At 64.0% G+C, this 45,526-nt stretch carries 32 protein-coding genes and 2 pseudogenes; 19 read left to right on the top strand and 15 right to left on the bottom strand.

The genetic code is table 11. The features are described from left to right. From C1D09_RS29520 to C1D09_RS29510, 3 genes and pseudogenes are all read left to right on the top strand, one after another. Nucleotides 1-523: pseudogene (locus C1D09_RS29520) on the top strand (DUF882 domain-containing protein); the annotation flags it as partial. Between the two features lie 334 nt (nucleotides 524-857). Beyond that, nucleotides 858-2,252 (top strand): multicopper oxidase family protein, encoded by a 1,395-nt coding sequence (locus C1D09_RS29515; RefSeq protein ID WP_143977505.1) that lies wholly within the window; start codon nucleotides 858-860, stop codon nucleotides 2,250-2,252. Between the two features lie 369 nt (nucleotides 2,253-2,621). After that, nucleotides 2,622-3,938 carry an NAD(P)H-dependent oxidoreductase gene (locus C1D09_RS29510; protein ID WP_143977504.1) on the top strand — a complete coding sequence of 439 codons (1,317 nt, stop codon included), beginning with the start codon at nucleotides 2,622-2,624 and terminating at the stop codon, nucleotides 3,936-3,938. Nucleotides 3,939-3,942: 4 nt separating this feature from the next. Here the strand turns inward: C1D09_RS29510 and proC are convergent, their stop codons facing one another. From proC to C1D09_RS29495, 3 genes are all read right to left on the bottom strand, one after another. After that, the gene (gene proC / locus C1D09_RS29505; protein ID WP_143977503.1) at nucleotides 3,943-4,758 is read right to left on the bottom strand and encodes a pyrroline-5-carboxylate reductase; all 816 of its coding nucleotides are present in this window, start codon (nucleotides 4,756-4,758) and stop codon (nucleotides 3,943-3,945) included. A 61-nt stretch (nucleotides 4,759-4,819) separates the two neighbouring features. Next, nucleotides 4,820-6,145: an O-antigen ligase family protein gene (locus C1D09_RS29500; RefSeq protein WP_143977502.1), complete on the bottom strand. Its 1,326-nt coding sequence runs from the start codon at nucleotides 6,143-6,145 to the stop codon at nucleotides 4,820-4,822. Next, nucleotides 6,114-7,112 (bottom strand): glycosyltransferase family 2 protein, encoded by a 999-nt coding sequence (locus C1D09_RS29495; RefSeq protein WP_143977501.1) that lies wholly within the window; start codon nucleotides 7,110-7,112, stop codon nucleotides 6,114-6,116. The genes C1D09_RS29500 and C1D09_RS29495 overlap by 32 nt, the downstream gene beginning before the upstream one ends. Nucleotides 7,113-7,283: 171 nt before the next feature. Between C1D09_RS29495 and C1D09_RS29490 the strand changes: the two genes are divergently transcribed. The 3 genes from C1D09_RS29490 to C1D09_RS29480 are packed head-to-tail and all read left to right on the top strand — an operon-like array spanning nucleotide 7,284 to nucleotide 10,167. Continuing rightward, nucleotides 7,284-8,456: a glycosyltransferase family 4 protein gene (locus tag C1D09_RS29490; RefSeq protein ID WP_143977500.1), complete on the top strand. Its 1,173-nt coding sequence runs from the start codon at nucleotides 7,284-7,286 to the stop codon at nucleotides 8,454-8,456. Continuing rightward, nucleotides 8,453-9,247 (top strand): WecB/TagA/CpsF family glycosyltransferase, encoded by a 795-nt coding sequence (locus C1D09_RS29485; RefSeq protein ID WP_143977499.1) that lies wholly within the window; start codon nucleotides 8,453-8,455, stop codon nucleotides 9,245-9,247. The genes C1D09_RS29490 and C1D09_RS29485 overlap by 4 nt, the downstream gene beginning before the upstream one ends. Beyond that, nucleotides 9,244-10,167, top strand: coding sequence for a DUF6492 family protein (locus C1D09_RS29480; protein ID WP_143977498.1), 924 nt, complete (start codon nucleotides 9,244-9,246; stop codon nucleotides 10,165-10,167). The genes C1D09_RS29485 and C1D09_RS29480 overlap by 4 nt, the downstream gene beginning before the upstream one ends. A 97-nt stretch (nucleotides 10,168-10,264) precedes the next feature. Here the strand turns inward: C1D09_RS29480 and C1D09_RS29475 are convergent, their stop codons facing one another. After that, on the bottom strand, nucleotides 10,265-11,560 hold the full coding sequence (locus C1D09_RS29475) for a lipopolysaccharide biosynthesis protein (protein ID WP_143977497.1): 1,296 nt from the start codon (nucleotides 11,558-11,560) through the stop codon (nucleotides 10,265-10,267). A gap of 199 nt (nucleotides 11,561-11,759) precedes the next feature. Here C1D09_RS29475 and C1D09_RS29470 point away from each other — a divergent pair, with 199 nt between their 5' ends. The 4 genes from C1D09_RS29470 (at nucleotide 11,760) to C1D09_RS29455 (ending at nucleotide 18,217) form a co-directional block, all read left to right on the top strand. Further along, nucleotides 11,760-14,291 (top strand): GumC family protein, encoded by a 2,532-nt coding sequence (locus C1D09_RS29470; protein ID WP_143977496.1) that lies wholly within the window; start codon nucleotides 11,760-11,762, stop codon nucleotides 14,289-14,291. A 181-nt stretch (nucleotides 14,292-14,472) separates the two neighbouring features. Continuing rightward, the gene (gene folD / locus C1D09_RS29465; protein ID WP_143977495.1) at nucleotides 14,473-15,372 is read left to right on the top strand and encodes a bifunctional methylenetetrahydrofolate dehydrogenase/methenyltetrahydrofolate cyclohydrolase FolD; all 900 of its coding nucleotides are present in this window, start codon (nucleotides 14,473-14,475) and stop codon (nucleotides 15,370-15,372) included. Nucleotides 15,373-15,400: 28 nt separating this feature from the next. Next, complete coding sequence (locus tag C1D09_RS29460) at nucleotides 15,401-16,399, top strand: GlxA family transcriptional regulator (protein ID WP_032920700.1); 999 nt, start codon at nucleotides 15,401-15,403, stop codon at nucleotides 16,397-16,399. A gap of 165 nt (nucleotides 16,400-16,564) precedes the next feature. Then, nucleotides 16,565-18,217, top strand: a complete 1,653-nt coding sequence (locus C1D09_RS29455) for a vWA domain-containing protein (RefSeq protein ID WP_143977494.1) — start codon at nucleotides 16,565-16,567, stop codon at nucleotides 18,215-18,217. Nucleotides 18,218-18,282: 65 nt separating this feature from the next. On the opposite strand, the gene edd is transcribed toward C1D09_RS29455, so the two are convergent. The 3 genes from edd to zwf all read right to left on the bottom strand — a co-directional run bounded on the left by edd (nucleotide 18,283) and on the right by zwf (nucleotide 22,345). After that, nucleotides 18,283-20,106 (bottom strand): phosphogluconate dehydratase, encoded by a 1,824-nt coding sequence (gene edd / locus C1D09_RS29450; RefSeq protein ID WP_143977493.1) that lies wholly within the window; start codon nucleotides 20,104-20,106, stop codon nucleotides 18,283-18,285. A 71-nt stretch (nucleotides 20,107-20,177) separates the two neighbouring features. Continuing rightward, on the bottom strand, nucleotides 20,178-20,894 hold the full coding sequence (gene pgl, locus C1D09_RS29445) for a 6-phosphogluconolactonase (protein ID WP_143977492.1): 717 nt from the start codon (nucleotides 20,892-20,894) through the stop codon (nucleotides 20,178-20,180). Next, complete coding sequence (gene zwf / locus C1D09_RS29440) at nucleotides 20,876-22,345, bottom strand: glucose-6-phosphate dehydrogenase (protein WP_143977491.1); 1,470 nt, start codon at nucleotides 22,343-22,345, stop codon at nucleotides 20,876-20,878. Before zwf ends, pgl begins: the two co-directional genes overlap by 19 nt. 309 nt (nucleotides 22,346-22,654) lie before the next feature. Here zwf and C1D09_RS29435 point away from each other — a divergent pair, with 309 nt between their 5' ends. After that, nucleotides 22,655-23,401: an SDR family oxidoreductase gene (locus C1D09_RS29435; protein WP_143977506.1), complete on the top strand. Its 747-nt coding sequence runs from the start codon at nucleotides 22,655-22,657 to the stop codon at nucleotides 23,399-23,401. A 101-nt stretch (nucleotides 23,402-23,502) separates the two neighbouring features. On the opposite strand, the gene C1D09_RS29430 is transcribed toward C1D09_RS29435, so the two are convergent. The 3 genes and pseudogenes from C1D09_RS29430 to C1D09_RS29420 form a co-directional block, all read right to left on the bottom strand. After that, entirely contained in the window at nucleotides 23,503-24,375 is an 873-nt protein-coding gene (locus tag C1D09_RS29430) for an SH3 domain-containing protein (RefSeq protein WP_167514802.1), read from the bottom strand. A 358-nt stretch (nucleotides 24,376-24,733) separates the two neighbouring features. Next, nucleotides 24,734-26,018, bottom strand: a pseudogene (locus C1D09_RS34290) (NAD(P)/FAD-dependent oxidoreductase). Between the two features lie 109 nt (nucleotides 26,019-26,127). Then, nucleotides 26,128-27,564 carry a glutamine synthetase family protein gene (locus C1D09_RS29420; protein ID WP_167514801.1) on the bottom strand — a complete coding sequence of 479 codons (1,437 nt, stop codon included), beginning with the start codon at nucleotides 27,562-27,564 and terminating at the stop codon, nucleotides 26,128-26,130. 143 nt (nucleotides 27,565-27,707) lie between these two features. On the opposite strand from C1D09_RS29420, the gene C1D09_RS29415 reads away from it, so the two are divergent. Then, nucleotides 27,708-28,424, top strand: a complete 717-nt coding sequence (locus tag C1D09_RS29415) for an HAD family hydrolase (protein ID WP_143977488.1) — start codon at nucleotides 27,708-27,710, stop codon at nucleotides 28,422-28,424. 80 nt (nucleotides 28,425-28,504) lie between these two features. On the opposite strand, the gene C1D09_RS29410 is transcribed toward C1D09_RS29415, so the two are convergent. From C1D09_RS29410 to aceA, 3 genes are all read right to left on the bottom strand, one after another. Then, complete coding sequence (locus tag C1D09_RS29410) at nucleotides 28,505-28,948, bottom strand: response regulator (protein WP_143977487.1); 444 nt, start codon at nucleotides 28,946-28,948, stop codon at nucleotides 28,505-28,507. A gap of 241 nt (nucleotides 28,949-29,189) precedes the next feature. Then, nucleotides 29,190-29,432 (bottom strand): SMc00767 family acetate metabolism repressor, encoded by a 243-nt coding sequence (locus tag C1D09_RS29405; protein ID WP_006202762.1) that lies wholly within the window; start codon nucleotides 29,430-29,432, stop codon nucleotides 29,190-29,192. A gap of 56 nt (nucleotides 29,433-29,488) precedes the next feature. Then, nucleotides 29,489-30,778, bottom strand: coding sequence for an isocitrate lyase (gene aceA, locus C1D09_RS29400; RefSeq protein WP_143977486.1), 1,290 nt, complete (start codon nucleotides 30,776-30,778; stop codon nucleotides 29,489-29,491). 238 nt (nucleotides 30,779-31,016) lie between these two features. On the opposite strand from aceA, the gene C1D09_RS29395 reads away from it, so the two are divergent. The 6 genes from C1D09_RS29395 (at nucleotide 31,017) to C1D09_RS29370 (ending at nucleotide 37,991) form a co-directional block, all read left to right on the top strand. Further along, nucleotides 31,017-32,465 carry a helix-turn-helix domain-containing protein gene (locus C1D09_RS29395; RefSeq protein ID WP_143977485.1) on the top strand — a complete coding sequence of 483 codons (1,449 nt, stop codon included), beginning with the start codon at nucleotides 31,017-31,019 and terminating at the stop codon, nucleotides 32,463-32,465. Nucleotides 32,466-32,601: 136 nt separating this feature from the next. Further along, nucleotides 32,602-33,555: a DMT family transporter gene (locus tag C1D09_RS29390; RefSeq protein ID WP_143977484.1), complete on the top strand. Its 954-nt coding sequence runs from the start codon at nucleotides 32,602-32,604 to the stop codon at nucleotides 33,553-33,555. A gap of 326 nt (nucleotides 33,556-33,881) precedes the next feature. Next, on the top strand, nucleotides 33,882-34,979 hold the full coding sequence (locus tag C1D09_RS29385; RefSeq protein ID WP_143977483.1) for a polyamine ABC transporter substrate-binding protein: 1,098 nt from the start codon (nucleotides 33,882-33,884) through the stop codon (nucleotides 34,977-34,979). A 79-nt stretch (nucleotides 34,980-35,058) separates the two neighbouring features. Beyond that, entirely contained in the window at nucleotides 35,059-36,198 is a 1,140-nt protein-coding gene (locus tag C1D09_RS29380; protein WP_143977482.1) for an ABC transporter ATP-binding protein, read from the top strand. Nucleotides 36,199-36,207: 9 nt separating this feature from the next. Then, nucleotides 36,208-37,176, top strand: coding sequence for an ABC transporter permease subunit (locus C1D09_RS29375; RefSeq protein WP_143977481.1), 969 nt, complete (start codon nucleotides 36,208-36,210; stop codon nucleotides 37,174-37,176). Continuing rightward, nucleotides 37,173-37,991, top strand: a complete 819-nt coding sequence (locus C1D09_RS29370; protein ID WP_143977480.1) for an ABC transporter permease — start codon at nucleotides 37,173-37,175, stop codon at nucleotides 37,989-37,991. Before C1D09_RS29375 ends, C1D09_RS29370 begins: the two co-directional genes overlap by 4 nt. 83 nt (nucleotides 37,992-38,074) lie before the next feature. On the opposite strand, the gene C1D09_RS29365 is transcribed toward C1D09_RS29370, so the two are convergent. Further along, complete coding sequence (locus C1D09_RS29365; protein WP_143977479.1) at nucleotides 38,075-39,928, bottom strand: AsmA family protein; 1,854 nt, start codon at nucleotides 39,926-39,928, stop codon at nucleotides 38,075-38,077. Between the two features lie 197 nt (nucleotides 39,929-40,125). On the opposite strand from C1D09_RS29365, the gene C1D09_RS29360 reads away from it, so the two are divergent. After that, the gene (locus tag C1D09_RS29360) at nucleotides 40,126-42,084 is read left to right on the top strand and encodes an acetoacetate--CoA ligase (protein WP_143977478.1); all 1,959 of its coding nucleotides are present in this window, start codon (nucleotides 40,126-40,128) and stop codon (nucleotides 42,082-42,084) included. Between the two features lie 247 nt (nucleotides 42,085-42,331). Here the strand turns inward: C1D09_RS29360 and C1D09_RS29355 are convergent. Then, the coding region (locus C1D09_RS29355; protein WP_167514800.1) for a PAS domain S-box protein at nucleotides 42,332-45,526 on the bottom strand (3,195 nt) is incomplete at its 5' end.

Genomic DNA, 45,526 nt, shown 5'->3' with positions numbered 1-45,526 from the left:
CTCCGCGCCCAAGCTGGGGACGGCCAATGCCGAAACGCCCGTGGGCAAGACGGATGCCGTTGCCGCCAGCGCGCCGGACATGGTGGCGCACAACATCCCGTTGCCGACATGGCGGCCGCAGACTGAGGCAAGCGCGGTGCGCCAGCCGGAAGCGGCCAGATCCGCCGATGCCGTCGCTGCCTTGCTGGCCATGCACCATCCCGATACCGTCCTTGATGCATCGACCGCTCGGCAGGTTGCCGTTCCGGCACCGAAACCCGAGGATCGTGTCAGGACCAGCCCCAAGGCCGATCGTGTCCAGCCACGCCTCGATCCCGAGGCCACCGCCGTGATTGTGCCCGTAGCGGATCGGCGCATCCCTGAGGGAGGCTCGGCAGCGGCGTCTGTCATCGCCGCCAATTTCATCCGCACGGCGCCGGAGCAGGTCTATCTCGACGGATTCCAGCCACGCGGACAGACGTCGGATCACCGCCGCTTCACAGGTTCCGCAGTGAAATTCCTGCCCATCGCCAGTTTCAAATAGGGGGCGAACGCTTCCATTCGATCCGCTATAGCGTTGCGGGACGCGGATGGCCGTCACGCCATTGCGCAAACCATGCCGGCGCCGCTCATACGGCTCTGTAAGCCGGGATCGTCCGAGAAGGACCTTGCCGAGGCACAAGCCTTGCCGGCTGGTTTGAACTGACGCCTTGTCGAGGATTCGAAAGTTCGGATCGTCCTGCAGAGCCTCGGCGAACTCGATCTTGGCGCCATGGCATTGGCGAGACGCGATGTGCCAAGAGATCGGCATTTGCACTGGTAGTTCGCCTGTGATTCAAGACGGCGATAAATCCCACGCTTTGCGGTTGGAGCGCTGAATGACCGGATGGACACGCCGCGGCCTCTTGAAAACGGCCGCCATCGCCGGCGCAACAGGAGTTGGGCTCTCGGCCATCGGCCGGCTTGGCAGCCTCGCCGCCGCGAGCCCTGAACCGGTGGTGCTGCAGACGGCCAAAATCCAGGCCAGGCTGATGGATATCGGCCCGACCAACAATGTGCTGACCTATGGCAATGCCGGAATGCCGCCGGTGCTGAGGATGAGGAAAGGCGAACCCTTCGCGGCGCGCCTGGTCAACGCCATCGATGATCCCACGACCATCCACTGGCACGGCATTCGCCTGCCCAACAAGATGGATGGCGTGCCCTTCCTGGTGCAGCCCTACGTCTACACCGGCGACCATTTCGACTACGCTTTCACGCCGCCCGACGCCGGCACCTTCTGGTATCACCCGCATTGCAACACGCTGGAGCAGATGGGCCACGGCCTGACCGGCGTGATCGTGGTGGAAAACCCGGACGATCCGAAATTCGACGCCGAATTCGTACTCAATCTGCGCGACTGGCGTCTTGGCGACGACAGCCAGTTCATCGACCAGTTCCGGCCGCGCGATGCCGCGAGAACCGGCACTTACGGCACGGTGCGCACCGCCAACTGGCTCGACCAGCCGCAATATGACGCGCCGGCAGGAGGCCTGGTGCGGCTGCGCGTCGCCATCACCGATGTCACGCGCATCTATGCCTTTCGCGTCGAGGGCGCCGAGGCGACCGTGATGGCTCTGGACGGCAATCCGGTGCCACAGCGTTTTTCACCCGATGCCTTGCTGCTCGGCCCGGGGCAGCGCATGGAACTCGCCATCCGCATGCCCGACCAGGAGGGCGCGGTGGTGAGCCTGCGCGATGTCAGGGGCACCAAGCCCAAAATCCTGGCGACCGTGCGCGCGACGGGCGGTTCGCTCAAGCGGGATGTTCGCGATGTTGCGCCGCTGGAGGTCAATCCGGTGGCGGAGGTGGATCTGGCCGCCGCCCAGCACATTTCGCTGGCGCTCAGCGCCACGGCGGAAAACGTCCCGAGCGACGGCATCTGCGGTTCGCTCGGCTACAGTTTCTGGGCCATCAACAAGGTGCCGTGGCCAGGCGATACATCCGATCCGACCGCGCCGCTGGCCGAATTGAAGCTCGGCAAGAGCTATGTCATCGACATGGAGAACCTGACGCCGCAATCGCATCCGATGCACCTGCACGGCATGAGCTTCAAGGTGCTGTCCTCCTCGACGCGGCCGGTGCAGCCGCTGATTTCGGACACCTATCTCATCCAGCCCAACGAGAAGGTTCAGCTCGGCTTCGTCGCCGACAATCCCGGCGACTGGCTGCTGCACTGTCACATCATCGAGCATCAGAAATCGGGCATGACGAGCTACGTCAGGGTGGTCTGAAGCCACCCCGAAGGCCAAGTCGCTCCGTCGGAGGCCTACTTGCCCCGAGCCTACGCCTCGCAATGCTCCTAGATCATTCCAAGCCTCTGCTGCCGCCTCGGCGCAAAGGCACTCCCCAGATTTGCCGTGAGACGAATGGCTCTCCGAGCGTTCGCCTAATGAACATTTGCCTTTGTTGGCAAACGAATCTTTTATTGGGGCTGTTCACAACAATGTCAATTGGCAACCGTTTGGGCCAATAGATCGGGGCGCAGGCGCCTTTTCCGGGCATTTTCGCTGGGAATCACGGCTCGCGAGCGGTTTCATTGGCACACGCGACCGGTCCCTGCTAATCCGGCCGCAAATCAAGAAGCTGTGGACATCTCACGTATGACCAATGTCGCCTTGACCGGGCTTGCCCGCGATCTCGCCAGCCGCGCCGCCGAGGGTCGTCCGGTGCGCATCGGTGTCATCGGTTCGGGCGAGATGGGCACTGACCTCGTCACGCAAGGCATGCTGATGCCTGGCATTTCGGTCTGTGCCGTCTCCACCCGGCGCCCGCACACCGCGCTTGACGCCATCCGCATCGCCTATGGCGACGAGGCGATGGCGGTCGAGGCAGACGCGGCATCGAAAGTCACCGCGGCCATCGAGGCAGGAAAGATCGCCATCACCTCGAAGGAGATGCTGGTCACCAATCCGTTGATCGACGTCGTCATCGACGCCACCGGCAAACCGGGAGTCGCCGCCGATTTCGACCTGATGGCGATGGAGCATGGCAAGCATCTGGTGATGATGAACGTCGAGGCCGACGTCACCATCGGCTGCTATCTGAAGCAGCAGGCCGACCGGCTTGGCGTGGTCTATTCGGTCGGCGCCGGCGACGAGCCGTCGAGCTGCATGGAACTGATCGAGTTCGCGTCCGCCCTCGGCCTGACCATCGTCTCCGCCGGCAAGGGCAAGAACAACCCGCTCAACCACGACGCAATGCCCGACGATTATCGCGAGGAAGCGATCCGCCGCAACATGAACCCGCGCATGCTGGTCGAGTTCGTCGACGGTTCGAAAACCATGGTCGAGATGTGCGCCATCGCCAACGCCACCGGGCTGGTGCCCGACGTGCCCGGCATGCATGGCCCAAGGGCCGACCGCGACGATCTCGCCAAGGTGCTGATCCCGCGCGAGGATGGCGGGCTGTTGTCGAAGAAGGGCGTCGTCGATTACACGATCGGCAAGGGTGTGGCGCCCGGTGTCTTCGTCATCGTCGAGGCGACGCATCCGCGCATCGTCGAGCGCATGGACGATCTGCATATCGGCCACGGTCCCTATTACAGCCTGTTCCGACCCTATCATCTGACATCACTGGAAGTGCCGCTGACCGCTGCCCGCATCGTGCTTTTCGGCAAGCCCGACATGGTGCCGCTGCCAAGGCCGGTCGCCGAGGTCTGCGCGGTCGCCAAGCGGGACCTGGCAGCCGGCGAGACCTTCGATGCGATCGGCGAGACCTGCTACCGTTCCTGGACCATGACCGTCGGCGAAGCCCGAGCCCAACGCGCCGTGCCGGTCGGCCTGCTCGAGGGCGGCAAGGTGCTCAAACCGGTCAGGAAGGGCGAACTGCTGACCGCCGACAACGCCGCACCCGACCCGACGACGAGGCTGTTCGCCTTGCGCCGGCTACAGGACGAGATGCTGTACGGAACAAACTGAGGGCTTACTTCCCCAACTCGATCGAGCGCAGCCTCGCCGCCTCGACTGCCCGCGTCAGCAAATTGGTCAGCCGATCCTCGCCCATCAGCACGCCAAGGGCCGCTGCCGTCGTGCCGTTCGGGCTGGTCACCTGCTGGCGCAGCACACCGGGATCCTCGTGGCTTTCAGCGGCGAGCGAGGCGGCGCCATAGACCGTCTGCATGGCGAGCAGCCTGGCGGTTGCACCAGGCAACCCTGCCTTCTCGGCGGCCACGGTCAGCGCTTCGATAAAGTGGAAAATATAGGCCGGCCCCGATCCCGACACGGCGGTCACTGCATCCATCAGCCCCTCGTCGTCGATGGTGGCCACTTCGCCGCTCGCCGACAGCAGGTCGGCGACAAAGCGCTTGGTATCATCCGAGACGAGTGGGTTGGAAAACACCACCATCATGCCCTTGCCGATGGAAGCCGGCGTGTTGGGCATGCAGCGCACGACCGGCGCGCGGCTGCCGAGGACATGTTCGAAGGTTGAGACCGGCGTGCCTGCGGCGATGCTGACGAAGGTGGTGCGGCCATCGCCGAAACGCTTGTAGGCGGCGGTGACGTCGCGGATCACCTGGGGTTTTACCGCGATGACGACGAGATCGGGCACCGCATCGGCTGGGATCTCATTGGCATCCGCTGATGTGGCGCAGCCAAGCTTCGCAGCGCGCTGGCGCAACTCCGCATTGGGCTCGACCACGAAAACCGCCGAGGGCGCGAGCTTGCCGGATTTTAGCCAGCCCGAAAGCATGGCGTAACCCATATTACCGCAGCCGGCGAGAACAAGCCTGATCGTCATCGAAAGCCCTCCGAAGGAAGGCTTTGACATAGACGCTCACGGTTCCCCGGGGAAGCCCCTGTCAGTCCGGGCGGGAGCCACGCACCGGGATCGACCGCAGCGAAACTTGCCTGAGGCCAAGCACGCCGAGCACGAAGAACAGCCAGACCGGGTCGCCGCGATGGAAGAAGAAGCTTTCGAGGAAAGCGTTGAGCGCGGTGAATAGCACCACCATCATGAAGAAGTCGCCGAGATAGATATTCTCCTTGCGCAGCGGAATGCGCATGTAGTCGCGCAGTGGCGCGATGAGGAAGGTGTAGGCCGCCACGCAAAGGGCCGGGATGCCCATCAACACGGCGATGTCGAGATAGCCGTCATGGCCGTGCACGATGGTCCGGATGTCCCACGGTCGGTCGAAGGGCTGGTCCTGGTTGAGCAGCAGCGGCGTGCCCCAGAAACTCTCATAGCCGTAGCCGGTCCATGGTTTCTTCGCCAGCATCGATCCGGCGAACTCCCACAGCGTCGTGCGGCCGGTATAGGTCATGTCGGGAAAATAGATCGTCGCCAGATGCTTCACCGGCGGCAGGAAGACGATGCCCAGCGTGCCGACCGCGGTGGCGATGATCGCCAGCGTAAACAGGATCGGCGTGCCGAGCCGCATGCCCATCAGGCTCGGCAGAACGACGATCAGGATCGAAAACGGCACGAGGCCGGCGGTGGTCTTGGAGCCGGTGTGCAGCATGAAGATCATCGCCGCGCAGAAGATTCCCGCGCCCCACCAGCGTTGCCCGCGCCGGTAGAGGTAGAGGCCGGCGAAACTGAAGCAGGCCATGATCGGGCCGGCGATGTTCTTGTGGGTGAACACGCCGCGCCACAGGCCGGCATGTTCGGGCTCCTGGGAATCAGCCGTGTGTAGCGCTTCGTGCGGAAAGACGATCAGGCCGACATAGGAAAGGCCCATCACCACCACGGCGGTGAAGATGATGACTTTCGAGAAGGACTCGGCATCGCGCGGCAGCGCCAGGATCGTTGCCATGGTCAGGATGCCGATCATGGTGAAGGAGGCGGCGCGCATCGCCGAGGGTGGGTCGGTCGCCAGCACCACCGACAGGAAGAAGAAACCCAGCATCAGCACCCATGACGGACTGAGCAGCGAACGAACGATGCGCGGATCGGCAAAGGCCATCAGCGAGAAGATCGAAACGGCGCCGAGCGACCCGAAGCCGAGCTGATTGACGATGTCGCCGCCGTCGCCGGTGAGTTCGGCCCCTGCCGGCTGGAACGGGCGGAAAGACACCATGATGACGGTGAACAGCAGTGCGGCGATGGCCGTCGCCACACCGTCGCGCGTGAACGCGTCGCTGAGCGGGGCGCGCTCAGTTTTTCTCGGGCTGGCGATACTGCTCATTGGCATATCCGAATTCGGCCAGCACGCGGCCGAACGCCACATGGACGGGGTAGATGGCGATCGCCGGCGATCCTGTCCGCGCCAGCCTGATCAGGCCGCGAAACGGCGAAGCGGCCAGAAGCGCCAGGCTTTTCGCCAATACCCTGGCGCCGGCCAACGGGGTGCCGGCGCGCTTCTTCTTTTCGACCAGCGTCGAGATCACCCCGTTGCGCAGGCTGCGGGCTCGGACCCAGTCGGCCTCGATGCGCCGCGCCGGGACGGCCTCGTGAACCCTGGCCTCGGCACACCAGCCGAGCACAAAGCCCTTTTGCGCCGCCCGGCTGAGAAAGTCGGAATCGCCGCCGCCCATGAAGTTGAATCTGAGATCGAGGAAGGGCGGCCCCATGGCGATCAGCACGTTGCGACCGACCAGAAGATTGCCGGACGAATAGAGCGCCGGCACCCGTCCCGTCTCCCGGTAGGGCGGCGCGAACACCGGATGCTCGGCCCATCTCGCATGGGCGGCATCGGCGAAGACAGGCACCTGCGGGCCGCCGACAATATCGGCGCCGAGCGTCTCGGCAGCCGTGCACATGCGTTCCAGCCAGTGCGGATCGGCGATCTCGTCATCGTCGATGACCACCAGATGCCTGAAGTTCGGGAAGTGCAGGATCGCCGTCTGCCAGCCGGCATTGTAGGCGCTGCAATTGCCGCGCTCATGCGCGATGATGACCATGCCCGGCATCTCGCCGCGCTCGAACAGCGGCAGCACCGCCTGGGCGCCTTCCCGCGCCTCGGCTTCGTTCTCCACGACGATGACGGCAAAGCGCCTGCCGGTCCTCTGTGCGCGCAGCGAAGCCAGCGTTTCCAGCACCTGTCCGGGCCGCTTGAAGGTCGGCAAGGTGACGACCGCCTCGACGGCCTCCACGTTAAGCCGGGGAGAGCGTCCAGCGATCGATACCGAACCATCCGATGGCAAAGGGATCATCCGTGTCCAGCCACATGGTGAGTCGCGTTCTGGTAGCACCACGGTGATAAGGTTTCGTTAATCACCTTGCGCGGAGAGGCCCGTCGGGCAGGGGCTTTCGGCCCCTGATTATGCTCGCTTAATCAAGGGTTCACCGCGCTTTGCTACCGGCTACACCACAGGATAGGTGAGATGCATCTGCTGTTCGCCACATCGATCGTGCCCGACGGCGCTCTCGCCTCGGGTTACGAGATCGCCAATGCTGCGATCATCGCTGCGTTGCGGCGCGCCGGCGCGCGCGTCACGGTCATCGGTTTCACCTGGCCAGGGAAGGCCGCTGCCGACCCGCAAAACACCGTGGTGCTGGGTGCGATCGACGTGCGCACGGAAAGCGCCTCAGCGCCGCAAAAGCTCGCCTGGGTCGGCAAGGCGATGCTGTCGGGCCTCACTTTCGCGTCGGCCAAGCTGCGTGCGGTGTCCGAGCACGAGGTGCGGGCCGCTCTCGAGCGGGCCGGGCCGTTCGATGGCTATGTGCTGAATTCCGTCCAGTTCGCCGGCGCCTTCGAAAAGCTCGTCGAAGACAAGCCTTCGATCTTCGTCGCCCACAATGTCGAGCATCTCTCGGCGCTGGAGAACGCTGCTGCTGCCGGCGGTCCCTTCCAGCGCCTGCTGTTCCGCCGCGAGGCAAGGCTGCTCAGGGTCGTGGAAGAGCGTCTCTGCCGCCGCGCGCGCTTTGTCTTCACGCTGGCCGAGGAAGACCGGGCGCCACTCGGTGTCGCTGCCACCGACCGATCGGCGGTGCTGCCGCTGGTGACCGGCGCCAGGGCGCCAACCCGAAACGGCCCGCGCCGGATCGACTGCGACGCTGCGTTGATCGGCACCTGGACCTGGCAGCCGAACCGCATCGGCCTTGACTGGTTCCTTGGCAAGGTGGTGCCGCATCTGCGGCCCGGTTTCCGCATCCGTATCGCCGGCCACATGCCTTCAGGCGTCACCTCGGCGCATCCGGGTGTCGAGTTTGTCGGCCGTGTCCCGGATGCCAGCGCGTTCGTGTGCGGCGCGGCGGTCATCCCGCTGATCAGTACCGCGGGCAGCGGCGTGCAACTGAAGACCATCGAGACCTTCGAACTCGGCCTGCCCTCGGTCGCCACAACCCGCTCATTGCGCGGCATCGACCATCGCCCCGACAATTGCATCGTCACCGACGATCCGGCCGGCTTCGCAAGGGCCCTGGAGGCCGCGGCCGCCGACGTCCGGGACGTCGATGGCGGCGCGTTCCATCGCCAGCAGGTCAAGGCGCTGGATGTCGCCATCCGGCTCGGCTTGGAAAAACTCGGGGCCGTCAGGCAGGAGGTGTTCGCATGAATATGCACGCCGCCCGCGCGGGATTCGGGCGCGACAGCCTGAAGACGATCCTCGGCATCTCCGTGCTCGCCATCCGTTGGGACGATGCCATCGCCCTGCTCACCCGCCTTATCGCCGAGCGGCGCTTCACCAAAGTCAGTTTCCTCAACGCCCACAATGCCAACATTGCCTATTCAGACCCGGTCTTCGCCGAGGCGCTCGACGATTTCCTCATCCTGCCGGACGGCATCGGCGTCGATCTCGCCGCGCAGCTTCTCTATGGCGCGCCCTTTCCGGACAATCTCAACGGCACCGATTTCGTGCCGGCCTTCTTGCAGGCCTCGACGCGGCCGCTGACCGTCGGGCTGCTCGGCGCTACGCGCGTCAACGCCGAGGCGGCGTCGGTCAAGCTGGCGGCCCTTGCCGTGCAGCACAATTTCGTGGTCATTCATGACGGCTATTTCTCCGCCGCGCAGGAGCCGGAGATCATTGGCCGGATCGCGGCGCTGCGGCCCGATATGCTGCTGGTCGCCATGGGCGTGCCCCGCCAGGAACTGTGGATCGCCCGCCACATCGACGACCGCCACTGCACGATGCCCATTGCGGTCGGCGCTCTGCTGGATTTCCTGAGCGGCTCGGTGCCCCGCGCGCCGCTGTGGATGCGCCGCCTGCGCCTGGAATGGCTATTCCGGCTGGCGGTCGAGCCGGGCCGGCTCTGGCGCCGCTACGTCGTGGGCAATCCGGTGTTCCTGTGGCGGGTCGTCAAGCAGAGATGGTCGCATGGCGTCGAAACGGCCGGAGAGCTCCGTTGAACAAGCGGTTTGTTCCAGATGCCCTTGCCGGCTCGGACCTGTTGCCGAAGACGCCGACCGCGGCGGTGGTGACGGCAAGCTATGCGCCGGATTTCGAGCGCTGCCGTCTGTTGTGCGAGACCCTTGATCGGCATGTCTCCGGCGCCGCGCACCATTATATCCTGGTCGAGCACCGCGACGTCGCGCTTTTCCGTCAGCTGGAGACGGACCGGCGCACTGTTGTCGACGAGCGCGACCTGCTGCCGCGCTGGCTGCGCGCCTTCGACGATCCGTTCAGCCTGTTCCGCCGGCGTGTCTGGTTCAGCCTGAAGACGCAACCGCTGCGCGGCTGGCACGTGCAGCAGCTGCGCCGCATCGCCATAGCGGCACATGCCAGGGAAGACGTTCTGGTCTTCTGCGATTCCGACGTCGCCTTCCTGAAGGCCTTCGACTGCACCGCGTTCTGGCGCGACGGCAAGGCGCGGCTGTTCCGCCGCGACGACGCGCTTGCCGATGACGGTCACGACGAGCATCGCATCTGGTCGCGCAATGCGGGGTCCGCGCTTGGCATCGACCCTTCCCGGACGTCGGCCCACGATTATATCTCGACGCTGATCGCCTGGCGTCGCGACACCGTGCTTGCCATGTGCGACCAGATCGAGAAGGCCCATGGCCGCGCCTGGGTCGAAGTGCTTGGCTCGGCGCGCAGATTCTCCGAATGCATGATCTATGGCCGCTATGTCGACGATCTGCTGGACGGAGCCGGCCACTTCCACGGTTCGGCGGAATTCTGTCGCATCCACTGGACGGGCGAGGCCTTGTCGGACGAGGAGTTTCGCCGCTTCGTTGCCGATATGGCGCCGGAGCAGGTGGCGATCGGCATGCAATCCTTCATCGGCACCGATATCGGCCGCATCCGCCGTTTGATCGGATTGGGTTAGCCCGAGGAGGTATTCGGGTCAGGACGGGCCGAAGACGGTGGCTTCCGAGCACCGGAAGCGAAGCGAGCCGCTGTTCGCAGGCCGGCCTCACCCGACTTCAGATCGCTTTCGCTGGCCTGCGCAGCGCCGAATAAGTCAGCAGCATCGAGGCGAGGTAGAGCATCAGGAAGACGATGTTGAGCGACAGCACCAGCTTCGACATGTCGGCGATGGTGGCCAGCACATAAGTCAGCAGGAGTGCCTTTAGGGCGGCGAGCAAACCGAGATTGAGCGCCCGCACCGCTGTCTGGCCGCGCGCGAACAGAAGCTCGGCCTGATATTCGACCAGATTGCGCAATCCGGGAACGCAGATTGCCAGCGCCACCAGCGGCGCGGCCTCGGAGACGTTCCTGCCGAGGGCGTTGGGGAAGAAGTGCAGCACGATGCCGAGCGCCAGCAGCGCCAGCGTCGAAACGACGAACACGCCGCCCTCGATGCCGCTCTTGACCGCCAGCCGCGACAGCAGGTCCGGCGCGCGCATCATGCGTTGCACCAGCATCATCGAGAAGGTGCGGATCGGGATGGCGGTCAGGTCGACCAGCCGCATGATGATGGCATAGATGCCGGCCAGATGCGGGCCGCCGATCGCCAGGACCAGCAGCTTGTCGAATTCCGATTGCAGGTAGAACAACACTTCCGCGCCGGCAACGTAGATGGAATCGGCAAGCCGCCTGAGATAAAGCGCGGTGCGCAGCCGCGGTCTCTGGCGCGGATAGAACCAGCCGAAAGCCAGAAGCAGCGATGCAGCGTTGGCGCCGATATAGAACCACGACCACGCCCAGATGCTGTGCTGTGCCGAAGCCATGAACAGCACCGCGCCAACCGCCCGCAGTGCCGTCGCCAGGATCGCCAGGACCGCGGCGCGCCCGAATTTGCCCAGCCCGTTGTTGACGATCAGCGCCACCTCGACCGGCCGCCACAACAGTGCTTCGGCAAACACGATCGCCGAAAACACCGACAGCGGCACGGTGCCGGCAAAGAAGATCAGGTAGACCCCGAACGAGGCCAACGCCAGGAGCGGCAGCGAAACGACGCCGAGCAGCAGGAAGCCGGCTGTGAAGGTGCCGATCAGATTGGGGCGGATGGTGGCGGTGCGATAGAGCGCAGAGATGAAACCGAAGGCCAGAATCCGCGACAGCATCACGCCGGCCGCCGAGGCGGTTGCGAACATGCCGAATTCGGAGATCGACAAACTGTTGGCGAGGGCGATGAAATAGGCCAGCGAAAACACCAGCCGCCCGCCGGCGCCGGAGATCGCCGAAAAATAATCGCGTACCAGCCCCCGTCGCTCGGCCACGAAAGTGCCGATCCGGGCGAAAGTACGCCTTTGCGGTATGCCGCGAGCCTCGGTCATGTGCCGGGAAGCCATAGGCGGGAAAGCTTAACGTGCCGTTCTGTGCCCCGAAACCACTGCAATTCCGAAACTTGAGGTTATGAAAAGCTTACATGCCGGCATGCCGAAATTAACCTTTTGTTTCCCATGCTTGTTTAGCGTGGCTTAACGATTGGCCGACCGCCGCTGCCCAGCGGCCAAAGTGTGAAGCTCCAAGATAATGGTCGACAGGGAAAACCGTGAAGACTGGAGGCGCGAGCGTTCATTGCTGGCGCTCGGCCAGGCCATGCGCGGCGAGGATGACGCATCCCTGGTCTCGATAGGCGATCGCACGGATTCGGCATGGCGCGAGGATGCCGCCACGCGCCACCGCCTTGCCCGTTCACGGCGCGAGGCGCGGACGAACCCAACGCCGTCCACCGCCGCCGGGGCAGAGCGGTCTCGGGCGGACGAGCAGCCGGAAGCGGCCGTAGGGGACGACGCCTGGCGCTCGCAAGCGGAGGCCGGCACCGGCGATCCGCAGCCGGCGGTGCCGCGCGCACGGACGGTCACTGGAGAACCTTCCGGCAGCGCTCGCTCGCATCACCGGTCCGGATCCCGCCAGGACGGCGAAACGAATGCATCCTTTGACGATCGCAGGGACGACCAGCAGTGGAAGCCGCTGATCGATCCGATGCAGGTCGTGCGCGGCATTGCCAGGTCGAAATTGCTGATCATCACCACCACTTTGATCGGTGCTGGGCTCGGCGTCGCGATCGCGCTGTCGACGCCGAAGAAATACGAATCGATGACGGAACTGGTCGTCGATCCGCGCGACCTGAAACTTTCGGACCGTGATCTCACCCAGATGGCGGTCGTTCCCGACGCGACACTCGTCAATGTCGAAAACCAGATCAGATTGCTAACCTCGGGGACGGTGCTGGGGAAGGTCGTCAACAAGCTCAATCTCGCCAACGATCCGGAGTTCAATGGCCAAGGCGCGGGCGGCCTGGGCGTCATGTCACTGATCCGCTCGATCCTGTTGCGCCACGATGGACCGGCCGGCGGCGATGAGTCGCGTCGCCTGTCGCTTGCCGTCGGCAATCTGGCCGAAAGCCTTGCGGTCGAGCGCGCGGGCAAGACCTCCACGATCACGATCGGCGTCACCACGCAGAACGCCCAGAAATCGGCGCTCATCGCGGAAACGATGACCGACGTCTTTCTGCAGACCTCGGGTGAGCTTCAGTCCCTCACCGCCGGCCGGGCCAACAACGAATTGACGGCAAAACTCGAGGAGATGCGCAAAGGCGTCGAGGCGGCCGAGCGCAAGGTCGAGGATTTCAGAGCCACGCACGACCTTGTCGACGCGCAGGGCCACCTGATCAGCGATGACGAGATGCTCAAGGTCAACGAGCAACTATCCGTTGCTCGCGCCCGTACGGCGGAACTGAACGCCCGTGCCGCCTCTGCCCGCTCGATCAATGTCAATTCGGTGCTCGGCGGTACTTTGCCCGAAGAAATCAATTCCAACACGATGAGTGATCTTCGCGCGCAATATGCCACGCTCAAGCAGGAGGCCGATCGCGCGGCGGTCCGGCTGGGGCCGCGTCATCCCGAACTCCAGGCGCTCAACGCGCAGCTTGCCGGCGCGCGCGATCGCATCGCCGCGGAACTTAGCCGCATTGCCTCGTCGCTGCAGGTTGACCTGAAACGCTCGGTCCAGGTCCAACAGGACTTGGCGTCCCAACTGGCGCGGATGAAGGTCCGCAGCGGCGATGTCAACAGCGACCTCGTCTCGATGCGCGAACTGGAGCGCGACGCCGCGGCCAAGCGATCGGTCTATGAACAATATCTGCTGCGCGCCAAGGAGATTGGCGAGCAGAAGGGTATCAATACCGCCAATATGACCGTCATTTCGCCGCCCTCCGTTCCGCTCGAGCCGAACGGTCCATCGCGCGTCGTGATGGCGCTTGCCGGCCTGTTCATGGGCTTTGCCTCCGGTGTGGGTCTCGGTGCGATGCGCGGCGCCTATGAAAGCCTGCGCGAGACGGCGACATCGCGCTCGCGCAGCGACCGCAGGGCTGTCGAACAGCAGGCATTCCGGGCAGCGCCGCCGCCGCCCGCGCCGCCGATGCCGGCCGCTCCGATACCTCCAGCGCCGCCAGCGCCACCGCCCGCACCGCCACCGCCCTTGGCGCAGGCCGAAGCCACCGCCAAACCGCCCGGGCGTATCGCCGCGCTCATGGCGAAGTTGCGCAATGTTCTCACCCGCAAGCCATCCGCCGAACTGGACGATGACAGCGAATTCGCCGCCTTTGGCGACACTGCACGGCCGGCGGATGCTGTCACGCCCTCCGGCTTGCCGGACCCGGAGTCCGCCTTCATGCCGCGGTCGCCGGGCTATTCGCGGCCGCCCTTCCCGCCGGGCTTCGACGCCACCTATTCACAGCCGATGGGGCCGCCGTCGCGCTCGCCCCTCATGCCGCCGCGGCCGATCTATCCGGCTCCGCCGTCCTATCCCCCGGCATCACAGGCCGAATCCATGCCTGCAGGTTACCCCTATCCCCAGGCCATGGCGCCCTATGCCGGGCACATGCCGTATCCGCCGCAGCCCGCGCCGCCGGCCTATCCACCGCAGCCATCGGCGGAGCCTTCGCCGATTGAGGAAGGCGCCGAACAGGCGCCGATCGAGGAAATTCGTGCCAGCCTGCGCGAATTCCGCGAGGCGGTCCGCGAACTCACCGAGAGCCGCGCCCGCCGCCGCTACTTCTGAGCCACAAGATACGTTGCCGAGGCCGAACAAAACCATCCCGGTTTTCGTGTAAACGGCATGGAACGGCGCTTTGACGGGATTGCGTGCCGGAATTTTCGTGACAATGCCGCGCTGCATGTTGCCGGCGCCGGGACGTTGCGCCTCGAAAGCGCGTCGCGCGAAACAGGGTTGAGGATGGTTCATGGCCGAAGTGATTGACGGAAAGAGCGTTGCCGAGGATGTGGTGCGGACGGTCAAGGCGTTGACCGCCGAGCTGGTCGGCAAGGGCAACGCCAAGCCTGGTCTGGCCGTGGTCATCGTCGGCGAGGATCCGGCGAGCCAGGTCTATGTCGCTTCCAAGTCCCGCACCGCCAAGGAATGCGGCTTTCATTCGCTCCAGCACACGCTGCCGGCCGAAACCTCGGAGGAGGCGCTGCTCCAGATTATCGCCGATCTCAACGCCGATCCGGCCATCAACGGCATCCTGGTGCAGCTGCCGCTGCCGGCCCATATCGACGCCGGCAAGATCATCCAGGCGATTGCGCCTCAGAAGGATGTCGACGGCTTTCATTTCATCAATGTCGGCAAGCTCGGCACGGGCGAACTGGAGACGGCCTTCGTTCCCTGCACGCCGGCCGGCTCCATGCTTTTGATCGAGCGCGTGCGCGGCAAGGACCTGTCCGGCCTCAACGCCGTCGTCGTCGGCCGCTCCAACATTGTCGGCAAGCCGATGGCCAATCTGCTGCTTGCCGCCAACTGCACCGTCACCATTGCCCACAGCCGCACCAAGGACCTGCCGGCGCTTGCCCGCACGGCAGACATCCTGGTCGCCGCCGTCGGCCGGCCGGAAATGATCAAGGGGGATTGGGTAAAGCCGGGCGCCACCGTCATCGATGTCGGTATCAACCGCATTCCCGCGCCTGAGAAGGGCGAGGGCAAGTCGCGCCTCGTCGGTGACGTCGCCTATGCCGAGGCCGCCAGGCAAGCCGGCGCCATCACGCCGGTGCCCGGCGGTGTCGGGCCGATGACCATTGCCATGCTGATGGCCAATACGTTAGCTTCCGCCTACCTTGCGGCCGGATTGAAGCGGCCCTCCTTCTGAGCCTGGGTTGACCCTGAAAGCGCCAGTTTTGCCGAACCCCACCATTTCCCCGGAACGGCCGGTCACGACTGATCCCGTTCAAGGTGGCCGGCAGTTCGCCTTCCTGCTGGTCGACAAGTTTTCCATGTTCTCGCTGGCCGCGGCGATCGACACGTTCCGGTCGGCGAACCGCCTGCTCGGCCGCGATTTCTACGGCTGGACCACGGTGTCGGCCGATGGCGATCCGGTGATGGCGTCCAACGGCCTGCCGCTCAAGATCGACTATGCCGTCGCCGACCTGCCGCCGGTCGACATCCTCTTCGTTTCGGTGGGCCTGACAACCGAATTTCCCGGCAAGAGCAAGGTTCTGGCGGCGTTGCGCAGCTGGGGCCGGCGCGGCAACGCGCTTGGCGCGCTTTCGGTCGGGTCCTACCTGCTGGCCGAGGCCGGCCAGCTCGACGGTTACCGCTGCACCATCCATTGGGAAAACCGCGCCGGCTTCATGGAGCGCTTCCCCGACATCAACTGCACCGGCAATGTCTTCGAGATCGATCGCAAGCGCTACACCTGCGCCGGCGGCACCACCTCGATCGATTTGATGCTGGAGATCGTGCGCGGCGATTTCGGCTCGAACCTCGCCAATGGCGTCGCCAACCAGTTCCAGCACGAGCGCATCCGCTCGGCCGGCGACCGCCAGCGCGTCGGGCCGGAGCGCGATCTGACCGGCAAGTCGGAGAAGCTCCGGCGCATCGTCGAACTGATGGCCGACCACCTCGACGAGCCGCTCTCGGCGGTCCAACTCGCCAAATCGGCCGGCCTTTCGGTGCGCCAGGTGGAGCGCCTGTTCCTGCGCCACCTCAACGTGACGCCCGGCCGCTACTACATGCGGCTGCGGCTGGAGCGGGCACGCGAATTGCTGCGCCAGACCAACATGCCGATCCTCGACGTGGCGATCGCGACCGGCTTCACCTCGCATTCCTATTTCGCCCAGAGCTACCGGCTGCAGTTCGGCCGGCCGCCCTCCGAAGAGCGCCGCACCACCTACTGACGGGCTCGATCTGGCCAAGACAGCCTGCTGCTGTGACGATCCTGCCGCACGAACGCTTTGTCCCCGCTCAGGGGCCTGAGCGAGACGGTCGCGCCGGGCTTGTGTCCTGAAGCCGCCTCAAATAGCTTCCCTGTGCGGACCAGGGGGCTAACTCAGGAGATTTCGATGGCAGTATTTGCGCGGAGCATCGCTGCGGCGATCCTCCTGTTTTTCATGACGACGGTCGGCTTTGCCGCCAACAAAGTCATCATCATTCTCGACGCTTCCGGCTCGATGTGGGCGCAGATCGACGGCAAGCCCAAGCTCGAAATAGCCAGGGAATCGCTGAGGACTGTGCTGCAATCCGTTCCCGCCGACGATGAGATCGGCTTCATGGCCTATGGCCATCGCGAAAAAGGCAGCTGCGACGACATCCAGCTGATCGTGCCGCCTCAGGCAGGCTCGGCAAGCGCCATCACGGACGCCGCCGACAGTCTGAAATTCCTCGGCAAGACGCCGCTGACGGCGGCCGTAAAGCAGGCGGCCGAAGCGCTGAAATACACCGAGGACAAGGCGACCGTCGTCCTGATTACCGATGGGTTGGAAACCTGCGGCGGCGACCCCTGTGCACTGGGCAAGGAACTCAAGGCATCCGGCGTCGATTTCACCGCCGATGTCGTCGGCTTCGGATTGACAGCCGACGAGGGAAAGCAGATCGCGTGCCTCGCTGAAAACACCGGCGGCAAGTACATCCAGGCCTCCGACGAGAAGGCTTTGCAGGAAGCCCTGGTCGAAACCGTCGCTGCCCCGGCGCCGGCACCCGCGCCTGAACCCGCTCCTGCCCCCGAGCCTGCCAAGCCGGAATTCAATTTCATGCCTACGGCGGTGCTTGCCGAGGGCGGTGACCCGGTCACCGACGGCAATGCCTGGGAAGTCTACAAGGCAAAGTCCGACGGCACGCGTGGCGACAACGTCACCACCGAATATGGCGCCTACAAAGCCAATCTGGAACCGGGCGATTACGTCATCGTCGCGCGCGACGGCGAGGCCAAGGTGGAGCAGAAGCTCAAGATCGAGGCAGGCCAGGTCGCCAAGCCGCTCTTCACCTTGAATGCCGGCACGCTCATCATTCATCCGCGACCAAGCGCGGGGGCGGATGTTGTCGATGGCGCGGCCGTCGTGATCGACTACCCAGGTGCCGATAATCCCGCGACCTACTATGGGACCACCAAGACCGTGTTACCGGCCGGCGACGAGAAAGTGACGGTCACCATCGGCCAGGGCGTGGCTTCCGAGACCATACCGCTCGCTGCCGGCAAGACAGTCGAAAAGGACATCATCGCCGGCGTCGGACATGTCGTTGCCAACGCCTATTATACAGCCGGCGGCGACAAGGCCGACGGTTCGGGCATCGGCTTCAAGGTCGTGAAGGCAAAAAAGAAGATCGACGGAACCCGGGACGAGGTGACCTATGCCTATGGTCCCGACAGCAAGTTCGATCTGCCGCCTGATGACTATGTGTTGATTGCGACGGTCGATCTTGCCGTCGCCGAGCAGCCGTTCAACGTCAAGGTGGGCGCGTTTCAGGATGTGAAGGTCGCCATGAATGCCGGCGTGCTGGCGATCACCGCCCCCGGAGCCTCGAAGATTGAGATTTTCGAAACCAAGAAGGACATCAACGGCAACCGCAAGTCGCTTGGCTACGCATACGACCAGAAGTATCAGGCGGCGATACCGGCGGGGGACTACGCCGTCGTCGCGGAGAAATCGGACAACAGCTCGAAGGAAGGCACTGTGACGGTCAAGGCCGGCGAGCGGGCTGAGTTGACGGTCCAATAGGATCGCATGGATAACGTAAAAGGGCGGCCACGAGCCGCCCTTTTTCATGAATGAGACGGATCACGTCAGGCCGTTCCGAAAGCGCTGGCGCCATGGTCGGCGCGGCCCACCAGCTGCCGGAAGCCGGCGAAAAGCTCGCGGCCGAAGCCAAACTCGTTGCCGATGAGATCGGCCTCAGCGGTGCGGCGCAGCGCGAACTCGGTTCCCGGCACCAGCACCTCCAGCGTTCCGGCATCGGCGTCGAGGCGGATGATGTCGCCGTCATGGATCCGGGCGATCGGCCCGTCCTCGACGGCTTCCGGCGTCACATGGATCGCCGCCGGCACCTTGCCGGAAGCGCCAGACATGCGCCCGTCAGTGACCAGCGCCACGCGCTGGCCGCGGTCCTGCAGGATGCCGAGCACGGTGGTCAGCTTGTGCAGTTCCGGCATGCCATTGGCCTTCGGACCCTGGAAGCGGATGACGGCGATGAAGTCGCCGGTGAGCGTGCCGGCCTTGAATGCGTCGTTGAGGCCCTGCTGGCTGTCGAACACCTTGGCCGGCGCCTCGATGATGCGCCGTTCCGGCTTGACGGCGGAGGTCTTGATAACGGCATGGCCGAGATTGCCCGCCAGCACCTTCAGGCCGCCGGTCGGCTGGAACGCCTTGTTGAACGGCGCCAGCACCTTTTCGTCGCCGCTGGCGCGCGGCGAGGCCTCGCGAACCACCGAGCCATCGGCGCCAAGCCTTGCCTCGACCGCATAGGGTCGCAGGCCTTCGCCCCACACCGTCTGCACATCTTCGTGGAGCACGCCTTCGTCGAGCAGTTCGCGGATCAGGAAGCCGAGCCCGCCGGCGGCATGGAAATGGTTCACGTCGGCAAGCCCGTTCGGATAGACGCGGGCCAGAAGCGGCACTGCTTCCGAGAGGTCGGAAATATCCTGCCAGGTCAGTGCGATGCCGGCCGCTGCCGCCATGGCGATGAGGTGGATGGTGTGGTTGGTCGAGCCCCCGGTGGCATGCAGGCCGACAACGCCGTTGACGATCGACCGCTCGTCGATCATCCGTCCGACCGGCGTATAGGCATTGCCGAGCGCGGTGATGGCGAGTGCCCGCCTGGTCGCTTCGCGGGTCAGCGCGTCACGCAACGGCGTGCCGGGATTGACGAAGGAGGCGCCGGGCGTATGCAGGCCCATGATCTCCATCAGCATCTGGTTGGAATTCGCCGTGCCGTAGAAGGTGCAGGTGCCAGGCCCGTGGTACGATTTGGATTCGGCTTCCAGCAGTTCGGCGCGCCCCGCCTTGCCCTCGGCATAGAGCTGGCGGACTTTGGCCTTTTCGTCGTTGGGCAGCCCGGTCGTCATCGGTCCGGCCGGGATGAACACCGCCGGCAGATGGCCGAAGGTCAGCGCCGCGATCACCAGTCCCGGCACGATCTTGTCGCAGACGCCGAGAAAGACAGCGGCGTCGAACATGTTGTGCGACAACCCGACCGCCGCCGACATGGCGATCACGTCGCGCGAAAACAGCGACAATTCCATGCCGGGCTGGCCCTGCGTGACGCCATCGCACATTGCCGGCACGCCGCCCGCCACCTGGGCGATGCCGCCGGCCGCGCGCGCGGCCTCCTTGATGAGGGCAGGGAAGGTCTCGAAGGGCTGATGCGCCGACAGCATGTCGTTGTAGGAGGTGATGATGCCGAGATTGGGCACCTTGTCGGCGCCGAGCGCCAGCTTTTCCGAGGGGCTGCACACGGCAAAGCCGTGAGCGAGGTTGCCGCAGGACAGCACCGCCCGGTTGGCCGTCTGGTTCGACGCTTCGGCGATGCGGCCGAGATAACGCTCGCGGCCCACCTTCGAACGTTGGCGGATGCGCTCCGTGATGGCTTCGATGTCGCTTCTTGCGGTCATGGTGGTCGGTCCTTTCAGGCGAGGTCCCGGAAACATCCTCCCGCCGTTTGCCGGGACCACTAAGCGTAAAATCAGGGCGCCCAGAAAACCTCTACGGGTCTGGGTGCGGCGTCGAGCACGGCACGGATCGGCTTTCGCGGCCCGGGCGCGACCGCGCCGTCGAAGGCGGTGCGCTTGTCCTCGCCCTCTATGTGCAGCGCGATGAAGCCGGCATCGACGATACGCGCCAGCGTCAGCGTCAGCCGCGGCTCGCCCGCACTGGCTGCGTGAACCGGCAGGATGATCCTGTCCGAGGCCGGATCGAGCAATTTGGCCAGATCGTCGGCATCGGGAAAGAACGAAGCGGTGTGGCCGTCAGGCCCCATGCCAAGCACCACGACATCAAGCGGCCAGGGCAGGGAGCGCAGTGCCGCATCGTCGGATGCCGCTGCATCCTCGATGCCCGATGCCTCATGGTAGAGCGGCACGAAGCGCGCCGCCTTGGCGGCGTTCTGCAAGAGATTGGCGGCCACCAGCCCGGCGTTGGAGCGCGGCGAGGAGGCCGGCACGAAACGTTCGTCGACCAGCGTCACGATCACGTTCTCCCAGGCGATCGGCATCGCCGAGAGGGCGGCGAAGAATTTTGCCGGCGTCGTGCCGCCGGAGACGGCCAGCACGGCCACACCGCGCTCGGCAATCGCCCTGGTCAGCCGATCGGCGACGCGGCCGGCCAGCGCCGCTGCCAGTTGCGGCCGGCCGGGGAAGGCGTTCCAGTTGTAGTTGGCGCCGTTCAATTGCTCTCGTGCCATGTCCGCCCGTCACGTTCGATCAGCGCTATCGAGGCCGACGGCCCCCACGTACCTGCGGTATAGCCCTGTGCCTCCTGCTTGGCGCCTTCCCACGCATTCTGGATCGGGTCGATCCATTTCCACGCCGCCTCGACCTCGTCGCGGCGCATGAACAGCGTCTGGTTGCCGCGGATGACGTCCATGATCAGCCTTTCATAGGCATCGGGCGCGCGGCCGTCGAAGGACTGCGCGAAGCTCATGTCGAGCGAGATCTGGCGCAGCCGCATGCCGCCCGGGCCTGGATCCTTGATCATGATGAACTGCTTGACGCCTTCGTCCGGCTGCAGGCGGATGACCAGCTGGTTGGCGAAGATCGGCCCGGCGCTGTCGCCGAAGATCGAATGCGGGATCGGCTTGAACTCGATGACGATTTCCGAAACCCGGGTCGCCAGCCGCTTGCCGGTCCTGAGGTAGAACGGAACGCCAGCCCAGCGCCATGTGCCGATCTCGGCCTTGATGGCGACGAAGGTTTCGGTGTTGCTGTCCTTGCCGAGTTCCTCGACATAGCCTTTGACCGGCCCGCCGGCCGATGCACCGGCGCGGTACTGGCCGCGCACCGTGTGCTTCGGTGCCTCGTTGCCGTTGATGCGCTTCAGCGCCCGCAGCACCTTGAGCTTCTCGTCACGCACGGCGTCGGCGTCCATCGACGACGGCGCCTCCATGGCGACGAGGCAGAGCAGCTGCAGCATGTGATTCTGCACCATGTCGCGCAGCGCACCGGCCTTGTCATAGTAGGTGACGCGGTCTTCCAGGCCGACGGTCTCGGCCACGGTGATCTGTACGTGGTCGATATGCGCGGAATTCCACAGCGGCTCGTAAAGCGCATTGGCAAAGCGCAGCGCCATCAGGTTCTGCACCGTCTCCTTGCCGAGATAATGGTCGATGCGGAAGATCTGGCTTTCATGGAAGTCGTCGCCGACCAGATCGTTGAGCGCCTGCGCCGAGGCAAGGTCGCGGCCGATCGGCTTCTCCAGCACGATGCGCGAATTCGGCGTGATCAGCTTGTGCTCTTTGAGCTTGTGCGAAATATCGCCGAACAGCGCCGGCGCAACGGCCAGATAGAAGGCGCGGATGCTCTCGCTCTCGCCGATCGCCTTCTTGAGCTTGTCAAAGCCGGCGCCATTTGTGGCATCGGCGGAGACATAGGAAAGCCGCGCCAGGAAGGTCTTCAACTCCTTGGCGTCGATATCGGCCGGCTTGACATGGTCGGAGATCGCCTGGCTGGCGAAGGCCCGGAATTCCTCGTCGCTCATTTTCGAGCGCGATGTGCCGATGATGCGTGTCGGCTCGGAGAATTGATGGTCGCGCTGGCGATAATAGAGCGACGGCAGAAGCTTGCGTTCCGACAGGTCGCCGGTGCCGCCGAAAATGATGAAGTCGAAAGGGTCGACGGGGATGATCTGGCTGGTCATGGTCTGTCCGCTTTGACACCGGTCGCGAGTACGCGGCTGATATATTCTAATCGATTTAAATTTTCCAGTGCCATGGTGTCACATCGAGGACCAATCGCTGGACATTGATTGGGTCCACATGTGCGCTTGACACTTTCGCTTGCCGGAGGCTTGTCGGTGAACGAAGACTCCGGAGGCTTTCGCGGTTGCAGCATAGAACGTGAATGTGACGAAAGCTAAGGGAGAAATGGCGCCTTGTCTGTCGCGGCATCGGCCGCGCGGGTCAGCCGCCTTATCGGTCCCAGGAAGATATCGATGAGCGGGAAAAGCATGCGTCTGGAAAACAAGGTTGCCGTCATCACCGGCGCGGCATCCGGCTTCGGAGAAGGCATGGCCAAGCGCTTCGCGCAGGAAGGCGCCAGGGTCGTTGTCGCCGATCTCAACGCCAAGGGGGCGGAGCGCGTCGCCGGCGAGATCGGCAAGGCAGCGATCTGGACGCAGACCGATGTCTCGCTGCGCTCCGAATTCGACGAGATGGTCTATGCCGCCAAAAGCGCCTTCGGCCGCATCGACATCATGGTCAACAATGCCGGTTACACCCACCGCAACGGCGACATGCTGAAGGTCGACGAGGAAACCTTCGACCTGATCACCGCTGTCAACATCAAGGCGATCTATCACGCGGCCCTTGCCGTGGTGCCGATCATGGAGCGGCAAGGTGGCGGCGTCATCCTGACCACGGCCTCCACCGCCGGCCTCAGGCCACGGCCCGGCCTCACCTGGTACAATGCCTCGAAAGGTTGGGCGATAACCGCCACCAAATCGATGGCGGTGGAACTCGCGCCTAAGAACATTCGCGTCAATTGCCTCTGTCCGGTCGCCGGCGAAACCGGCATGCTGGAGAAATTCATGGGCGCAGACACGCCTCAGATTCGCGAGGCTTTCCGCGCCTCGATCCCGCTCGGCCGGCTTTCGACCCCCCTCGATATCGCCAATGCCGCACTCTGGCTGGCCTCGGACGAGGCCGCCTTCATCACCGGCGTGGCGCTGGAGGTCGATGGCGGCCGCTGCATCTGAAGCCATCGTCATTGTGGCGCAGGTCGGTTCGACCGAGCCTGCGACTTCGAGTTTGAACGCGCGGCGGCGGGTGCGGCCTCAGCCGCAAATGCGCCGGTACATCAGCCGCCTGTCTTGATGTAGCTCTTGTAGACCCAGCCGGTCTTGCCATTGTAGACGATCTGGCACCATTGCTTGCAGTTCATCACCTGCACCGCGGTTCTTGCCGGAACAGTGCCGATCGCGGCTGCGTTCTTCTTCGGGCCGCTGCGCATGGTCACCGGCCTCAGGATGCGCCCGTTGCCGGCCGCGGCCACCTTGCGTGGCTTGGCCTTGGCCTTGCCGCCATCATCACTCGCCGTCGGCTGTTCGGGCGCTTGTGGCTGCACCTCAGGGATCGCGGCGGTCTTGGCTCCATCCGGATTGCTGTTTGCCGCTGGTTCCGGCGCGGCAACCTTGGCAAGTTCGCTGGCGGCATCGGTATCGGTCGCCGATGGCGCGAATGCCGCCGCGAGAGCCGGCTTGTCTGGCGTCGGCTTAGCCTGATTGGCCGCCTGGGCGGGGGCAGCCGCCTGATCGGGTGCCGCCGAAGCGGCCTTCGGCTGCGCTCCAGTCCAGCGGGGATCATTGGCCGCCAGCACTTGTATGTTCGCTTTTGCCGCCGCCGTCTTCGGCGAGACCTGGTCGGACTTGCGGGCCGGCTGCGCCACGGTCGCCGCGGCCACCGTGGTTCCGGCCGGGACGACCTTGGTCGTTTTCACCGGAATGGCCGGAATGCTCTGTTCCTGGCTGGCGGCTGCTTGCCGCTCGCTGGTCGGCAATGCCAGCCAGAGCGCCACCGCTGCCACGCCGAGCAGCGCGGCGGTACCCACCGCGGCAATCACCAGATGCGAGTTCGAACGGACTTCCTGCCAGAAGGATGGCCGCATGTCGTATCCAAACTGCATGGCAAAGCGCCGACGTTCCGGAACACCGAAACTGAAGGGCTCTCTCACTCTTGCCACCTCCATAAGCGGGCCGATGTTCTTTCGATCATTGCCGGAAGTCCGGCGTCTGATCGGCATCGGTCCCAAAAATCAACACGGGCAAGCCCGCAGCAACCCCCGAATAGTCGCCCAGAAGCGCGAACCTTTCGCCCCCGATTGTGGCATCAGTACGCCATCATAAAGGATTCTGCGCCTTTGCCGCCATTTCCGCAATGTGTCGCAAGGGCAATGAATATTACAATATTACATCAGATCGTGATGGCGATTGGATTCCAGCACGGGGCGCGTCGTGTCGAAACGGGTCCATGCGATTCACTTCAGCCCTCTCTGGTTTCCGCTAACCGGGGCACTTTTGGCCAACATGCCCCTAGATCCGGTCGCGCAGCGCGAACCAATTGAGCGCCAGGAAAAGCAGCGGCGTGCGGAAACGGCGGCCGCCGGGAAATGGCGGAATTTTCAGATCCTCGATCAGCTTCAGCCGGTCGCGGTTGCCAGCAATGGTCTCGGCATAGAGTTTGCCGAAGAAGTTCGACAGCATGACCCCATGGCCGGAGTAGCCGCCGGCCGAGATCACATTCGGCATCACTTCGCGCACGAACGGTTTCCTCGGCACGGTGATGCCGACATAGCCGCCCCAGCCATGGGTGATCTCGATATCTTTCAGCGCCGGATAGAGCTCTACGATCTGCCGGCGAATGTGGATGTGGATATCCTTCGGGTCGTTGACGCCGTAGACCTCGCGTCCGCCGAACAGCAACCGGCCGTCCCGCGATTTGCGGAAATAGCGTACCACGAAGCGCGAATCATCGACGGACTCGCCCCCGGGCAGCACTTTCGAATCGGCCCCCAAAGGCACTGTCGCACCGATGAAGGAACCGATCGGCATGATGCGCGGCACTCACCGGTTCGAGCGTGCCGCCATAGGCGTTGACCGCGATCAGGCATTTCTGCGCAGTCACGGTACCTCTTGGCGTGGAAACCCTGACCTTGCCGCCAGCGGAAACGATGCCCGTCGATGGCGTCCCTTCGAACAGTTGCGCGCCGGCCTGCGCAGCCACCCGCGCCGTGCCGTTCACCAGCTTCATCGGATGGATATGCCCGGTGCCGGTGTCGCGCGTGCCGCCGAAATAGGCGGTCGAGCCGAGCCGCTCCGCCGTCTCCTTCGCATCCATGAAGGAGATGTAGGGATAGGAGAAACGGTGGGCCATGATCTCGGCATGCGCCTTGTAGTCGTCGACATAGCGCGCTTTGTGCGCCACCGAGAGCTGGCCTGGCATGTAGTCGATATCGATCTGGTTGGCGGCTGCGAATTCGATGAGATGCGCCTTCGCCTCTTCCGCGAGATCGAACAGCGCCTTGGCGCGGGACAGGCCGTATTCGGCCTCCAGATCTTCTGCCCAGGCGCGCTGGCCGGTGCCGAGCTGGCCGCCATTGCGCCCGGAGGCGCCATCACCGAAGCGATACGATTCGATGAGCACCACGTCTGCTCCAGCCTTCGCCAGGTGAACCGCCGCGGACAGGCCGGTGAACCCGCCACCGACAACAACGACATCGCATTTTCGGTCGCCGTCGAGCGCTGGATACTCAGGCCGAGGCCCGGCCGTGTCCTCATACCAGGAGCGGCCTGGAGAAATGGGGGATTGGTAAGACATGGGAACGCCAAAGAATAGTGAATGGGTGTGAGAGGCCGCAACCGTCCGCGCTCATCCATCCAGTATGAAGCTACTCACCATTCGCTATCCACCATTCAAGCGTCGCCGCTCATACGTTGAGCAGAAGATACTCCCGCTCCCACGGGCTGATCACTTCCATGAAGGTCTCGAATTCCGCCCGCTTGATCGCCGCATAGGTGGCGGCGAAGGATTTGCCCAGCAGCGCGCAGAGTTCCTCGTCGCCCTCGAACAGGTCGACAGCTTCGAGCAGGCTGCGCGGCAGATCGATCTCGTCCGCATTGGCGGTCGTCAACACCGGCGGCTCGGCCTTGATCTTCCTGGTGATGCCGATCAGCCCGCAGGCAAGCGACGCCGCCAGCGCCAGGTAGGGATTGGCATCGGAGGACGGGATGCGGTTCTCGACACGCCGCGCCGCCGGATCCGAACGCGGCACACGGAACGCCGTGGTGCGGTTGTCATAGCCCCATTTGTTGTTGACCGGAGCCGAGGCCGCCTGCGTCAGTCGCCGGTAGGAATTGACATAGGGCGCGAACATCACCAGCGCGTTCGGCACGTGTTTCTGCATGCCGCCGATGAAATGGAAGAACGCCTCGGTCTCCGAGCCGTCCTCGGCCGAAAAAATATTCTTGCCGGTCTTCTTGTCGATGATCGACTGGTGGATATGCATGGCCGAACCCGGCTGGCCCTGGATCGGCTTGGCCATGAAGGTGGCGTAGATTTCGTGTTTGAGCGCGGCTTCACGGATGGTGCGCTTGAACATGAACACCTGGTCGGCGAGCTCGATCGGATCGCCGTGGCGCAGATTGATCTCGAGCTGGCCGGCGCCCTCTTCATGGATGAGCGTGTCGATTTCCAGGCCTTGGCTTTCGGAGAAGTGGTAGATGTCGTCGATCAGTTCGTCGAACTCGTTGACGCCGGCGATCGAATAGCCGGCGCCGCCGCCGATCGCACGGCCCGAGCGACCGACGGGCGGGGTGAGCGGATAGTCCGGGTCCGGGTTCTTGCGCACCAGGTAGAACTCGATCTCGGGCGCCACCACCGGCCTCAGCCCGAGCTTGTCATAGGCGGCAAGCACTCGCTTCAGCACGTTGCGCGGCGTGAATTCGACCGAGCGGCCATCCTGGTGGACGAGGTCGCAGATGACAGCGGCCGTCGGGTCTTCTTCCCAGGGTACCACTGTCAGCGTCGACAGGTCCGGCATCAGCTTGAGGTCGCCGTCGTCCTCGGGATAGTGGAAGCCGTTGCCGTCTTCGGGATAGCCGCCCGAAATCGTCGTCATGAAAACGGCCGAAGGCAGCGCCAGCGATGTGTTGGAGGTGAATTTCTTCGACGGCATCATCTTGCCGCGGGCCACGCCCGCCTGATCAGGCGTGATGCATTCAATATCCTCGATGCCGCGCCATTCCAGCCACTCGCTGACGTCCTTCCAGTTCTTCACACCACGAAGGTTTTTCACGAAGGCAGGCGTACGCGTTCGTCCTCCGCGGCTCGACGGACGGACTTCCTTTTTTGCAGGCGGCATCATTCACCAGATTGGGTTGCGGATTTCGGAGTATAGCCGTGCCCCACAGTGTAAGGGAAGGGGAGGTGCTGCCGGCATTCCTAGTCCCGGTTGAAAATCGCGTCGTCTGGCTTAGGTTCGTGCGGCTCGCCACCCGGAAGACATCGATGCGAAACAACAGTGAACTGACGACCATCGGCTTCGACGCCGACGACACGCTTTGGCAGAACGAGCAGTTCTTCCGCATGACGGAGAAGCGTTTCGCCGCCATGCTTGCCGATCATGGCGAGGAGAAACAGATTTCGGCGCGTTTGATCGAGGCCGAGCGGCGCAACCTTGTCGTCTATGGCTTCGGCATCAAGGGGTTCACCCTGTCGATGATCGAAACGGCGATCGAGGTCACCGACGGGCGCGTGCCGGCTTCGGTCATTGCGGAGATCCTCGAGGCCGGCCGCGAGATGCTGAGCCACCCGATCGAGATCTTGCCGCATGTGCGCGAGACGGTGGAAAAGCTCGCCGGCGCGTACCGCCTCGTGCTGATCACCAAGGGCGACCTTTTCGACCAGGAGCGCAAGCTGGCCGGGTCTGGCCTCGGCGACCTGTTCGACGCGGTCGAGATCGTCAGCGACAAGAATGCCGCGACCTATTCCCGCCTTTTCAGCCGCCACGGCGACGGCCCCGCAAAGAGCATGATGGTCGGCAATTCGCTGAAGTCGGACGTGGTGCCGGCCATCGAGGCCGGCGGCTGGGGCGTTCATGTACCGCACGAACTCACCTGGGTGCTCGAGCATGTCGAGGCGCCACTCGGCGAGCCGCGGTTTCGCCAGATATCCGATCTCGGGCAACTGCCCGAACTGGTGCAAGGCATCGCCAGAGGGAGTTGATCGCGCTTTGCATGTCGCCCAAAAGTGACGTCGGAGAACGCCATGCATGGAAGAACGGCCTGAAGCGTCGGGTGACGCGCTTAGCGGGCAATCAGGCGATCGATCACCGGTTGCAGCCGTTCGGGGGTGATCGGCTTGGCGACCACGACGTCAATCGCGTTCGACAGGCCCAGGCTCTCTGGCGTACCGGTCTTGGTTGAAAGCAGGATCACGGGAGGAAACGATTTTCCCGAAGCCCGTCGCAACGTTTCGATGCCGGACATCAGCGTGTCGCAGTCCTTGTTGTCCGCGCCGCCATCCAGCACGATCACGCCTGGCACCAGCGTTCGCAAGGTCTTCGCCGCCATATCGGGCGATTCCGAGATTGGCTTGAGCCCGGATCGCTCGACGATCTTCGACACCACCACACGATTGATCGGTGATTTTCCGACAACAAGCACTTGTGAGGGACTGCGTATCGTCGCTGTGCTTGAATCCTGGGTCACCGGATTCGGATATTTTGCGGTCTCGCCCTCGTTACTCACTGGGCACCCAAGTCGGCCAAGAAGCTCGCCCCTATTTCAATGCAGAGTTGAATCTGGCCGACAATTGGCGTGAGATCGCACGCCATGTCAAGTTGAAATAAAAGGCTTCCGAAAACGCCTCCTGCGAAAGTGGAGTCAAGCAACAGTACTGTACTGCCCTGTCCATGGATCGGTTGCATAAAAATAAAATTCACCTGCGCATACACTGCGCAGGTGAAGGGCAGGTTGCAACGATTTCCGGTCAGCCGTGGCTCTGCTGTGTGACGATCACCGGAATCAGCAGGTCGCCCCAATTGCCGTCGCCGCCATGGTGTCGCGCCGAGCGCACCAACTCCACCGAGACGCCGGCCTCGACAGCCTTCATCACCGACTGGTTCAGCCTGTGCAGATCGTTGGCCAGCATGCGGATCGTCGCCTGCTGGTCGACGCTCATCGTGGTCGATTGTTCTTCTGCCCGTTCCTTGACGCGGCTTATCGATGCCATTGGTCTTCTCCTGTGTCCGAAACCCTGTTGGGTGTTTCCTCGGTGTTTGTGATCCGCTATTCGGCGGCCGGCCTGAACTGTGCGTGCTCGGTCGATTCATGCATGGCGGTGGTCGACGACTTGCCGCCGGTGATCGCCATCGACACGGCGTCGAAATAGCCGGTGCCGACCTCGCGCTGGTGCTTGGTCGCGGTGTAGCCATTGGCTTCCGCCGCGAATTCGGCCTCCTGCAATTCGGAATAGGCCGCCATCTGCCGTTCCTTGTAGCCACGCGCCAGTTCGAACATGCCGTAGTTGAGCTGGTGGAAGCCGGCGAGCGTGATGAACTGGAACTTGTAGCCCATGGCGCCGAGTTCCCTCTGGAATTTGGCGATCGTGGCGTCGTCGAGATTCTTCTTCCAGTTGAACGAGGGCGAGCAATTGTAGGCGAGCAGCTTGTCCGGATGGTGCTTGCGCACGCCCTCGGCGAACTTTTTGGCCTGTGCGAGGTCCGGCTTCGAGGTCTCGCACCAGATCAGGTCCGCGTGAGGCGCATAGGCGACGGCCCGCGCGATGCAGGGCTCGATGCCATTCCTGACCTGGTAGAAGCCTTCCACCGTGCGGCCGGCATCGTAGTCGACGAAGGGCTGGTCGCGCTCGTCGATGTCGGATGTCAGAAGCTTCGCGGCTTCGGCGTCGGTGCGTGCAACGACCAGGGTCGGCGTGCCCATCACATCCGCTGCCAGGCGCGCGGCGTTGAGGTTGCGGATGTGCGCGGCGGTCGGGATCAGCACCTTGCCGCCGAGATGACCGCACTTCTTTTCCGACGCCAGCTGATCCTCGTAGTGAACGCCTGCGGCGCCCGCTTCGATGAACGCCTTCATGATCTCGAAGGCGTTGAGCGGCCCGCCGAACCCGGCTTCGGCATCGGCAACGATTGGGGCGAACCAGGTCTCGACCGAAAGCCCATTGCCCTCGGAGGTCTCGATCTGGTCGGCGCGCTGCAGCGTCCTGTTGATGCGCTTGACCAGCTCCGGCGCCGCATTGGCCGGATAAAGCGACTGGTCGGGGTACATCGCCGAGGCGGTGTTGGCGTCGGCGGCGACCTGCCAGCCCGACAAATAGATCGCCTTCAGTCCGGCGCGCACCTGCTGCATCGCCTGGTTGCCGGACATGGCGCCGAGCGCGTTGACGAAATCCTCCTCGTGAATGAGCTTCCACAGCCGGTTGGCACCCATTTCGGCGAGACTCTGGCGGATCTGCACCGAGCCGCGCAGCCGCTTCACATCCTCTGGCGAATAGGGACGTTCGATACCGTCGAAGCGACCTTCCGGCGCCGAGGGAACGAGATTGTAAAAATCAGTCATGATTCACTCCGAAGGATTGCTTGACTTTGCCCGTGCGCCAATCTTGTGGCACATCGGGATGTGACTGAATTTACATTGCGGCGCGAAATCAGCCAGAAAAATCAGGCCATGTGGCCAAAAATTAGGGAAAACCTGTGTTGTGTTTGACAGGCGGCTGCTGTAAAAGTGTCATAATTGTAAAAATCTCCGGCAATGGGGTTGCCGCGAATGTCATGTAAATTCCTGTCAAGAGCAGTCGATGGCTGAGCAGAAGATTTTCGCCGGGCCGCGCATCCGCCGCATCCGCAACGCCAAGGGCCTGACCCAGACGGCGATGGCCGAGGGGCTCGGCATCTCGCCGTCCTACCTCAACCTGATCGAGCGCAACCAGCGGCCGCTTACGGTGCAACTGATCCTCAAGCTGGCCTCCGTCTACAGGGTCGACCCGCATGAGCTGCAGGGCGAGGCGAGGGGCTCGGTCGCGGCCTTGAAGGAGGTGTTCACCGATCCGCTGCTGGTCGGCGAATTGCCGGGGGACCAGGAGTTGATCGAACTTGCCGAGGCGGCGCCCAATGCGTCCGCGGCGGTGATAAAACTGTTTCGCGCCTATCGCGAGCAGGCCGATCGGCTGTCAGACCTGAACGAACTCCTGGCGCGCGAGGGGAGGGCGACCGCGCTGTCCGGCGCTCGCCTGCCGATCGACGAGGTGCATGAGACTTTCGAGCGGCGGTCAAACCATTTTGCTGCACTTGAGGAAGAGGCCGAGGCGTTCACCGCGGTGCTCGGTCCCGGCGACGACCTGTTCGGTGCGTTGAAGGCATGGCTGAAGCGCGAATACGGCGTCGTGGTCAAGGTGCTGCCTGTCGCCACCATGCCGAACTGGCGCCGCCGCTATGATCGCCATTCGCAGCGCCTGTTCCTGTCCGAGCGTCTGTCGCCGTTCGACCAGCTGCGCGAGGTCGCGATGGAGGCCTGCCTGATCCGCATGACGGTCGCGGTCGCCGGCGAGATCCAGGCGCTCAAGCTGACCACGGACGAGGCCCGCCGCCTCGCCCGTTTCGAGCTCGGCCGCTATGCCGCGCATGCGTTGATGATGCCCTATCAGGCCTTTCATGCCGCCGCCGTCCGCGCCCGCTACGACATCGACGTCCTGCGGTCGCGCTTCGGCGTCTCCTTCGAGCAGGCGGCGAATCGGCTGACCATGCTGCAGCGGCAGGGCGCGCTCGGCGTGCCGTTCTTCATGCTGGAGGTCGACAATGCGGGAAACCGCTTTCGCAGGGCCGGCAGCCAGGGCTTTCCGCACAGCCGTTTCGGCGGCGGTTGCCCAAAGCTGCCCGTCCATGCCGCCTTCACCCAGCCGGGCCAGATTTTCGTCGAAGCAGTGGAAATGCCTGACGGCGCCGAGTTCCTGTGCATCGCCCGCACGCTGGAAGGGCCGCAGGGCGCGTTCGCGGAGCGCCCGCGCCGCACCGCGCTGCTGCTCGGTTGCGACATCGGCTTTCGCGACGACATCGTCTATGGCGCGGCGCTGCCCGGCGCCGCGGTCGGTGCAAGGGCTGGACAAGGCGCCGTCGCGGCGACGCCGGTCGGACCCGCCTGCAGGCTTTGCGAGCGTATCGGCTGCCTGGCACGCGCCGAACCGCCGGTGACGCGTCCGCTCGGCCTCGACGAGATGGCGACGGGCCTGAGCGCCTTCGATTTCCAGTAATGCGAGAGCAAAGGTGCCACAATCGTCGCCGGTGTCTGGATCACCCGCGGCCCGAGTCTTTGCGTTACGCGAACAGAGCAGTTTTTTGTCGTCCCTTGCGCATCGTCCCGTCCACAAAAGCTCGACAGTCGCGCCCATGACAGACGCAGCATCATCGCCGGGCCTTGTTGCATCGACTTCCTCGCCGCGCGAGGAGCGTGTCGGCATGCTTCTGGTCTTCCTGTCGGCGCTGATGTGGAGTTTCGGCGGCACCATCGCCCGCTTCATCACCGTCGGCGACAGCTGGACGGTTATTTTCTGGCGCTCCGTCTGGGCCGCCGCCTTCCTGCTCTCTTTTATGGCCTGGCGTGACGGCTGGCGCGGCATGCTGAGGTCGTTTCGCGACATGGGCTTGCCTGGCCTTGCGGTCGGGTTCTGTTTCGCCATCGCGTCGACCGCCTTCGTCGTGGCGCTCGCCTACACCACCGTCGCCAACATCCTCTTGATGCAAGCCGGCGTGCCGCTTCTGGCTGCGCTGTTGGCCTGGGCATTGTTTCGTGAACGTGTCAGTGCCGTGACTTGGGTGGCGATTGCGGCCGTCATTGCCGGCGTTGCCATCATGGTGTCTGAATCGCTTGATGGCGCCGTCTCGCCCATAGGCGACGGGCTGGCGCTGCTGATCGCCCTGATGTTCTCGATCGCGACCGTCATCACGAGGCGGTTCGCCAGCGTGCGGATGACGCCGGCGACCTGTCTCGGCACGCTTCTGGCCGCAGGCTTTGCCGCCTCGCAGGCGTCGACCTTCGCGGTCTCGGCCGCCGACATGGGCTTCCTCTTCGCCTTCGGCGTGGTCAATCTGGGCATTGGTCTTGCGTTCTTCGCCACCGGCGCGCGGTTGATCCCGGCAGCCATCGCGGCACTGCTCGGCACCTTCGAGCCGATCCTTGGGCCGATATGGGTCTGGCTCATCCATTCCGAGGTGCCGTCCGGGCGCACCATCATCGGCGGCGCGGTGGTGGTCACGGCGCTGCTCGTCCATATCGGGCTCGAGTTCAAGCGCCAGGCACGGCCGCGGCGGGCAGGGGTCACCGGAGTGCCGTCGCCGAATTGATGCGGGGCGCTGAACCTTTGCCATTGACAATGTTGCTGCCGCCCGGGCAGGCTGGGTTCACGGCAACAACAAGACAGGCGTATCTTGCCAAGTCTCCCCGCCGGTCAGATCGAGACCGGACCATATTTCTGTATTCCTGTCCGCGCGGCGGCGAAAGCTTCTGACGGCGCCGTGATTCCTTCCAGCCCCGGACCATTGCGCGGCAGCGACCGGCGCGCCAGTCGGCGCTTGTTGTCCCCTGGAAAGCTCAATAGTCTGAAACAAATGCCCGGCCGCGCCCCTGTCGCGACGAGCCGGCGATGGAACACTCACCAAAGGAGAATAGCATGATCCGCAAAGCGCTCTGGCTTTCGGCGACCTCGGTATTTCTGACATTGTTCACGCCTGCCGGGCACGCCGAGGACCGCGTCGTCAACGTCTTCAACTGGTCCGATTATATCGACCCGACGATCATCGACGACTTCACCAAGAAGACCGGCATCAAGGTCGTCTACGACACGTTCGATTCCAACGAGATCCTCGAAACCAAGCTGCTCGCCGGCGGCAGCGGCTATGATGTCGTCGTGCCGAGCGGCAATTTCCTTGCCCGCCAGATCCAGGCCGGCGTGTTCCAGAAGCTCGACAAGTCGAAACTGCCGAACCTCTCCAACATGTGGGACACGGTTTCTCAAAGAACCGCCAAGTACGACCCCGGCAACGAATATTCGATCAACTACATGTGGGGCACGGTCGGCATCGGCTACAACATCAAGAAGGTGCAGGCAGCGCTCGGCACCGACAAGATCGACAGCTGGGATGTGTTCTTCAACCCCGAAAGTCTCGCCAAGCTGAAGGATTGCGGTGTCTACGTGCTGGATTCTCCGGCCGATATCATTCCGGCCGCGCTGAAATATGTCGGCCTCGACCCGAACAGCACCTCGCCCGACGACATCGCCAAGGCCGAGGAAGCCCTGATGAAGGTTCGCCCCTTCATCCGGAAATTCCACTCGTCGGAGTACATCAATGCGCTCGCCAATGGCGACATCTGTCTGGCTGTCGGCTGGTCGGGTGACGTCTTCCAGGCCCGCAACCGCGCCCATGACGCCAAGCAGGGCGTCGAGGTTGGCTATTCCGTGCCCAAGGAAGGCGCCCAGATGTGGTTCGACCAGATGGCGATCCCGGCCGATGCGCCGCATGTCGCCGAAGCGCATGAATTCCTCAACTACATGATGACGCCGGAAGTGATCGCCAAATCGTCGAATGCCGTGCTCTACGCCAACGGCAACAAGGCCTCGCAGCAGTTCGTCGACAAGGCACTGCTGAGCGACCCGGCCGTCTATCCCGACGACGCCACCTTGCAGAAGCTCTACACGGTCTCCCCTTACGATCCGAAGACCCAGCGTGTCATCACGCGCACCTGGACCAAGATCGTCACCGGTCAATAAGCATTTGAAGCGACCTCGGCGGATAGCCGGGGTCGCGTTCTTTGGGGCAAAAAAGCAAGAAACAGGACGGAGTGGGGATATGAAATCGCTTGGCAGCATCCGCAGGGATTTCGCGCCATGGAACGACCCGAACGCCAAGCCATATATCCAGTTCGACAACGTCACCAAGAAATTCGGTGATTTCACCGCCGTCAACAATCTGTCGCTGACCATTTTCGAGCGCGAGTTCTTCGCCTTGCTCGGCGCCTCGGGTTGCGGAAAGTCGACGCTGCTGCGGATGCTTGCCGGTTTCGAGGAACCGACGGCCGGCCGCATCCTGCTCGACGGCCAGGATCTGCGCGGCATTCCGCCCTATCGCCGGCCGGTCAACATGATGTTCCAGTCCTATGCGTTGTTCCCGCATATGACGGTGGAGAACAACATCGCCTTCGGACTCAAGCAGGAAGGCATGCCAAAGCCCGATATCGAAAAGCGCGTCGCCGAGATGCTGAAGCTGGTCAAGCTGGAGCAGTTCGCCAAGCGCAAGCCGCACCAGCTCTCCGGTGGCCAGCGCCAGCGCGTCGCTCTCGCCCGCTCGGTCGCCAAGCGGCCGAAAGTGCTGCTGCTCGACGAGCCGCTCGGCGCGCTCGACAAGAAGCTGCGCGAGGAAACCCAGTTCGAACTGATGGATTTGCAACAGGAGCTCGGTCTCACCTTCGTGGTCGTCACCCACGACCAGGAAGAAGCGATGACCATGGCCGATCGCATCGCCATCATGGACAAAGGCGAAGTCATGCAGGTGGCGACGCCGGCGGAAGTCTACGAAGCCCCGGCCTCGCGCTTCGTCGCCCACTTCGTCGGCAATGTGAACATGTTCGAGGGCAAGGTCGCCGAGCGCTCGGCCAACACCACCCGCATCACCGGGGCGACCGGGGCGCAGATCGTTGTCGACAATGCCGCCGATACCAGCAAGGGCGCCGATATCGTCTTCGCCATCAGGCCGGAGAAGATCAAGGTTTCGTCGAAGAAGCCGGCCGATGCCGTCAACGCGCTGGAGGGCGAAGTCTACGATGTCGCCTATCTCGGTGACATGACAGTCTACCACATCAAATTGGACGACGGGCAGATCGTGCGGGCAAGCGCCTTGAACGCGGCGCGCGTGACCGAGGATCCGCTGACCTGGAACGACCGCGCCTGGGTATCCTTCCGGCCCGATGCCGGCGTCGTGCTGGCAAGGTAGGGGGCTGATATGTCCAACATCGCCGTCGCCGATGCCGCCGCGCCGTCGGCCGCCGCCAAACCGTTCCTGACGCGGCTGGGTGCCGGCTTCGTCAACCGGCTCGTCATCATCGTCCCCTACCTCTGGCTGCTGTTCTTCTTCCTCATCCCGTTCGTCATCGTCTTCAAGATTTCACTGTCGCAGACGGCGATCGCCATGCCGCCCTACACGCCGGTGCTCGACTTCAGCAACGGCGTCTCCGGCTTCTTCGCCAGGTTCCGCGACCTCAACTTCGACAATTACATCTGGCTGACGCAGGACGCGCTCTATTTCAAGGCCTACATCACCAGCCTGATCATCGCCGCCATTTCGACGGTGCTGACGCTGCTCGTGGGCTATCCCATCGCCTACGGCATGGCGCGCGCGCCGGCCACCATCCGGCCGACCTTGCTGATGCTGGTCATCCTGCCGTTCTGGACGTCGTTCCTGATCCGCGTCTATGCCTGGATCGGCATTCTGAAGCCCGAGGGCCTGCTCAACCAGCTGCTCTTGTCGCTGCATATCATCAACCAGCCGCTGGTCATCCTCAACACCTATACGGCGATCTTCATCGGCATCGTCTATTCCTACCTGCCCTTCATGGTGCTGCCACTCTATTCGTCACTGGAAAAGATGGATTACTCGCTGATCGAGGCGGCCAAGGATCTGGGCTGCCCGCCGACCGCGGCTTTCTGGAAGATCACTTTCCCGCTGTCGCTGCCGGGCGTCATAGCCGGCTGTCTGCTGGTGTTCATCCCGGCCGTCGGCGAGTTCGTCATTCCCGACCTGCTCGGCGGCTCGTCCACGCTGATGATCGGCAAGACGCTGTGGAACGAGTTCTTCGCCAACCGTGACTGGCCGGTCTCGTCGGCCGTTGCCGTCATCCTGCTTCTGCTGCTCACCGTGCCGATCATGCTCTTCCAGCAGGCGCAGGCCAAGGCACAGGAGCAGGGCAAATGAACGCCTCCTGGAGCCGCTTCAACGTCACCTCGATCGTGCTGGGCTTCGCCTTCCTGTACCTGCCGATCGTGCTGCTCATCGTCTTCTCCTTCAACGAATCCAAGCTCGTTACCGTCTGGGGCGGCTTCTCTACCAAATGGTATGTGTCGCTGTTCCACAATCAGGGCCTGATGGACGCCACCTGGGTCACGGCGCGTGTCGGCGTCATCTCGGCCACCGTGGCGACCGTGCTCGGCACGCTGGCGGCGCTCACCCTGACGCGCTACACGCGGTTCCGGGGCAGGGTGCTGTTTTCCGGCATGGTCTTCGCACCGCTCGTCATGCCGGAAGTCATCACCGGCCTGTCGCTGCTGCTGCTCTTCGTTGCCGTCGGTCTCGACCGAGGTTTCTTCACGGTGACGCTCGCCCACATCACGCTGACTATGTGCTTCGTGGCGGTCGTCGTGCAGTCGCGCCTGGTCTCCTTCGACCGGTCGCTGGAGGAGGCGGCGATGGATCTCGGCGCAACGCCGGCCAAGACCTTCTTCCAGATCACGCTGCCGGTGATCCTGCCGGCGATCGTGTCCGGCTGGATGCTGGCCTTCACACTGTCGCTCGACGATCTGGTCATCGCCAGCTTCACCTCGGGACCGGGCGCCACGACGCTGCCGATGAAGATCTACAGCCAGGTCCGCCTCGGCGTGACGCCGGAGATCAATGCCGCCTGCACCATCCTGATCGCCGTCGTCGCGGTCGGCGTCATCATCGCTTCGATCGCCAACAAGCGTCGTGAGGTGCAGCGCCAGCTCGACGAACAGGCGGCGCAACGCGGCTGAGCATGATCCCGAAAAGTGGAAGCCAGTTTTCGGGCAAGATCATGTGAAGCCGCTTTGATGCTCAACGAAAAGTAAGCGCGCTTCTATTCGCCGGAAACGCCACGGCTTATCGGCGAAATGAACGGCGTGCTCCAGGTTCCGCCGACGAAGAAGGACGACTGGTTAGGGCCTTGCTGGCCGGTCTTCTGCGCCGCCGCCTGGTCCGGCTGGATAACGCCGCCGGACAGTGCCAGTCCGCGCCCCGCATAGGAGGCGATGCCGGAAAGCCAGATCTTGTATTTCGCCGAATTGGCCTCGGCCTTGTCTAGCCTCGCCACACCTCGCGAAATGGTAGCCTTCACTTCGGCGCCGTCGATCGGCAGCGTGCCGTCCGAGACATCGTCGAGCGCGAAGAAGCCGCCCTGTTCGGTATGCTTGAGAAAGGCCGGCAGGTTGAACTTGCTGAGCGCGCCGGGCCCGAAGGTCGCCGAGACCGAGCCGTCGGCGTTCTCAAAGATCGAATCCCAGGTCCTGCCCGGTCCCTTGAGGATGACCGAAACGGTGCCCGTTCCGACCGGCACCAGTCGGGTCATGCCCGCCGCCGTGCCGAACGCGCCGCCATCGACATCGGACGCAAGCAGCCGGATCTCGACCTGCGTGCCCTCGGGCTTGCGGTCGAATCGGAGGCTGGTCTGGATAGTGCCGCCAAAGGCCGAGGCGTCGGAGATATCGAAGACGGAAAGACCGTCCTTGACCTGGGCGGTGGCGGCGACATCGGCAAGCTGGATCGCTCCGGCCGTGGCATGCGCCGCCGACAGCCGCAGATCGAGATTGACCCGGTCGGCGAAACTTGCCTCAACGTCACCTGGGCCGGACCCGCTCGCCGGTCCCAGCGGGGTGAAGGCGGACAGGAACGATCTGAGGTCGAGCGTGTCGAAGGCGAGCGTGCCGGAGATCACGGGTTGGGCGTCGCCAAGCGACAGGTCGAGCGCGCCCATGCCCGGATTGTTGTCCAGTGTCAGCGCGGTGTTCTCGAACTTGACGCGTCCGCCCGACGCCGCGACCTTGCTCGAAATGCTGACCGAGCCGATCGCGGCACTTGGCGCGATACCGGCCTGCGACCATTCCAGCACACGGCGCAATGAGGGTGCCGCGAACTTCACCTGGCCGTCGAAATAGGCGTTGTCGGACATGCTGGCCGTGCCGTCGAAGGAGAAGGTCGCGGGTGCTGCCTTGAAGGACAGGGTGAGCGGCGCCACACCGCCGGCAAACAGCACCAGTGGCTTCTGTGAGGCAGCATCGAGGGCGACGCTTTCGCCGCGCCAGATTCCGGTTGCCGACAGCGTCGCATTGCTGTTCATCGCCGCCCAGGTCGCCTGACCGCTGAGGCTGCTCAGGATCTCCACGTCCTTACCGTTGACGGAAGCCACCATGCGGCCGTCCCTGAATTCAACCGTGCCGAAGGCATCCCTCGGCAGCTTGTCGAGGTCGGGCTTGGCTGGATCGGCACTGACCACGCCGCGTGCCGTATCGATGGAGCGCGCGATACGCCCGCCGGTCGGCGCGGTGGGCAGGAACAGGCCGTCCGCCGTGCGCTGCACCCGGATCGTCGGGCGCACCAGCCGAGCCGTCGAAAACACCACGTCGCCCTGCAACGCCGCCATGGCCGATAGGTCGATTTCGACGCGTTCGGCTTCGACGACCGGCGGCGCGTCGGTGTCCGTCCATTTCGAAAGCGTGACATCGGTCAGGATCGCCCGGAATTTCGGCCAGACCTCGATACGCGGCGAGCCTTCGATGGCGACCCGGAAGCCGCTCCAGGCGCTCATCTCCCAGGCGATGCGATCGCGCACGATGCGCGTCGAGGCGATCAGCGGCAGGGCTGCGACCACCAGAGCGATGACGATCACGGCAGCGCCGATCGCCCATACTCCGCGGCGGATCAAGGATGATGGCATCTCGCCCTATATGCTTCCGTTCCGATTAATCGCCTGACATAAAACCCCAGTCGTCACTACGACTTAGGACTGAGGCATTTCAAGTCTTTATGGCCCGGCGATGGCATTTGCGCACACCTGAGCGCTTCGGCCCAACAAAATCTTGCTCTGCTGCGCTGCAATATGCATAAGCGATGACGACCGTGGGAGGATCGATCATGGCTGCCGAAGTACCGCTCTGGACCCCGACGCAAGACCGGATCGACGCTTCGCCATTGACAGCTTTCCAGAAGCTCGCGGAGGCGAAAGCCGGCGCCACATTCGCCTCCTATGCCGACCTTCACCGTTGGTCGATCGACGACCGCGAAGCCTTCTGGAGCCTGGTCTGGGACTTTTCCGGCATTGTCGGCGACAAGGGCGAGCGCCTGCTGGCCGACGGCGACAAGATGCCGGGCGCCTCCTTCTTTCCCGACGCGACGCTGAATTTCGCCGAGAACCTGTTGAAGAAGACCGGCGCGGGCGAGGTGATCGTCTTTCGCGGCGAGGACAAGGTCGAGCGGCGGCTGTCCTGGAACGAACTCCATGCGCTGACGTCGCGGCTGCAGCAGCTCTTCCTGTCGCTCGGCGTCAAGGCCGGCGACCGCATCGCCGCCATGATGCCGAATATGCCCGAGGCGATCGCAGCGATGCTGGCGGCAAGCTCGATCGGCGCCGTCTGGTCGTCCTGCTCGCCCGATTTCGGCGAGCAGGGCGTGCTCGACCGGTTCGGCCAGATCGAGCCTATAATCTTTATCGCGCCCGACGGTTATTGGTACAATGGCAAGGCGATCGAGGTCGCCGACAAGGTCGCGGCGGTCGCGGCCAAGCTCGGCAGTGTCCGCAAGGTGTTGCTTGTCGACTATCTCGGTACCTCGGCCGATGTGGCGGCAACCGTCGACAAGGCGGCCGCGCTCGAAGAGGCGCTGTCGCCCTTCGCCGTCAAGCCTGTCAGCTTCGTGCGCCTGCCGTTTTCGCATCCGCTCTACATCCTGTTTTCATCAGGAACCACCGGCATCCCCAAATGCATAGTCCACTCGGCCGGCGGGACGCTGATCCAGCATGTCAAGGAACACCGGTTGCATGCCGGCCTCGTCGACGGCGACCGCTTCTTCTACTTCACCACCTGCGGCTGGATGATGTGGAACTGGCTGGTGTCCGGCCTGGCTTCCGGGGCGACGCTGCTGCTCTATGACGGTTCGCCCTTCTATCCCGACGGCAACGTGCTGTTCGACTTCGCCGATGCCGAGAAGATGACCTTCTTCGGCACCTCGGCCAAGTTCATCGATTCCGTGCGCAAGGCCGGCCTCAAGCCGAGCCGCAGCCATGACCTGTCGACTGTGCGGGCGATCTCCTCCACCGGTTCACCCCTGTCCCCCGAGGATTTCCGCTTCGTCTACGAAGGCATCAAGAAGGATGTGCATCTCGCCTCGGTTTCCGGGGGCACCGACATCGTCTCCTGCTTCGTGCTGGGCGTGCCAACCCAGCCGGTGTGGACCGGCGAGATCCAGGGCCCCGGCCTCGGCCTTGCGGTCGATGTCTGGGACGACAACGGCAGGCCGATCCGGCAGGAAAAGGGCGAACTGGTCTGCACCAAGGCGTTTCCGTCGATGCCGATCGGCTTCTGGAACGACCCTGACGGCAAGAAATACCAGGCGGCCTATTTCGAACGCTTCGACAATGTCTGGTGCCATGGCGATTTCGCAGAGTGGACCGATCACGGCGGCATGATCATCCATGGCCGCTCGGATGCCACGCTCAATCCGGGCGGGGTGCGCATCGGCACCGCGGAGATCTACAATCAGGTCGAACAGATGCCGGAGATCCTGGAAGCGCTGTGCATCGGCCAGGATTTCGACAATGACGTACGTGTCGTGCTGTTTGTGCGACTGACCGCGGGCGTCGAACTCGACGAGGACCTGGAAAAACGCATCCGCGCCAAGATCCGCAGCGGGGCGAGCCCGCGTCACGTGCCGGCCAGGATCGTCGCCGTCACCGACATCCCGCGCACCAAGTCGGGCAAGATCACCGAACTCGCCGTGCGCGACGTCGTGCATGGCCGCCCCATCAAGAACAAGGAAGCGCTCGCCAACCCGGAAGCGCTGGAGCTGTTCAGGAACCTGCCGCAGCTGGCCGAATGATCCCGACCGGCATGGTTAACGAACCATGTCGCAGGAATTTACCTAGATTTCACGAGTGGTACACATTCGTAAATCTTTCGGCGAGCCGGTAAGGAGTTGTTAAGGCCCGGCCCCGATAGTCGCATGTAACTTGAGGGAGAAATCCCGTTCCTCAGCCCCCGGAGGATCTGAATTCGCTCAAGCCCCCGTTGTGACAGCAATCCCATCTCTTAAGGCGTCCTCCAGGGCGCCTTTTCTTTTGGACTTGCTATTCCGCCAGCACCCGGGTCGAAGGAAACGCGACCTCGACCAGCGTGCCTTCGCCAGGCGTCGAATTGATGGTGAAGCGGGCGCGGTTTGCTTCCACCATCGCCTTGGTCAACGGCAGGCCAAGGCCGGTGCCGTCGCCGCGGCCGCGCTTCAGCGCATTGATCTGCTTGAACGGCTTGAGCGCCTGTTCGATCTCGGCCTGGCTCATTCCGATGCCGGTGTCGCGCACCCGCATGACAACGTCGCCTGAAGTCTCATAGGCGGTCGAGACGATCACCTGGCCGCCGGCCTGGGTGTAGCGAATGGCGTTGGACAGGATGTTGAGCGCGATCTGGCGCACGCTGCGCAGGTCGGCCACCACCTCCGGCAGCCGCGAGGCGAAGCTGGAGCGGATGATGACGCGTTCGCGGTTTGCCTGTGGCTGCATCATCGCCACGGTCTCGGCCAGCGTGTCGTTCAGCGAGACCGCCTCATAGGCCATTTCCTGCTGGCCGGCCTCGATCTTCGAGATGTCGAGCAGGTCGTTGACAAGGTCGAGCACATGGTTGCCCGAGCGATTGATGTCGCGCAGATAGTCGCGGTAGCGGTCGTTGGCGACCGGCCCGAACTTCTCGTCGACCATCAATTCGGAAAAGCCGATGATGGCATTGAGCGGCGTGCGGATCTCGTGGCTGATACGGGCAAGAAAATCGGTCTTCTGCGAGGACGCCCGTTCGGCCACCGCGCGCGCCTGGGTGAGATCTTCCTCGGCTCGCTTCCACTGGGTTATGTCGCGCACGACAGCGCAGAAGCCGCTGTCATTGGGCAGTCGACCGATGGTCATGAACAGCGGGATGAACCGCCCTTGCGCCTCGCGTCCGATCACCTCGCGGCCGTCATTCATGACGCTCGCCACCCCGGGTTCGGAAAGCCCGGTGAGATAGTCGCGCGCCGCACGCTGGCTTTCGATGGCAAACAGCGAGGCGAAAGGCTTGCCGGTCACCTCGTCGCTGTCGAAACCGAACAGCGCTTCGGCCGGGCGGCTGATCGAGCGGATGGTGCCGTCGCTGCCGATCAGCACGACGCCGTCGGTAGCGGTGTCGATGATGGTGCGCATCTCGGCGATGCGGGCCTTGAGCTCGGAAATGTCGGGTTGTGTCGGCTCCTCGCCGACCAGGTGCAGGGCCGCGGGCGCGTCATCGTCGCCGGACCGACGCACGACCAGCATCAGCGCCTTGCCGTCGCGCCAGGGAACGGAGCGCAGGATGGCGTCGATCGGGAATTCCTGGCCATCGCGCGTTTTCAGCCGCAGTGCCCGGTCGCTGCCGTCGGAGGCGCCGTCATCGGCATAAGGATCGGCGAACAGCGCACCAAGGCCGCCGGCGTCCTCGAGATCCTCAAGCGTGTCATAACCGGTCAGGTCGAGGAATTCCTCATTGGCATAGTGCAACTGATCGCCCGAATGGATGAGCAGCGGCACCGGCAGCTTGCCGAGCAGCGAGGTGTCTGGAGCCTTGCTTTCGTCGCCGACGGAAAAGGCCGACGGCACGATCCCTTCGGTCTTGAGCGGCGGCACTTTCAGGCGTGGCCGTTCGGCCGGGCTCTCGACGCCACCGCTTGCGCTTGCGGCCGCAGCGCCAAATGTCGCGCGCTGCTCGTCAGCTTCAGGGGTTTCCGCGCCGTCGCCCCAGTCCTCACTGTCCTCGGCATCGCGAAAATCGGCCGACGTCATGCTGTCATCATCGTCGGTCCCGACATGTCCGGCGTCCGCAACTGCCGGTTCATCGTCGATTGCGGCGGGCTCGGCACGCTTCGATTCCGTGGCCGCCGGTTCAGAGGCCGTGGGCTCGTCATTGTCCGGGACGGGGTTCGCCTCGACATTGCGGTCGGCATAGCTCAGCAGCGAACCTCTCGGGCCGGCCGGCGTGCCACTATCCTGCTGGCGAACCACGTCGTCGGGATGAGCGCCGTCAAGCCGTGCGAGATCCGCCTCGTCCTCGGCGTCGGTCTCGGATGGCTCGGCCAGCACCGCGTCCTTCTCCGACTCCGCCACCGGGGTTTCGCCGGTCTCAGCCGGCTCTTGATCCGAGACGGCTTCAGACGTCGATGCAACATCGGAGACGGCCTCGATCGGAGTTTCCGTCTTGGCGGCCGGGGTCTCGACTGATGTTACAGCCGCTGGCTCAGCCGGTGTGCTGGGCTCCGGGTTCATCGTGCCTTCGATGCCGGGTTTGTCGGCTTCCGGCGGCTCGGTGGGTGCACTGTCCTTCTTCAGCCGCTCGCCGATCTCACGGAAGGCGCTGCGTTCCAGTGTTGACAGCCCTTTGTCGTTGGCCGGCTGCCGGTGCTCGGCCAGGCGGATGACCTTGTCGGCAAAGCGCCGCTCTTGTTTCGGCACGATGGTTAGCGCCGGCACCTCGCCCTTGAATGGATCCGCCGCGCTCGGCTCCTCGGCCTTCACCTCTTCCCCCTTCGGGTCTTCAGCGGAAGGTTCGACGGCTTCCGGCGTCGCCGGCCCCTCGCCATTGGGCACCAGGGCCATGCCGATCGCTTCCGGGTCGACGATCGCATCGCCGGTCCGGGCGACGCCGAAGCCGCGAAAACCTTCGAAGGCCCGGCTGCGGCCATAGACAGGCAGAGCCGCTAGATCAACGGGGACCTTCAGGTCGGTGCCGACGACAGGCCACAGCACGGAGCGGCCGGACCAGGTATCGCGCCGCTCCAGCAGGCCGGCGATCTCGCCGGACGCGTCAAGGCCGAAGGCCGCCGCGACATCCCTGAAGCGCCGGCCGATCACCTCGGCTGCCGGCTTGCCGACAATGTCGGCGAATTCCGGCGACAACGCGCTGAACTTGCCTTCGGCGTCGGTGCGCCAGACGAAGCGCAGGGGCGCCGCCGCCCGGTCTATTGTCCGAGCTTGGGGCGTCTGGGCTGCCGGGGAGGCGGGATTGCTCTCCTTCGCGTTGTCCACCGAAGCCTCGGTGCCGGTCGCTTGGACCGCATTTTTCGCTTCCGGCGCGGCAGGCGCGGGTCGCGCGTCATCCTCGCCGACATTGAAGTACCAATGATCGTGCTGTGCCGGCGTGCCGCCCGCTGCCGGCTGATCGTTATCGGCGGCAACCGGTGTCGGCCTGGTCGGCTCCGAAATCTCTTGCGTGGCCCGTTCCGGCATATCTTCAGCCACCGGCTTGGAAGGCGCGGGCTCGGGCTGGAT

The sequence above is a fragment of the Mesorhizobium intechi genome, from assembly GCF_002879535.1.
Classification (GTDB): domain Bacteria; phylum Pseudomonadota; class Alphaproteobacteria; order Rhizobiales; family Rhizobiaceae; genus Mesorhizobium; species Mesorhizobium intechi.
This window is presented reverse-complemented; position numbering and strand designations above follow the sequence as displayed.

Bases quoted from the DNA above. Each gene is read 5' to 3' on its own strand.
- C1D09_RS29495 (WP_143977501.1), bottom strand. From the start codon at position 7,112: ATGATCCCTTTGCCATCGGATGGTTCGGTATCGATCGCTGGACGCTCT.
- C1D09_RS29395 (WP_143977485.1), top strand. From the start codon at position 31,017: ATGGCTGAGCAGAAGATTTTCGCCGGGCCGCGCATCCGCCGCATCCGC.
- C1D09_RS29405 (WP_006202762.1), bottom strand. From the start codon at position 29,432: ATGGCATCGATAAGCCGCGTCAAGGAACGGGCAGAAGAACAATCGACC.
- C1D09_RS29385 (WP_143977483.1), top strand. From the start codon at position 33,882: ATGATCCGCAAAGCGCTCTGGCTTTCGGCGACCTCGGTATTTCTGACA.
- C1D09_RS29470 (WP_143977496.1), top strand. From the start codon at position 11,760: ATGGTCGACAGGGAAAACCGTGAAGACTGGAGGCGCGAGCGTTCATTG.
- C1D09_RS29435 (WP_143977506.1), top strand. From the start codon at position 22,655: ATGCGTCTGGAAAACAAGGTTGCCGTCATCACCGGCGCGGCATCCGGC.
- C1D09_RS29510 (WP_143977504.1), top strand. From the start codon at position 2,622: ATGACCAATGTCGCCTTGACCGGGCTTGCCCGCGATCTCGCCAGCCGC.
- C1D09_RS29485 (WP_143977499.1), top strand. From the start codon at position 8,453: ATGAATATGCACGCCGCCCGCGCGGGATTCGGGCGCGACAGCCTGAAG.
- C1D09_RS29370 (WP_143977480.1), top strand. From the start codon at position 37,173: ATGAACGCCTCCTGGAGCCGCTTCAACGTCACCTCGATCGTGCTGGGC.
- C1D09_RS29375 (WP_143977481.1), top strand. From the start codon at position 36,208: ATGTCCAACATCGCCGTCGCCGATGCCGCCGCGCCGTCGGCCGCCGCC.
- folD (WP_143977495.1), top strand. From the start codon at position 14,473: ATGGCCGAAGTGATTGACGGAAAGAGCGTTGCCGAGGATGTGGTGCGG.
- C1D09_RS29390 (WP_143977484.1), top strand. From the start codon at position 32,602: ATGACAGACGCAGCATCATCGCCGGGCCTTGTTGCATCGACTTCCTCG.
- pgl (WP_143977492.1), bottom strand. From the start codon at position 20,894: ATGGCACGAGAGCAATTGAACGGCGCCAACTACAACTGGAACGCCTTC.
- C1D09_RS29515 (WP_143977505.1), top strand. From the start codon at position 858: ATGACCGGATGGACACGCCGCGGCCTCTTGAAAACGGCCGCCATCGCC.
- C1D09_RS29380 (WP_143977482.1), top strand. From the start codon at position 35,059: ATGAAATCGCTTGGCAGCATCCGCAGGGATTTCGCGCCATGGAACGAC.
- edd (WP_143977493.1), bottom strand. From the start codon at position 20,106: ATGACCGCAAGAAGCGACATCGAAGCCATCACGGAGCGCATCCGCCAA.
- C1D09_RS29475 (WP_143977497.1), bottom strand. From the start codon at position 11,560: ATGACCGAGGCTCGCGGCATACCGCAAAGGCGTACTTTCGCCCGGATC.
- zwf (WP_143977491.1), bottom strand. From the start codon at position 22,345: ATGACCAGCCAGATCATCCCCGTCGACCCTTTCGACTTCATCATTTTC.
- proC (WP_143977503.1), bottom strand. From the start codon at position 4,758: ATGACGATCAGGCTTGTTCTCGCCGGCTGCGGTAATATGGGTTACGCC.
- C1D09_RS29500 (WP_143977502.1), bottom strand. From the start codon at position 6,145: ATGAGCAGTATCGCCAGCCCGAGAAAAACTGAGCGCGCCCCGCTCAGC.
- C1D09_RS29415 (WP_143977488.1), top strand. From the start codon at position 27,708: ATGCGAAACAACAGTGAACTGACGACCATCGGCTTCGACGCCGACGAC.
- C1D09_RS29360 (WP_143977478.1), top strand. From the start codon at position 40,126: ATGGCTGCCGAAGTACCGCTCTGGACCCCGACGCAAGACCGGATCGAC.
- C1D09_RS29455 (WP_143977494.1), top strand. From the start codon at position 16,565: ATGGCAGTATTTGCGCGGAGCATCGCTGCGGCGATCCTCCTGTTTTTC.
- C1D09_RS29365 (WP_143977479.1), bottom strand. From the start codon at position 39,928: ATGCCATCATCCTTGATCCGCCGCGGAGTATGGGCGATCGGCGCTGCC.
- C1D09_RS29490 (WP_143977500.1), top strand. From the start codon at position 7,284: ATGCATCTGCTGTTCGCCACATCGATCGTGCCCGACGGCGCTCTCGCC.
- C1D09_RS29420 (WP_167514801.1), bottom strand. From the start codon at position 27,564: ATGATGCCGCCTGCAAAAAAGGAAGTCCGTCCGTCGAGCCGCGGAGGA.
- aceA (WP_143977486.1), bottom strand. From the start codon at position 30,778: ATGACTGATTTTTACAATCTCGTTCCCTCGGCGCCGGAAGGTCGCTTC.